This is a genomic window from Amycolatopsis sp. NPDC004169 (assembly GCF_040610315.1).
Taxonomy (GTDB): Bacteria; Actinomycetota; Actinomycetes; order Mycobacteriales; family Pseudonocardiaceae; genus Amycolatopsis.
In genome coordinates, this window is sequence record NZ_JBEXMD010000003.1 from 1 (window position 1) to 56,500 (window position 56,500).

The 56,500-nt window shown below is 71.8% G+C and carries 54 protein-coding genes (1 of these 54 cut by a window edge); 22 read left to right on the plus strand and 32 right to left on the minus strand.

Annotated elements, in window-relative coordinates; translation table 11 throughout:
* Positions 1–246: 246 nt before the first annotated feature.
* The 4 genes from ABZX11_RS04580 to ABZX11_RS04595 all read left to right on the plus strand — a co-directional run bounded on the left by ABZX11_RS04580 (position 247) and on the right by ABZX11_RS04595 (position 3,626).
* The gene (locus ABZX11_RS04580; RefSeq protein WP_176174383.1) at positions 247–738 is read left to right on the plus strand and encodes a carbonic anhydrase; all 492 of its coding nucleotides are present in this window, start codon (positions 247–249) and stop codon (positions 736–738) included.
* Between the two features lie 46 nt (positions 739–784).
* Positions 785–1,720, plus strand: coding sequence for a nucleotide disphospho-sugar-binding domain-containing protein (locus ABZX11_RS04585; protein ID WP_354909877.1), 936 nt, complete (start codon positions 785–787; stop codon positions 1,718–1,720).
* 10 nt (positions 1,721–1,730) lie between these two features.
* Positions 1,731–2,606, plus strand: coding sequence for an A/G-specific adenine glycosylase (locus tag ABZX11_RS04590; protein WP_354909879.1), 876 nt, complete (start codon positions 1,731–1,733; stop codon positions 2,604–2,606).
* 63 nt (positions 2,607–2,669) lie between these two features.
* Positions 2,670–3,626: an N-acetylmuramoyl-L-alanine amidase gene (locus ABZX11_RS04595; protein WP_354909881.1), complete on the plus strand. Its 957-nt coding sequence runs from the start codon at positions 2,670–2,672 to the stop codon at positions 3,624–3,626.
* Positions 3,627–3,692: 66 nt separating this feature from the next.
* Here the strand turns inward: ABZX11_RS04595 and ABZX11_RS04600 are convergent, their stop codons facing one another.
* Positions 3,693–4,439 (minus strand): alpha/beta hydrolase, encoded by a 747-nt coding sequence (locus ABZX11_RS04600; RefSeq protein WP_354909883.1) that lies wholly within the window; start codon positions 4,437–4,439, stop codon positions 3,693–3,695.
* Between the two features lie 74 nt (positions 4,440–4,513).
* On the opposite strand from ABZX11_RS04600, the gene ABZX11_RS04605 reads away from it, so the two are divergent.
* From ABZX11_RS04605 to ABZX11_RS04615, 3 genes are read left to right on the plus strand one after another with little or no spacing between them, the layout of a single operon-like run.
* Complete coding sequence (locus ABZX11_RS04605) at positions 4,514–5,920, plus strand: M1 family metallopeptidase (protein WP_354909885.1); 1,407 nt, start codon at positions 4,514–4,516, stop codon at positions 5,918–5,920.
* A 32-nt stretch (positions 5,921–5,952) separates the two neighbouring features.
* Positions 5,953–6,264 carry an antibiotic biosynthesis monooxygenase gene (locus tag ABZX11_RS04610; RefSeq protein ID WP_354909887.1) on the plus strand — a complete coding sequence of 104 codons (312 nt, stop codon included), beginning with the start codon at positions 5,953–5,955 and terminating at the stop codon, positions 6,262–6,264.
* Complete coding sequence (locus ABZX11_RS04615) at positions 6,257–7,078, plus strand: Sir2 family NAD-dependent protein deacetylase (protein WP_176174376.1); 822 nt, start codon at positions 6,257–6,259, stop codon at positions 7,076–7,078. Before ABZX11_RS04610 ends, ABZX11_RS04615 begins: the two co-directional genes overlap by 8 nt.
* Here the strand turns inward: ABZX11_RS04615 and ABZX11_RS04620 are convergent.
* On the minus strand, positions 7,032–8,180 hold the full coding sequence (locus ABZX11_RS04620) for a hypothetical protein (RefSeq protein ID WP_354909891.1): 1,149 nt from the start codon (positions 8,178–8,180) through the stop codon (positions 7,032–7,034). The genes ABZX11_RS04615 and ABZX11_RS04620 overlap by 47 nt on opposite strands.
* 25 nt (positions 8,181–8,205) lie before the next feature.
* A complete protein-coding gene (locus ABZX11_RS04625; RefSeq protein WP_354909894.1) occupies positions 8,206–9,222 on the minus strand; it encodes an endonuclease/exonuclease/phosphatase family protein in 1,017 nt (338 codons plus the stop codon).
* A gap of 105 nt (positions 9,223–9,327) precedes the next feature.
* Here ABZX11_RS04625 and ABZX11_RS04630 point away from each other — a divergent pair, with 105 nt between their 5' ends.
* A complete protein-coding gene (locus tag ABZX11_RS04630; RefSeq protein WP_354909896.1) occupies positions 9,328–10,305 on the plus strand; it encodes an ATP-binding cassette domain-containing protein in 978 nt (325 codons plus the stop codon).
* Positions 10,302–11,108, plus strand: coding sequence for an ABC transporter permease (locus ABZX11_RS04635; protein WP_354909899.1), 807 nt, complete (start codon positions 10,302–10,304; stop codon positions 11,106–11,108). The genes ABZX11_RS04630 and ABZX11_RS04635 overlap by 4 nt, the downstream gene beginning before the upstream one ends.
* A gap of 83 nt (positions 11,109–11,191) precedes the next feature.
* Here the strand turns inward: ABZX11_RS04635 and ABZX11_RS04640 are convergent, their stop codons facing one another.
* Positions 11,192–14,350, minus strand: a complete 3,159-nt coding sequence (locus tag ABZX11_RS04640; protein WP_354909901.1) for a BTAD domain-containing putative transcriptional regulator — start codon at positions 14,348–14,350, stop codon at positions 11,192–11,194.
* 148 nt (positions 14,351–14,498) lie between these two features.
* On the opposite strand from ABZX11_RS04640, the gene ABZX11_RS04645 reads away from it, so the two are divergent.
* Both ABZX11_RS04645 and pcp read left to right on the plus strand, forming a co-directional pair.
* Positions 14,499–15,932 (plus strand): M1 family metallopeptidase, encoded by a 1,434-nt coding sequence (locus tag ABZX11_RS04645; RefSeq protein ID WP_354909903.1) that lies wholly within the window; start codon positions 14,499–14,501, stop codon positions 15,930–15,932.
* 68 nt (positions 15,933–16,000) lie between these two features.
* A complete protein-coding gene (gene pcp / locus ABZX11_RS04650; protein ID WP_176174368.1) occupies positions 16,001–16,642 on the plus strand; it encodes a pyroglutamyl-peptidase I in 642 nt (213 codons plus the stop codon).
* Here the strand turns inward: pcp and ABZX11_RS04655 are convergent.
* Complete coding sequence (locus tag ABZX11_RS04655; RefSeq protein ID WP_354909906.1) at positions 16,639–17,301, minus strand: hypothetical protein; 663 nt, start codon at positions 17,299–17,301, stop codon at positions 16,639–16,641. The genes pcp and ABZX11_RS04655 overlap by 4 nt on opposite strands.
* Before the next feature lie 160 nt (positions 17,302–17,461).
* On the opposite strand from ABZX11_RS04655, the gene ABZX11_RS04660 reads away from it, so the two are divergent.
* The 3 genes from ABZX11_RS04660 to ABZX11_RS04670 are packed head-to-tail and all read left to right on the plus strand — an operon-like array spanning position 17,462 to position 19,365.
* Positions 17,462–17,842, plus strand: a complete 381-nt coding sequence (locus ABZX11_RS04660) for a hypothetical protein (RefSeq protein ID WP_354909909.1) — start codon at positions 17,462–17,464, stop codon at positions 17,840–17,842.
* A gap of 4 nt (positions 17,843–17,846) precedes the next feature.
* Positions 17,847–18,908 carry a hypothetical protein gene (locus ABZX11_RS04665; protein ID WP_354909911.1) on the plus strand — a complete coding sequence of 354 codons (1,062 nt, stop codon included), beginning with the start codon at positions 17,847–17,849 and terminating at the stop codon, positions 18,906–18,908.
* Entirely contained in the window at positions 18,901–19,365 is a 465-nt protein-coding gene (locus ABZX11_RS04670; protein ID WP_354909914.1) for a YbaB/EbfC family nucleoid-associated protein, read from the plus strand. Before ABZX11_RS04665 ends, ABZX11_RS04670 begins: the two co-directional genes overlap by 8 nt.
* Position 19,366: 1 nt before the next feature.
* Here ABZX11_RS04670 and ABZX11_RS04675 read toward each other — a convergent pair whose 3' ends face one another.
* The gene (locus ABZX11_RS04675; RefSeq protein ID WP_354909916.1) at positions 19,367–21,055 is read right to left on the minus strand and encodes an Hsp70 family protein; all 1,689 of its coding nucleotides are present in this window, start codon (positions 21,053–21,055) and stop codon (positions 19,367–19,369) included.
* Between the two features lie 107 nt (positions 21,056–21,162).
* A complete protein-coding gene (locus ABZX11_RS04680) occupies positions 21,163–23,718 on the minus strand; it encodes an ATP-dependent Clp protease ATP-binding subunit (protein ID WP_176174363.1) in 2,556 nt (851 codons plus the stop codon).
* Positions 23,719–24,083: 365 nt separating this feature from the next.
* Between ABZX11_RS04680 and ABZX11_RS04685 the strand changes: the two genes are divergently transcribed.
* On the plus strand, positions 24,084–24,908 hold the full coding sequence (locus ABZX11_RS04685) for a (2Fe-2S)-binding protein (protein WP_354909919.1): 825 nt from the start codon (positions 24,084–24,086) through the stop codon (positions 24,906–24,908).
* Position 24,909: 1 nt separating this feature from the next.
* On the opposite strand, the gene ABZX11_RS04690 is transcribed toward ABZX11_RS04685, so the two are convergent.
* Complete coding sequence (locus tag ABZX11_RS04690; protein ID WP_354909921.1) at positions 24,910–25,479, minus strand: TIGR03086 family metal-binding protein; 570 nt, start codon at positions 25,477–25,479, stop codon at positions 24,910–24,912.
* Between the two features lie 33 nt (positions 25,480–25,512).
* On the opposite strand from ABZX11_RS04690, the gene ABZX11_RS04695 reads away from it, so the two are divergent.
* Positions 25,513–26,355, plus strand: coding sequence for a helix-turn-helix domain-containing protein (locus ABZX11_RS04695; protein ID WP_354909924.1), 843 nt, complete (start codon positions 25,513–25,515; stop codon positions 26,353–26,355).
* A gap of 121 nt (positions 26,356–26,476) precedes the next feature.
* On the opposite strand, the gene ABZX11_RS04700 is transcribed toward ABZX11_RS04695, so the two are convergent.
* Both ABZX11_RS04700 and lysS read right to left on the minus strand, forming a co-directional pair.
* The gene (locus tag ABZX11_RS04700) at positions 26,477–26,827 is read right to left on the minus strand and encodes an Lsr2 family protein (protein WP_020641935.1); all 351 of its coding nucleotides are present in this window, start codon (positions 26,825–26,827) and stop codon (positions 26,477–26,479) included.
* Positions 26,828–26,972: 145 nt separating this feature from the next.
* Complete coding sequence (lysS, locus tag ABZX11_RS04705) at positions 26,973–28,484, minus strand: lysine--tRNA ligase (protein WP_354909927.1); 1,512 nt, start codon at positions 28,482–28,484, stop codon at positions 26,973–26,975.
* 77 nt (positions 28,485–28,561) lie between these two features.
* On the opposite strand from lysS, the gene ABZX11_RS04710 reads away from it, so the two are divergent.
* Entirely contained in the window at positions 28,562–29,314 is a 753-nt protein-coding gene (locus ABZX11_RS04710; RefSeq protein WP_354909930.1) for a class I SAM-dependent methyltransferase, read from the plus strand.
* Positions 29,315–29,364: 50 nt separating this feature from the next.
* Entirely contained in the window at positions 29,365–29,766 is a 402-nt protein-coding gene (locus tag ABZX11_RS04715) for a DUF6640 family protein (protein WP_354909932.1), read from the plus strand.
* 4 nt (positions 29,767–29,770) lie between these two features.
* Here ABZX11_RS04715 and ABZX11_RS04720 read toward each other — a convergent pair whose 3' ends face one another.
* The 7 genes from ABZX11_RS04720 to ABZX11_RS04750 all read right to left on the minus strand — a co-directional run bounded on the left by ABZX11_RS04720 (position 29,771) and on the right by ABZX11_RS04750 (position 37,701).
* Positions 29,771–30,547: a type III pantothenate kinase gene (locus ABZX11_RS04720; protein WP_176174356.1), complete on the minus strand. Its 777-nt coding sequence runs from the start codon at positions 30,545–30,547 to the stop codon at positions 29,771–29,773.
* Positions 30,548–30,552: 5 nt separating this feature from the next.
* Entirely contained in the window at positions 30,553–31,050 is a 498-nt protein-coding gene (gene panD, locus ABZX11_RS04725; protein ID WP_013230457.1) for an aspartate 1-decarboxylase, read from the minus strand.
* A gap of 10 nt (positions 31,051–31,060) precedes the next feature.
* The gene (gene panC, locus ABZX11_RS04730; protein ID WP_176174355.1) at positions 31,061–31,966 is read right to left on the minus strand and encodes a pantoate--beta-alanine ligase; all 906 of its coding nucleotides are present in this window, start codon (positions 31,964–31,966) and stop codon (positions 31,061–31,063) included.
* The gene (locus tag ABZX11_RS04735) at positions 31,963–32,868 is read right to left on the minus strand and encodes a DUF2520 domain-containing protein (RefSeq protein WP_354909937.1); all 906 of its coding nucleotides are present in this window, start codon (positions 32,866–32,868) and stop codon (positions 31,963–31,965) included. The genes panC and ABZX11_RS04735 overlap by 4 nt, the downstream gene beginning before the upstream one ends.
* Before the next feature lie 143 nt (positions 32,869–33,011).
* The gene (locus tag ABZX11_RS04740) at positions 33,012–34,115 is read right to left on the minus strand and encodes a PrsW family intramembrane metalloprotease (RefSeq protein WP_354910442.1); all 1,104 of its coding nucleotides are present in this window, start codon (positions 34,113–34,115) and stop codon (positions 33,012–33,014) included.
* 601 nt (positions 34,116–34,716) lie between these two features.
* The gene (locus ABZX11_RS04745; RefSeq protein WP_354909939.1) at positions 34,717–37,170 is read right to left on the minus strand and encodes a DUF6779 domain-containing protein; all 2,454 of its coding nucleotides are present in this window, start codon (positions 37,168–37,170) and stop codon (positions 34,717–34,719) included.
* Between the two features lie 69 nt (positions 37,171–37,239).
* Positions 37,240–37,701: a DUF3180 domain-containing protein gene (locus ABZX11_RS04750; RefSeq protein ID WP_176174352.1), complete on the minus strand. Its 462-nt coding sequence runs from the start codon at positions 37,699–37,701 to the stop codon at positions 37,240–37,242.
* Between the two features lie 61 nt (positions 37,702–37,762).
* Here ABZX11_RS04750 and ABZX11_RS04755 point away from each other — a divergent pair, with 61 nt between their 5' ends.
* Complete coding sequence (locus ABZX11_RS04755; RefSeq protein WP_354909942.1) at positions 37,763–38,698, plus strand: MerR family transcriptional regulator; 936 nt, start codon at positions 37,763–37,765, stop codon at positions 38,696–38,698.
* Between the two features lie 79 nt (positions 38,699–38,777).
* On the opposite strand, the gene folK is transcribed toward ABZX11_RS04755, so the two are convergent.
* From folK to dacB, 13 genes are all read right to left on the minus strand, one after another.
* Positions 38,778–39,269: a 2-amino-4-hydroxy-6-hydroxymethyldihydropteridine diphosphokinase gene (folK, locus tag ABZX11_RS04760; protein ID WP_354909944.1), complete on the minus strand. Its 492-nt coding sequence runs from the start codon at positions 39,267–39,269 to the stop codon at positions 38,778–38,780.
* Entirely contained in the window at positions 39,266–39,625 is a 360-nt protein-coding gene (gene folB, locus ABZX11_RS04765) for a dihydroneopterin aldolase (protein WP_354909947.1), read from the minus strand. The genes folK and folB overlap by 4 nt, the downstream gene beginning before the upstream one ends.
* A complete protein-coding gene (folP, locus tag ABZX11_RS04770; RefSeq protein ID WP_354910444.1) occupies positions 39,618–40,415 on the minus strand; it encodes a dihydropteroate synthase in 798 nt (265 codons plus the stop codon). The genes folB and folP overlap by 8 nt, the downstream gene beginning before the upstream one ends.
* Positions 40,416–40,450: 35 nt before the next feature.
* Entirely contained in the window at positions 40,451–41,056 is a 606-nt protein-coding gene (folE, locus tag ABZX11_RS04775) for a GTP cyclohydrolase I FolE (protein WP_176174348.1), read from the minus strand.
* A complete protein-coding gene (gene ftsH, locus ABZX11_RS04780; protein WP_176174347.1) occupies positions 41,034–43,427 on the minus strand; it encodes an ATP-dependent zinc metalloprotease FtsH in 2,394 nt (797 codons plus the stop codon). The genes folE and ftsH overlap by 23 nt, the downstream gene beginning before the upstream one ends.
* A 201-nt stretch (positions 43,428–43,628) precedes the next feature.
* Positions 43,629–44,456 carry an ESX secretion-associated protein EspG gene (locus tag ABZX11_RS04785; RefSeq protein ID WP_354909951.1) on the minus strand — a complete coding sequence of 276 codons (828 nt, stop codon included), beginning with the start codon at positions 44,454–44,456 and terminating at the stop codon, positions 43,629–43,631.
* Positions 44,457–44,612: 156 nt separating this feature from the next.
* On the minus strand, positions 44,613–45,377 hold the full coding sequence (locus ABZX11_RS04790; protein WP_354909953.1) for an ESX secretion-associated protein EspG: 765 nt from the start codon (positions 45,375–45,377) through the stop codon (positions 44,613–44,615).
* 58 nt (positions 45,378–45,435) lie between these two features.
* The gene (locus tag ABZX11_RS04795) at positions 45,436–46,839 is read right to left on the minus strand and encodes a hypothetical protein (RefSeq protein WP_354909955.1); all 1,404 of its coding nucleotides are present in this window, start codon (positions 46,837–46,839) and stop codon (positions 45,436–45,438) included.
* A 22-nt stretch (positions 46,840–46,861) separates the two neighbouring features.
* Positions 46,862–47,227 carry a hypothetical protein gene (locus ABZX11_RS04800; protein ID WP_176174343.1) on the minus strand — a complete coding sequence of 122 codons (366 nt, stop codon included), beginning with the start codon at positions 47,225–47,227 and terminating at the stop codon, positions 46,862–46,864.
* 157 nt (positions 47,228–47,384) lie between these two features.
* Positions 47,385–47,936 carry a hypoxanthine phosphoribosyltransferase gene (gene hpt / locus ABZX11_RS04805; protein WP_176174342.1) on the minus strand — a complete coding sequence of 184 codons (552 nt, stop codon included), beginning with the start codon at positions 47,934–47,936 and terminating at the stop codon, positions 47,385–47,387.
* Between the two features lie 3 nt (positions 47,937–47,939).
* A complete protein-coding gene (gene tilS, locus ABZX11_RS04810) occupies positions 47,940–48,902 on the minus strand; it encodes a tRNA lysidine(34) synthetase TilS (protein WP_354909958.1) in 963 nt (320 codons plus the stop codon).
* A complete protein-coding gene (locus ABZX11_RS04815) occupies positions 48,899–49,909 on the minus strand; it encodes a zinc-dependent metalloprotease (RefSeq protein WP_354910446.1) in 1,011 nt (336 codons plus the stop codon). Before ABZX11_RS04815 ends, tilS begins: the two co-directional genes overlap by 4 nt.
* Before the next feature lie 90 nt (positions 49,910–49,999).
* Positions 50,000–52,432: a D-alanyl-D-alanine carboxypeptidase/D-alanyl-D-alanine-endopeptidase gene (gene dacB / locus ABZX11_RS04820; protein ID WP_354909960.1), complete on the minus strand. Its 2,433-nt coding sequence runs from the start codon at positions 52,430–52,432 to the stop codon at positions 50,000–50,002.
* A gap of 174 nt (positions 52,433–52,606) precedes the next feature.
* On the opposite strand from dacB, the gene ABZX11_RS04825 reads away from it, so the two are divergent.
* Complete coding sequence (locus ABZX11_RS04825) at positions 52,607–53,119, plus strand: inorganic diphosphatase (RefSeq protein ID WP_176174339.1); 513 nt, start codon at positions 52,607–52,609, stop codon at positions 53,117–53,119.
* A gap of 86 nt (positions 53,120–53,205) precedes the next feature.
* Here the strand turns inward: ABZX11_RS04825 and ABZX11_RS04830 are convergent, their stop codons facing one another.
* Together ABZX11_RS04830 and ABZX11_RS04835 are read right to left on the minus strand one after the other, a co-directional pair.
* A complete protein-coding gene (locus ABZX11_RS04830; RefSeq protein ID WP_354909963.1) occupies positions 53,206–54,858 on the minus strand; it encodes an MDR family MFS transporter in 1,653 nt (550 codons plus the stop codon).
* A 93-nt stretch (positions 54,859–54,951) separates the two neighbouring features.
* Complete coding sequence (locus ABZX11_RS04835; protein ID WP_354909965.1) at positions 54,952–55,671, minus strand: Lrp/AsnC family transcriptional regulator; 720 nt, start codon at positions 55,669–55,671, stop codon at positions 54,952–54,954.
* A 266-nt stretch (positions 55,672–55,937) separates the two neighbouring features.
* Here ABZX11_RS04835 and ABZX11_RS04840 point away from each other — a divergent pair, with 266 nt between their 5' ends.
* Positions 55,938–56,078, plus strand: coding sequence for a hypothetical protein (locus tag ABZX11_RS04840; protein WP_354909967.1), 141 nt, complete (start codon positions 55,938–55,940; stop codon positions 56,076–56,078).
* Positions 56,079–56,172: 94 nt separating this feature from the next.
* Positions 56,173–56,500, plus strand: the 5' portion of a protein-coding gene (locus ABZX11_RS04845) for an inositol monophosphatase family protein (protein ID WP_354909970.1). Its footprint extends 149 nt past the window's final position; only the first 328 of its 477 coding nucleotides appear in the window; it begins with the start codon at positions 56,173–56,175; the stop codon falls past the right edge of the window.

Genomic DNA, 56,500 nt, shown 5'->3' on the forward strand with positions numbered 1-56,500 from the left:
CCAGCCGCCGCCTGCCGGTGAGGTGGTCGTCGATCTTGACGTAGAGTGCGGTGAGAAGGGTGTTCAGGTCTGTCGTCACAAACGGATCTTGAACACCCTTCGCCCGTCTCCGGTCACCACCCAGACTTACGCATTACTCGTCTAGGCCCCGTGACATAGCACTTAGTGCATTGCCCATCGGGGTGGTCACCCGGTCAAATGGAGCGGTACGCCCGCGCCGCGGGGCCACTGGCCGGAAGGTGACCGATGACCTCGATCGACGTACTGCTCAAGCGCAACCAGGAACTCGGCGAGGTGACGCCCGGCGACCGGTCGTCCCCGAAGCCGTCGCTCCAGGTGGCCGTCCTGACCTGCATGGACGCCCGGATCCGGGTGTTCGAGCTGTTCGGTCTCCTGCAGGGTGAGTCGCACGTCCTCCGCAACGCCGGTGGCGTCGTCACCGACGACATGATCCGCTCGCTCGCCCTCTCCCAGCGCAAGCTGGGTACCCGCGAGGTGCTGATCGTCCAGCACACCGAGTGCGGCCTGTCGATGGTGACCGAGGACGATTTCAAGGACGAGCTGGAGCACGACACCGGCCTCCGGCCGACGTGGTCGGTCGAGGCGTTCCGCAGCGTCGAGAACAGCGTCCGGACGTCGGTGGAACGCGTGCGGCGCAGCGCCTACCTGCCGCACACCGAGAACGTGCGCGGGTTCGTCTACGACGTGAAGACCGGGAAGCTCACCGAGGTCAAGTAGGCTATCGTCGCCATTCAGATGTTCACGACATCCGAATGGGGACGACATGCGCGTGCTGTTCGCCGGGCTGGCGTCGGCCGGGCACACGTACCCGATGGTCCCGCTCGCGGTCGCGGCGCGGGACATCGGGCACGAGGTGCACTTCGCCGCCGGTGAGCACGTCCACGAGTCGCTGCGGGGGCTGAACCCGTTCCGGCCCGCGGACTCGTTCTACGAGATCTACGCCGAGGACATCGAGCCCGGCCTGAAGCGGCTGCGGCCGGACCTCGTCGTGCACGGCTGGGGCGTCCCGGAGGTGGGCGTCGCGGCGAAGCGCGCCGGGATCCCGGCGCTCTGGCACGGGTTCGGCCGGATGATCCCCGACGGCATCGGGTTCGAGCGGCCCGCCGGCGGGGTGCACCTCGACATCTGCCCGCCGTCCCTGCAGGACGCGGACTTCCTCGCGACCGCCGAGCGGATCGCGCTGCGGCCCGTCCCGTTCGCCGAGCCGGGCGCCTTCCGGGGGCCGCTGATCTACCTGACGCTCGGCACCGCCTTCGGCACCCCGGAGGTGCTCGAGACGGCGATCGAGGGCCTGGCCACGCTCGGCACACACGTCGTGGTGGCCACCGGCGGGGTGCCCATCGGGCCGCAGCCGGCCCACGTGACCACTCAGGCCTGGGTCCCGCAGGCGGCAGCGATCGCGCACGCGGACCTGGTCGTGCACCACGGCGGCAGCGGCACCACGCTGGGCGCGCTGGCCGCGGGCGTCCCGCAGCTCGTCCTGCCGCAGGGCGCCGACCAGTTCGCCAACGCCGAGGCCCTGCTCACCGCGGGGGCCGCGGTGCGGCTCCTGCCCGGCGAGCTGAGCGCGGACGCCGTCGCCGAACAGGCCAGGAAGGCCTGCTTCTGCCGCGACGCGGCCCGTGCGCTCGCCGAGGAGATCGCCGCCATGCCGTCGCCGGGTGAGGTCGCTCGCGAGCTGCCGAAGCACGCGAAGTAGCCTCCCCGGCGTGGCTGTGGACGCTGACGTACTGCTCGACTGGTTCTCCGCGCACGGCCGGGATCTCCCGTGGCGCGAGCCCACCTGCTCGGCCTGGGGTGTCCTGGTCAGCGAAATCATGCTGCAGCAGACCCCGGTCGTGCGGGTGCAGCCGATCTGGCACGAGTGGATGGCGCGCTGGCCGGTCCCGTCCGCGCTCGCCGCTTCGGCGCCGGGCGAGGTCGTGCGGGCCTGGGGCAAGCTGGGCTACCCGCGCCGGGCTTTGCGGCTGCACGAGGCCGCCGGTGTCATCGCCCGCGAGCACGGGGACGTCGTTCCGTCCGATGTGGACACCCTGCTCGCCCTGCCCGGGATCGGGGCCTACACCGCGCGGGCCGTCGCCGCGTTCGCTTACGGGCGGCGCGCGCCGGTCGTCGACACGAACGTGCGGCGGGTCGTCGCGCGGGCGGTGCACGGCGCCGGGGACGCCGGGCCCGCGTCCAACACCCGGGACATGAACGACGTCGAGGCGCTCCTGCCCGCCGAAGACGCGCCCGCGGCGAAGTTCTCCGCCGCGATCATGGAACTCGGCGCGCTGATCTGCACCGCACGCGCCCCGAAGTGCGCGGACTGCCCGATCTACGACGAGTGCGCGTGGCAGCTCGCCGGGCGGCCGGAGTACGCCGGCCCGGCCAAGCCGGTGCAGCGGTACGCGGGCACCGACCGGTACGTCCGCGGCCGGCTGCTCGACGTGCTGCGCGGCAGCGAGGGCCCGGTCGAGAAGGCGAAGCTGGACCTGGTCTGGCACGACGGCGGCCAGCGCGACCGCTGCCTGGACTCCTTGCTGGTCGACGGCCTGCTGGAGCAGACCCGCGACGGCCTCTTCGCCCTGCCGGGTGAACACTGACGCACCACAACAAAAGTTGGTCAATAGTTGTCATTGGCGCGCTGCGGAGTTACCGTTTCACGCATGGTCACTGTTGACCGCCGGACCCTGCTGAAGGCGGGGGTGACCGCTACCGCGGCCGGCGCACTGGGGATGACGACCACGGGTACGGCCGGCGCGGCCGTGCCGGTTCCGACGATCCACCCGACGTCCGACTGGGGCGCCCGGCCCGCCGCCGGCACCATCGTGGTGGAGAACCACAAGCCGACCTACATCGTCGTGCACCACGCGGTCGACCCGCCGATGAACGACGACTTTTCGCTCGAGCGCGCGTACTACGTCTCGCGGTTCATCCAGAACCTGCACATGGACAAGAACGGCTGGATCGACAGCGGCCAGCAGTTCACGAACAGCCGCGGCGGGTACATCACCGAGGGACGGCACCGCAGCCTGGAAATCCTCCGCGGCGGCACCCGGCACGTGCAGGGCGCCAACGTCGGCAACCACAACAGCGAGGTCATCGGCATCGAGAACGAGGGCCTCTACAGCACGGTGGACGTGCCGGCGGCGCTGTGGAACTCCCTCGTCTCGCTGGTCGCCTACATCGCGAGCCAGTACGGCATCGCGCCGGAGTTCATCAAGGGCCACCGCGACTTCAACTCGACCGAGTGCCCCGGCCAGGTGCTCTACAACCGGCTGCCGGAGCTGCGGACCGCCGTCGGGCGGGTTCTCGGCGTTCCGGTGGCGCGCGCCGAGGCCGAGTGGCCGCTGCTCAAGCCGGGTGACACGGGCCGTCGGGTGCAGCTGGCGCAGCAGTTCCTGCGCGCGTCCGGCTTCGACGTGCCGACGGACGGCGTCTTCGGGCAGTCCACAAAGGACGCCGTGGCCGCTTTGTCCGTTCAGGCCGGATTGCCGCGCCACACGTGCACCGCGACCAAGGTGACCGACGAAACCGGGTTCCTCGGCGCCGACGTCTGGCCGCTGATCGTCCCCTCGGACCGGTCGACGGCGGCCTGGCGGGCGGACCTGACACGCGCGTGACCAGGAGGTCGGTGCGCCGGGCTCAACGACGCGCTCGGTGTGCCGTCCTTCTGCTCACGCGCGGTTTCAGCGGTTCAGGACCTGGCTGAGGAAGGCCTCGACGGCGCCGCGGTAGAGCTCCGGGGCCTCGTCGTGCGGCAGGTGCGCCGAGCCCGGCACCACCAGGTGCTTCGCGTCGGGCACCCGCGAAGCGACTTCGGCCTGCTGGCCGGGTGGCATGGCCGTGTGCTCGCCCTCGACCAGCAGCAGCGGGCAGCGGATCGCCTCGACGACGTCCCAGTAGTCCCGGCGCCCCCATTCGGCGGCGATGACGTACAGGTCCTCGAGGTCCGCGACCAGGTGGAACCCGTCCGCACGCTCCTCGACGCAGTCCGCGAAGTACGCACCCGCGTCGCCGAAGAACTCGCGGACGTGGCCGAGCGAGGGGAACGGCACCGGCCAGCTCTCGAAGTACCCGCGCCAGGTCTCGACGGTCCGGCCGCGCTGGTCCGGCGCGAAGTCCTCGGAGACGACCGCGCGCACCAGCTCCGGGTACCGCGCGGCGGTCGCCCAGGCGTGCAGGCCGCCCATCGAGTGCCCGATCAGCACCGCCGGGCCGGCGTCGAGGCTTCGCAGCGCTTCGGCGACGTCGGCCGCGAAGCGCTCAGTGGTCCACGGGCCGACGCGCGGCGCGTTGCCGTGGCCGCGCGCGTCGAGGCCGTACACCGCGCCGTAGGGCCGGAGCCACTCCGCGACCCGCCACCACGTCCGCGCGCGACCCATCAAGCCGTGGAGCAGAACGATCGGCACACCGCTGCCGCCGAAACAGAGCACGCGGCCACCTAACCACAAAACCCCTGGTGCGGAACGTGACCAACCGATCGCAATCCATCACCTATGGTGGTCGTATGCGCCGCCGACTCACCGCACTGGCTGTCTGCGCCGCCGTGGTCCTCGCCGCGGCGTGCGGCGGCGACGCCGTCACCCTGCCGCCCCCGCCGCCGCCCATGCACCCGGTGCCGGGCGCGTCCGGCGCGGGCGATCCCTACTACCCCGAAGACGGCAACGGCGGTTACGACGCCCTCGCCTACCAGGTCGACGTGAAGTACGACCCGCCGAGCGGGCACCTCGACGGCGACACGACGGTGACCGCCAAGGCCACCCAGGACCTCAGCCGGTTCGACCTCGACCTGCGCGGGCTGGACGTGCACGGCGTCGAGGTCGACGGCAAACCGGCGACCTTCCGCCGCGAGAAGGAGTTCGAGCTGGTCGTCACGCCGGCCGCCCCGATCCGCGCCGGGACGACGTTCCGCACCCGGGTGCGCTACGGCGGCGACCCGGCCAAGACCCCGCACACCGGCGGCAGCGAGAACGGCTGGCAGCACTCGGCCGACGGCGGCGCGTTCATGGTCGGCGAGCCGCACTCGGCGGCGTTCTGGTACCCGGTGAACGAGACCCCGCGCGACAAGGCGGCCTTCACGCTCACCGCGCACGTCCCGCCGGGCTGGACGGTGATCTCGAACGGCCGCGAAGGCCCGCCGGGCACCTGGACCGAGCCCAACCCGGTGGCGAGCTACCTGACGACGATCGCGATCGGCAAGTTCGGTGTCGACAGATCGACGTTGCCGGACGGCACGCCGGTGGTCTCGGCGTACGCGCCGGGCACCGAGGCCCGCCGCGCGATCGGCGACCGCCTGCCGGAGGTGCTCGGCTTCCTGAGCAGCAAGTTCGGCCCGTACCCGCAGTCGGCGGCGGGCGGGATCTTCCTGGCCGAGAACGTCCCGTTCTCCCTGGAGACGCAGACCCGGCCGACGTACGCGAAGTGGGTCGACCTGCCGACGCTGGTGCACGAGAACGCCCACCAGTGGTTCGGCGACTCGGTCTCGCTGCGGGACTGGTCCGACATCTGCCTGAACGAGTGCTTCGCCTCGTATTCGCAGTGGCTGTGGGCCGAGCGCGAAGGCCAGAACCTGGACGACCGCTACCGCGCGGCCATCGAGATCACCCGCGGCAGCACGGACTTCTGGGCCCAGAAGCTGGTCGGCATGGGCCAGGGCCACGAGTTCGAAGGCGTGTACAACAAGGGCATCCTGGCCCTGCACGCGCTGCGCCGCGAGATCGGCGAACCGGCGTTCGCCAAGCTGCTGCGCGAGTGGCCGTCCCGCTTCCGCCACGGCAACGCGACCTGGGCCGACTTCGAAGCGATGGCGACGCGAATCGGCGGTAAGGACCTGCGCGCGTTCTTCGACACCTGGTTCCGGGGCACGAAGCTGCCCGCGGACGCCGACCTGTTCCCCGGATCACTGCGCAGCTGAAGCCGCCCCCGCGGCCGACTAGGGTGGACGGCATGAGTGTCGTGAAGATCAACGCGATCGAGGTTCCCGAGGGCGCCGGCCCCGAACTCGAGAAGCGGTTCGCCGCGCGCATGCACTCCGTCGACGAGCAGCCCGGCTTCCTCGGCTTCGAGCTGCTGCGCCCGGTCTCCGGCGAGACGCGCTACTTCGTCTACACGAAGTGGGAGTCCGAGGAGCACTACCAGGCGTGGGCGAAGGGCGGCCCGGCCGCCGCGGCGCACGCCGGCGAGCGGGCCAAGCCCGTGTCCACCGGGGCGAACCTGCTCGAGTTCGAGGTCGTCCTCGGTTCGCAGCCGGGTGAGTGAGCGGGCCGCCGAGCTTCTGGACGGTGCCGGCGCGCTGCTGATCTGCGCCGGCGCCGGCATGGGCGTCGACTCCGGGCTGCCGGACTTCCGCGGCGGCGAAGGCTTCTGGCGCGCGTACCCGCCGTACGCCCGGCTCGGCCTGCGGTTCGAAGAGCTCGCCGACCCGCGGCACTTCGCCGACGACCCCGAGCTGGCCTGGGGCTTCTACGGGCACCGGCTGGCGCTCTACCGCGGGACGGTGCCGCACGACGGCTTCCGGCTGCTGCGCGAGTTCGGCTCGGCCCTGCCCCACGGCGTCCGGGTCTTCACGTCCAATGTGGACGGCCAGTTCCAGGCGGCGGGCTTCGGTTCCGTGGCCGAAGCGCACGGCTCGATCCACCACCTGCAGTGCCTGGCCGGGTGCACGGCCGACATCTGGCCCGCCACCGAGGACGTCGTGGTCGACGAAGAGACCATGCGGGCGGTGCCGCCGCTGCCGTCGTGCCCCCGCTGCGGCGGCCTCGCCCGCCCCAACATCCTGATGTTCGGCGACTACTCCTGGGTCCCGGACCGCAGCCAGGCCCAGCTCGACGAGCTGACGGCGTGGCGCCGGACGGCCCGGGACCTGGTGGTCGTCGAACTCGGCGCGGGCCAGGCGGTGCCGACGGTCCGCCGCTACGCCGAGCTGGCCAGCGCGGCGACCGGCGCGTTGATCCGCATCAACCCGCGCGAACCCGAGATCCGCCACGGCCGCGGCGTCTCGATCGCGGCCGGCGCGCTGGAGACGCTCAAGCAGCTCCTGCCCGCAGCCAGAGATCGCGGTTCCCGGCGATGAGCACCCGGCCGTCGGCCAGGGTCGCGGCCACCTGCACCGGCGCCTCCCCGCAGCCCAGTTCGCCGCGCTGCCAGCTCTGACCGCCCCGCACCAAGACGGCCGAACAGTAGCGCGTGCGCTGGTTGTCCCGGAACGGTTCGCGGTTCTGCACCGCCAGCACGGGGTTGCCGTGCGCGTCCAGCGTGCCCGCCCCGAGCGCACCGGGCCCTGGAGCGTCCACGGTGGACCAGGAGCCCGGTTGGCCGAGCCGCGCGAACGGCTTCTGCGAGTGCCCGTCGGAAACCTCCCCGTAGAGCAGCCACTGCCCGCCGGCGGGCAGGATGCCGTGCACCAGCGTCTGGTCCGACGGCGTCGCGAGCTCCGACACCGTCCAGCTGCCGCCGCCGTCGTGGGACGCCCACAGCTGCAGCCGCGGGTTGGAAAACCCGGCCGCGAGCAGCTCGGGACCGGCCGCCGCCAGCACCCAGGGCGCGTCCGCGCCGTCCACGCCCTCGACGACCGGCATGATGACCGTGCGTTCCGTCTTGCCGTCGTCGTCCGACACCCAGGCCACCGGCCGGGTCGTCTGCCCGTCGAGGAATGCCGAGCCGACGGCAACGAGGTTGCCGCCCGACCGCGCCAGCGCCCGTAATTCGCGCCGGCCGCGCAGCTCGCCGAGTTCGGTGATCGTGCCGTCGGCGTCCCGGCGGGCGAACTTCGCGTGAGCGCCGATCACCGAGCCGTCCGGCCCGGGTACGGCGACCACGCCGGACAGCCCGCCACCACGCCAGCCGTTGCCCGCGGCTTCCGGACCGGGGCCGCCGCTGCCCGGTCCCGGGCTGATCTTCAGCTCGGTGCAGCCCGCGCCGCCGGTCCAGTTCGCGTTGACGTCGCGGTAGCCGTTCGCGAAATCGCCGAGGCCGAGCACACAGCCGGCCACCGGGACCAGCGCTTTCAGCCCCACGTTCGCCGGGACCCAGTCGCTGTCGGACGGGAACTGCACCGCGCCCGGGTGCACCTCGAAGCCGAGGGCGCTCTTCGGGCCGTCCGTCGAGGTGGCCGCGGGCTGCTGCCCGCAGGCAGCGACGAGCAGGACCAGGACCAGCGGCACGAGTCTTCGCATGCCGGTCAGCCTGCCGGCAACGCCGTCACGGAAGGCGGACTTCGGCGAACACCGCCCGGTGATCACTCCCGGCGACGTCGAACACCCGGTAGTCCAGCACCGCCGCGCGGTTGTCCACCGCCACGTGGTCGATCGTCACCACCGGCAGCGACGACGGCCACGTCGGGGCCAAGCCCGCGCCGCGCTCCTCGGCCGCGTCGCGGTAGCCGCGGGACAGGATCGTGCGGTACGCCGCGTGGTCGAGGGTCGCGTTGAAGTCGCCCGCCAGGATGCGCAGGCCGTGCTCGCCCGCCGGCTGCGAGAGGTCCTTGATCTCACGCTCCCACTGCGGCGTGTCGACGTCCGGGGACATCGGGTGGACGGCGACGATCTCGGCCACCACGCCGTCGCCGAGGTCGGCCTCCGCGCCCGGCTGCTTGGCCGCCGAGTCACCGGTCAGGTTGACCTCCTTCAGCGGGAAGCGGGCGGCGATCCCCGAGCCGAACGCGCCGGGCGCCGGGTGCAGCACCCGGTGCGGCAGCAGGTCGAACAGCCCGGCCGCGGTCAGCCGGTCGACCGCCGACGGCGTCATCTCGACCAGGTTGAGCACGTCGATCCGCTGCTCGCGCACCAGGTCGACGACGACCTTCGCATCCGCCTGGCCGTAGAGCAGGTTCGAGGAGAGGATGCGCAGCGTCTTGCCGTGCAGCTCACGCGGGTCGCTCGCCGACGTCCGCGGGAGGACGACCAGGGCCAGCGCGAGCGCCAGCACGAGCGCGACCCCGCCGGTCCACCACCGCCGCAACGCCAGTGACAGGCCGCCGAAGAGCACCCCGGCGGCGGCCGCGAACGGCGTCAGCGACAACGCCACCAGCGTATACCAGCCGCCGTCGTAGCCGACCAGCCGCAGCGCGGCCAGCAGCGCCAGTGGCACCACCGGGACCACCAGCAGGCCCGTGACCAGCGGGTTCTTCCGCCGCGACCGCGTCTCTTCCGCAATGACCATGCTGCCGAGTATGCCGAGACCGGCGCCGGGCGGCGCGTGCTCCGACAACTCCTCCACAAGATCTCCACCAGCGCCTGCCAGCCGCTGACAGCGCGCTGTGCGCGGCCTGTCAGCGCCACCGTCCACTGTTCTCCTCGGAAGCGACAGCGAAGGAGGACGCCCATGTCGCACGCGATCCAGGCCGAGGGCCTGGTCAAACACTTCGGGAACACCAAGGCGCTGGACGGGGTGGACCTCGAGGTCCCGTTCGGCCAGGTCGTGGGGGTGCTCGGGCCGAACGGCGCGGGCAAGACGACCGCCGTCCGGATCCTGGCCACGCTGATGAAACCGGACGCGGGCAGAGCCACGGTCGGCGGCTACGACGTGGTCACCGACCCGGTCCGGGTCCGCAGCCTGATCGGGCTGACCGGCCAGTACGCCTCGGTCGACGAGGACCTCAACGGCATCGAGAACCTCGTCCTGATCGGACGGCTGTACGGCTACTCCCGGGCCGACTCGAAGGCCCGCGCGACCGAGCTGATCGAGCGGTTCGAGCTGACCAAGGCGGCCAAGCGGCCGATCCGGACGTACTCGGGCGGCATGCGGCGGCGGCTGGACCTGGCCGCCAGCCTGGTCGGCCGGCCCGAGGTGCTCTACCTCGACGAGCCGACCACCGGGCTCGACCCGCACGCCCGCAACGAGGTCTGGGACGTCGTCCGCGGCCTGGTCGCCGAGGGCGCGACGGTGCTGCTGACCACGCAGTACCTGGAGGAGGCCGACCAGCTCGCCGACAAGATCACCGTGTTCGACCACGGCCGGGTCGTCGCCGACGGCCGCGCCGACGAGCTCAAGCGCCGGGTCGGCGGGCAGACGCTGCAGGTGCGGCCGACCCGGCTGACCGACATGGACGCCGTCAACCGGATCCTCGGTGACCTCTCCGGCGTCCGGCCGACCCGGGACGACGCGACCGGGCTGCTGACCGCACCGGTCAACGACCCGGTGCTGCTGTCCACCCTCGTCCGCAAGCTGGACGAAGCCGGGATCACCGCCGACGAGCTGGCGCTGCGGCTGCCCAGCCTCGACGAGGTGTTCCTCGCCCTGACCGGGCACACCGCCGAAGAGCCCACCGAGAACAAGGCCCTCGAAGGGAGCCTGGCATGACGACGCTGGCCCTCGACCGCCCGGCCCCGCCGCGGCACATCAGCCCCGCCAAGGGGTTCCAGCACGCGCTTTCGCTCGCGTGGCGCGGCATCCTGAAGATCCGCAAGAACCCCGAGCAGCTCGCCGACGTCACCCTGATGCCGATCGTCTTCCTGGTGATCTTCGTCTACCTGTTCGGCGGCGCGCTGTCCGGCTCGATCGACGCCTACCTGCAGATGGTCGTGCCGGGCGTCATCGTGATGAACATCCTGCAGGCGTGCCTGACCGTCGGCGTGCAGCTCAACACCGACGTCACCAAGGGCGTGTTCGACCGGTTCCGCAGCATGCCGATCGCCCGCTCGGCACCGCTGATCGGCGCGGTGCTCGCCGACGTCGTGCGGTACGTCGTCTGCCTGACCGTGCTGATGATCGTGGCGACGATCATGGGCTACCGGATCGCGACCAGCCCCGGCGAGTTCGCGGTGGCGATCCTGCTCGCGCTGGCGTTCGGGCTGAGCTTCTGCTGGGGCTCGGTGTTCGTCGGCATGCTGATGAAGACGCCGGGCTCGGCGCAGGCGCTGATGTTCGTCTTCATCATGCCGCTGACGTTCGGCTCCAACGTGTTCGTGCAGACGAACACCATGCCGGGCTGGCTGCGGGCGTGGGCGGACATCAGCCCGGTCAGCCTGATGGCGAACGCGCTGCGCGGCCTGATGAACGGCGGCGCGGTGGCCGGTCCGCTGGCCGGGGCGCTGGCCTGGATGGCCGGTGCGGTGCTCGTGTTCTTCCCGCTGGCCACCTGGGCCTACCGCCGGCGGGTCTGAGAAGGCGCACACACGGGGGTGAGTCGCGCCGGGGGAAGCCGGAGGGGACGTTCGCGGGGGCGGACGTCCCCTCCGGCACGCCGTCAGTCCAGTTCGGCCAGCAGCCAGGCCACCGTGTCCTTTTTGGACAGCGCGCGGCCCTCCCGGTAGCGGGCGTCGTAGTCCGGGAGTGCCGCGCGGAGCACGTCGATGAGCGCCCGGACCTCGGGACTGCCGAGGTCGAGCCGCCCGCGGATCACCGCGGACGCGGCGAGCACCCTGGCCGCCGTCTCGGGACGGCCTTGCCGCTCGCGGATCATCGCCAGCAGTTCCACCGCCCCGGCCAGGTCCGGCATGTCGCCACGCCGGTTCGTCGCCCGGATCGCGATCAGCGCGTGCGGTTCCGCCTCGTCGGCGCGGTCCTGGGCGAGCAGGATCCGCGCCTCGAACGCGTGCAGGAACTCGTCGCCGATCCCGCCGGGGAACCAGTCCTCGCCGCCCATCGCGGCCACCCGGTCGAGCAGCGCCCGAGCCTCGGCCAGCCGGCCCGTGCGCAGCAGCAGCTCGAGCCTGCCGAACATCAGGATGGCCCGGTGCTGCAGGTTCGTGATGCCTTCGCCGTAGCGCTCCGCGGCCTCCTGGTCGCGCCAGGCGCCCTCGAAGTCCCCGGCGCGCGCCCGCTCGACGGCCAGCCGCCACCAGTGCTGCACGGCGTCCTCGTAGGACCGCAGCTCCATCGACAGCGCCAGGCCCTGCTGGTAGATCTCGATGGCCTTGTCGCTCTCGCCGTTCTGCGACAGCGCGTACGCCTTGAAGCTCAGCGTCATCGCGATGCCCCAGCGGTCGCCGACCGCTTCGAACCCGGCGTGGGCCAAGTCGCGCGCCCGGTCGGCGCCCTCGACGTCCCCCTCGTCGTCAAGCAGGAAGCTCTCCACCCAGTGGCCGCCGGCGCGGGTCCACGGGTCCGGGTGCTGCTCCGCCCGGCGCACTTCGCGGATGGCGATCTCGCGGTCGCCACCCAGGAAAGCCAGCATCGGCAGGGCCACCGCGAGCCCCGGGTAGCGGTCGACGGCGTTGCTGCGCACGCAGGCGTCGACCAGCCGGAGGATCGCCGGCTGGTCGGACCGGACCGGGATCGCGTCCATCAGGTAGAGGAGCGCCTGGTAGGCGGCCAGTACCGCCGGCGGCAGCCGGTCGCCGAACTCGAGGGTCTCGCGGATCAGCGAGCCGATCCGGCTGCCCTGGCCGAGGATGGTGAGGTACCAGAACATCCCGTCCAGCAACGCCACCGTGTTGTCCACATCGGACATCTCGATGGCGCCGCGCAGGGCGGCGATCATGTTGGCGCTCTCGGCTTCGTACCGGTCGATCGCCTGCAGCTGGTCGGCCGTGCGCAGCAGCGGCTCCAGGCGCTGCGCGAGTTCGGCGTAGTAACCGGCCATCGACCGGCGCACCCGGTCGTGCTCCCCCGACTCCACCAGCCGCTCGGTGGCGTAGACCCGCAGCGTCTCGAGCATCCGGTACCGCGGCTCGCCGCCGGCGTCGACGGTATCCACTATGGACTTCTCGACCAGGCTGCCCAGCACGTACGGCACGTCGGCCGCGGGCAGCAGCTCGTCGGCGCACACCGCTTCGATCGGCGCCAGCTCGGCGCCGCCCGCGAACACCGCGAGCCGCCGGGCCAGCACCAGCTCGGGCTCGGCCAGCAGTTCCCAGCTCCACTCGACGACCGCGCGCAGCGTCCGCTGCCGCGGCAGGGCCGTCCGGCTGCCCGAGGTGAGCAGCCGGAACCGGTCGCCGAGCCGCCCGGCGATCTGGGCCACGGTCATCGACCGCAGCCGCGCCGCGGCCAGCTCCAGCGCCAGCGGCATCCCGTCGAGCCGGCGGCAGATCTCCCCGACGTGGTCCACAGTGGACTCGTCGAGCACGAAGTCGGGGCGGACCGCGGCGGCCCGGTCGAGGAACAGCCGCGTGGAGTCGAGCTCGGCGGCCTCCGCGGGCGCGGCGCGTTCCGCGGGCACCGGCAGCGGCCCGAGCGGGCACAGCGCCTCACCGGTGATGGCCAGCGGCTCGCGGCTGGTGGCCAGGATCCGCAGCCGCGGCGCCCGGTGCAGCAGCTCGTCGGCCAGCCGCGCGGCGGCGTCGACGACGTGCTCGCAGTTGTCCAGCACCAGCAGGGCTTCCTCGCCGCCGAGCACCTCGACGGCCTGTTCCACCGGCTCCGGCTGGCGGCGGTTGATCTCGGTCTCGGCGCGGATCTCCCGGACCTCGAGCGCGCCGAGCAGCGCACCGGGGACGTCGTCGGGGTCGCGGACGCCGGCCAGCGCCGCGAACCAGACCCGGCCCCGCTGGTGCGCGGGGTGCCGCGACGCCGCTTCGGTGGCCAGCCGGGTCTTGCCTGCCCCGCCCGGCCCGGTCAGGGTGACCAGCCGGGCGCCGGCGAGCAGTTCGGCCAGCAGCTTGAGCTCGTCGTCGCGGCCGACGAACGTGGTCAGCCGGGTCGGCAGCCGATCGGCCACCGGCGCCGGCGGCGCGAATTCACCGCGCAGCGCGGCGACGTGGATTTCCTGCAGTTCGGCCGACGGGTCGACGCCGAGCTGGTCGGCCAGGGTGCGGCGGATCCCGGCGTAGACGGACAGCGCCTCCGACTGCCGCCCGGCGGCGCACAGCGCGCGGATCCGCAGGCCGGCGAGCCGTTCGCGCAGCGGGTCGGCGTCGGCTGCCGCGGTCAGATCGGCCAGCACGGCGGCGTGCCTGCCCAGCCGGATCAGCGCGTCGAACCGGTCTTCGGCGGCCTCGGCCCGCAGCTCGGTGAGCCGCCGGGCCGGCGCGGGTGCGAAGGGCGCGTCGAGGACATCGGCGAGCGCGGCACCCTGCCAGAGGGTAAGGGCCTCGGTGAGCAGATCGGCGGCCCGCGCATCATGGCCGGCGGCCAGCGCCCGCCGTCCATCGGCGGCGAGCCGTTCGAACCGCTCGGCGTCGACGTCGCCGGCCGCCACCGCGAGCCGGTACCCGCCAGGTCCGGATTCGACGGCCACCGGCAGGACCTTCCGCAGCCGCGAGACCAGCGACTGCAGGGCATTGGCCGCGTCCGAGGGGGAATCGGCGCCCCAGAGCCCGTCGACGAGAGCGTCGGCGGGCACGGCGCGCCCGGCGTCCAGCGCCAGCCTGGCCAGGAGCATGCGGAGGCGGGCACCGCCGATGTCGATCGGCGTGCCGTCGTCTTCCGCCGCCCGCAGCGGGCCCAGCAGCGCAACGCGCATGCGTCCAGCTTTCCAGACGGCGGGCCGGTGCCGGGGCGGGCCGACGTAAGTGCTGATTATCCGGACAAAAAAGACGCGCTCTCCCGGATCACCCGTTCGTGGCGATACGTTGCGGACGATGCCCATCCGCATACGGACAGGAGCGTTCATGAGGGGACAGAAACCGGTCGTGGTGGCGGCCGCCGTGGTCGCCGGCCTCTGCCTCGGCGCCGGTGCCGCCGCGGCCGGCGACGGCTGGAGTGCGCCGAAGCCCGGCAGCGACGGCGCCGGCGACAGCTACTACCCGCAGGACGGCAACGGCGGCTACGACGTCGCCGACTACAACCTCAAGGTCGGCTACGACCCGGCGTCGCACCAGCTCACCGGGAACCAGACCATCTCCGCGCAGGCCACCCAGTCGCTCAGCTCGTTCGACCTGGACCTGCACGGACTGACCGTCGACTCGGTGAAAGTCGACGGCCGGGACGCGAAGTTCTCCCGCACCGGCGACCACGAACTGGTCATCACGCCGTCGCGCGCGCTGTGGCGCGGTCAGCGCTTCCAGGTCAAGATCGCCTACCACGGCGTGCCCGCGCCGATCGACGACCCGGCGCTGGGCAACAACGGCTGGCAGTTCGCCCAGGCGGGCGGCGCGTTCGTCGCCGGCGAGCCGAAGTCGGCCACCACCTGGTACCCGGTCAACGACACCCCGCTCGACAAGGCCACCTTCCACCTCGCGATCACCGTGCCCGACGAGTGGGGCGTGATCGCCAACGGCCGCGAGAAGCCGTCGGTCAAGACGCCGAACGGCGCCACGCACGTCTGGGCCGAAGAGACGCCGATCGTGCCGTACATGACGACGGTCGCGATCGACAAGTGGACGTTCGACCGCCAGAAGCGCAAGGACGGCACGCCGATCGTCAGCGCGTTCGCGCCCGGCACGCCGGATTCGACGAAGCAGGCCGAAGCGCGGCTGCCGGAGATCCTCGACTTCCTCGAGTCGAAGTTCGGCAAGTACCCGATCGACGCGGCGGGCGGCATCTTCCTCAACGAGCAGATCGGCTTCTCGCTGGAGACGATGAGCCGGCCGATCTACTCGGCGGGCTGGGCGGGCACGGTGCCGACGATCGTCCACGAGAACGCCCACCAGTGGTACGGCGACTCGGTCGCGGTCGCACACTGGCGGGACGTCTGCCTCAACGAGTGCTTCGCCTCCTACGCCACCTGGCTGTGGGACGAGGCGAAGGAAGGCGTCGACCTGAACGCGCAGTACGCCAACGACGTCAAGACCGCGTCGGCGCGGCTCTGGAACGGCAAGCTGTACGACATGGGTCAGGGCAACGAGTTCACGTACGTGTACTCGAAGGGCCCGATGATGCTGCACGCGCTGCGCAACTACATCGGTGAACAGGCGTTCTCCTGGGTGCTGAAGACGTGGCCGTCGCTGCACCGCGACGGGAACGCGAGCGTGCAGGAGTTCCAGCGGTTCACCGAGTTCGCCGCGCACCGGAGCCTCCAGGGCTTCTTCGACGCGTGGGTGTACGGCACCGGCAAGCCGGCCGACCAGTACCTCTACCCGGGCGGGCTCAAGCCCGCCGCGTGAGCGCGGTCGTCGAGGCCACCCTGCGGACGTAGGGTGGCCTCGACGTTTCGATCGCTGCGGGAGGGACCATGGCCAGGGTGCTGATGACGGGGTTCGCGCCCTTCGGCGGCGAGCCGGTGAACCCGTCGTGGCAGGCGGTCTCACTGGTGTCCGCGCGCCGGGACGACGTCGTGGCGGTGGAGCTGCCGTGCGAATTCGAGGCGTCCCTGCCGGCCCTGCGGCGGGCGCTGGCAGAACACGAGCCGGCCCTGGTGGTGTGCGCCGGCCAGGCGGGCGGCCGGGCCGAGGTGACCCCGGAGCGGGTGGCGATCAACCTGGTCGACGCCCGCATCCCGGACAACGCGGGCGCGCAGCCGGTGGACGTCCCGGTGGTGGCGGACGGCCCGGCGGCGTACTTCACGACGTTGCCGGTGAAGGCGTGCGTGGCGGCGATCCGCGCGGCGGGTGTGCCGGCGTCGGTGTCCCACACAGCCGGGACGTACGTGTGCAACCAGGTGTTCTACGGGCTGATGCACCTGCTGGCCACGGAGTTCCCGGCCGTCCGCGGCGGTTTCGTGCACGTCCCGTTCAGCCCCGAGCAGGTGGCGGCGTCGGCCAAGGCCGCGCCGTCACTGGGCGTCGACCTGATCGCCCTCGCGCTGGAAGCGTTGGCGGACACGGCGTTGCGGGTGACGGAGGACCTGGCGGTCAGCGCGGGCGCGGAGCACTAACTGCCGCGGCCGGTGAGTTCGACGAAGGCCGCCGGGCCCGGGACGTTGTGGTGGACCGTCAGGTCCGCGACCCGGTCGCCGCTCCACTCCGGTGTGAAGCTCACCAGCAGCGTGCAGCGGCGGCCCGGCTCGACGTCGTGGCCGACGCACGCGCTCGCGTCCACCGTGAAGTCCGCGTTGTCCAGCTCGATCCCGCTGACCCGCAGCGCGCTCGCGCCGACGCTGCGGACCGACACCACGCAGGTCGTCGTCGTGTGCACCGGTGTCGTGCCGCAGGCCACCGACTCGGGGACGATCACCTTCGGTTCCGCGGCCACCTCGGGCACGCCGGGGAACGTCGCCGGGCGGCCGCGGACCAGGTCGAGCACGGTCACCCCGGTCACCGTCAGCACCAGCGCACCCGTGGCCAGCAGCACGATCGCGATCGCCTTGATGCCGCGGGCGCTGCCGTCCTTGGCGGTGAAGCCGCCGGCCGCCAGGACGGTCACCACCAGCGTGGAGATCAGCGTTGCCTGCGGGCCGGCCCCGATCGCCGCCGGGACGAGCGTGCCGAGCAGCGACGCCCCGACCGTGACCGCGAATCCCGTCCAGGAGAAGCGTTTCGCCTCGCGCAGCTGACGTCGCACGGTCGGCGCGCGGGGCTTCGTGACAGTGCTCATGCAGGTAGGAGCGCCGAGACCGGCCGGCACGGACCAAGTTCCCCCGTTCGGCGGTACGGAAGGCTCGTCGTGATCTGAGGCACACCACCCGCAAATCACCCTGTCGGGCGATCGAACGGTGTTTACATGTCCCGACGCGCAGCCCGAGGAAAGGTGAGTGATGATCGGATTCGAGACCGACCTGCAGGACCTGCGGGACTCGGCCGGAGCCCTCCAGTCCGCGGCCGACGCCGCGGAAACCGCGTCGAACGGCCTGCGCGACGCCGACGTCCCCGTCAAGGCGGACGGCGGCGGGTTCTTCGGCGGCCTCGGCGCGATGTTCCCCGCGGACAACGCCTTCGGCCGCTCGCTCGGCATGCCGGCGGTCGCCGCGGCCTACAACGACCACCTGGCAAAGATCCAGAAGCTGGTCGCGCAGCTGCACCGGACCACCGCCGACACGAGCCACGCGCTGATGCGGGTCGCGGAGCTGTACGAACAGGCCGACGAGGACTCGAAGCGGCGCGTCAACCGCGCGGCCGCGGGCCTGGAAGGGAACTGAGGACGTGGACGGCTACTTCGGCACCGGCCTCGACGCCCAGCCCATGGCCGGCGGCGACGACCGCCGCGCCGAACTCCTCGAAGGCGTCTCCGAAGACCTGAAGGACGGCGCGAACGACGCGCTGGACGCCCTCGAAGTCCTGCGGATGACCGAGATCTGGCTGCTCGGCTTCGACGAATCGAGCGAGCAGTTCCGGAAGATGCAGGACGAGGTGGCCGGCGTCTACCGGGAGTTCTCCGACGCCGACATCGACCACGAGTCGACCGAGGGCCTGCAGAGCCTGATCATGAAGCACGACGGCGTCTGGAAGCAGCTGCAGCGCGACTCGAAGCCGAAGCTCGACGACGCCCGGCAGTTCCTCGGCGTGTGGCGCGGCTCGGCGGCGAACGCCGTCAAGGCCTACCTGAACCAGCTGGCCGACGCCTTCACCGAGGTCGAAACCAAGATCACCGTGCTGGAAAGCGACGTCGTGGCGGCGCGCGAGGCCATCGCGTCGGCCCGCCAGGACCTGAGCAACCTCGGCACGACGTTCCTGGACACGGCGAAGCAGTACCAGGAAGACCAGTCCCGCAAGCGCGAAGCCGCGATGTCGAAGGTGCTGGCGGCGACCTTCGCGGGCGCGGTCGCCGGGCTGCTCACCGTGGCCAGCGCCGGTGTCGCCGCCCCGGCCGGCGCGGCGATCTTCACCGCGGCCAACGGCGCGCTGGTCGCCGGGAACGCCGCCGGCGGCGCGATCAGCGCGATGGTGGCCAACCAGGCGGAAATCACCGGCGACAACGCGTTCGACCTGTACCGGAGCTTCCTCGACAGCGCGGGCAAGATCCGCGACGGCGCCGGCGAGGCGGCCGGGACGCTGGCGAACCGCATCGGCGACGAAGCCGTCGACCTGCCGAAGATCCCCGACCCGCCGGACGTCAGCCCGGGCTCGAGCTTCGACCCGTCGAACTTCGAGACCGACCACACCTCGCGCGAGACGGAGAAGAACGTCCGCGACGCGAACGTCGACATCGCGCCCGACGGCCAGGTGTCGAGCGGCGCCACGCACGTGGGGAGGCTGGATGGCTGACGGCCCGGACCGCGAAGCCCTCCTGGCCGAGCTGTCCGCCCTGTCGGCGACGGCGACGTCCGCTGACGGCGCGGTCTCCCTGTCGGTCAACACCGACGGCGTGCTGACCCGGCTGCGGCTGTCCGACGCCGTCTCGGGGATGGCGCCGTCGGAGATCGCGGATGCCGTCCTGCGCACGTACGTCGAGGCCCAGCGCGAGTCGGCGAAGCGGACCGGGCAGCTGCTGGCCCCGCTGGGCAGCGGCGGCTACCTGATGGACCGGCTGCGCTGGCGGGTGCAGTTCGAACCGGAACCGGTGCCGGTGGCCGCTCCGGCACCCGCGGCCCCGCCAGCCGAGCCGGACGGCAAGGTGCTCAAGGACCGGTCGTCGGACACCCCGGCCGAGCCGCCGCCGGCGGGGCCGGTCGCGGACGACGACTGGTACGGCCGCGGCATGCGGCTCGACCGCGCCTGGTGAGTCAGGCCGGCTTGACCTGGCTGGAGAAGCCGGCGATCAGCTCCTCGAGGCGGCGGGGTTCTTCCGTGAGGTAGATCGCGGCCACCCGGCGCTCGGCCACGCCGAAAAGCACGATCGACGACTTCTTGTCGGCACTGGCGACGTACTCGCCGTGCAGCCCGCCCCCGTCCCAGGTGCCGCGGCCGGCGGGCGTCAGCTTCGTGTTCACCTCGATGTACTCGGTGGTCAAGCCCTGGTAGTAGCTGACACTGCCGCCCGTGAAGGCGCAGATGACCGAGAGCTGGGCGCCCAGTAGCCGGGCGAAGTGCTCGTTGTCCTTGCAGGTGCTCCGGTCCGGGACGGAGCCGGCCAGCAAGCGCAGGCACGGGGTGAAGCCGGCCCGGTCGCGCTCGGACGTCTGCGTGCAGTCCGCCGCGGCCCGCGCGGCCTGATCGCGGATGACGAACACGACGACGGTGGCCACGACGGCGGCGACCAGGAGCACGGCGAGCGCGAGGAACCACGGCTTGCGTTTCCGGCGCGGTTCCGGCGGTGTTGGCGGCGCGTACTGCGGCGGCGGGGCTTGCCGCGGCTGCGGCCGTGGCGGCACCGGCGGGCGTACCGGCGCGAAGGCGGGCACGGTCAGGTCGGTGGCGGTGCCGAGCGGCACGTGGTGCAGTCCGAACGCGACGGCCGTCTCGGGCTGGTCCTGCGTGGTGGGCGTGACGCCGAGCTGCCGCTCGAGCAGGGTGGCCAGCAGCGGCATCCGGCTCGGCCCGCCGACGAGGTAGACGCCGGCGAGCTGCGCGGGCGTCAACCCGGCGCGGCCGATGGTGGCGCCGAGCAGCTCGGCGCTGCGCAGCAGGCTGGGCCGCACCAGCGCTTCGAGCTCGTCCCGGCTGACGAGCACGTCCCCGAACGGCTCGGGCATCGGCACGTGGGTCTGCGCGTGCCGCGAGAGGCTTTCCTTGGCGTCGCGGACGTCCTGCAGCAGGGCCCGCCGCGTCCGGCGGTCGGCGGTGGTCTGCGGACGCAGGAGCCGTTGCCACTGCGCGGGATCGGCGTGCGAGACCTCGCGTCCGATGTGGACGAGCAGCGCCTGGTCGATGTCGAGGCTGCCGAGGTCGGGCAGGCCGTCCTCGGCGAGGACGGTGAAGCCCTGCCGGGTGACGCCGACGACGGCGCAGTCGAAGGTGCCCGCCCCGAGGTCGTAGACGCCGATCGGCCCGCCGGCCCGGCTCCCGAGGCTGGCGTAGTGCGCGGCGGCGGCCACCGGTTCGGGGATCAGCCGCACGTCGGCCAGCCGCGCCTGCGCGGCGGCGGCCCGCAGCACGTCCTGCCGGTCGGCACCCCAGCCGGCGGGGTGCGAGATCCGGGTCTGCGCGGGCGGTCGGCCGAGCTGCCGTTCGGCCTCCTCGCCCAGCCGGCGCAGGACGGCGGCGAAGGCGTCGGCGACCGGGACGTCGGTGTCCCCGAGCCGGATCACGCCCTCGTCGATGCGCCGCTTCGGGTTGGGTTCGAACCGGCTGGGGTCGAGCCGGGCGCGCCGCTCGGCGTCCTGCCCGACGACGAGCAGGCCGTCGTCGTTGACGTAGACGGCGGAGGACATGGTGACCGAGCCGTCGACCTCGATCGCCCGCGGCCCCCGCCCGAAGGCGGCGAGGACGCCGACGGTGCTGGAAGTCCCGAAGTCGATCGACAGCACGTCCACGCGGATTCCCCTCCCAAGGTCCGCGGGCATCGTCTCATGCGCCCGGAACGCCGAAGGGCGGCTCCCCGCCCGGGGGAACCGCCCTTCGGTGAACTACTCAGCCGGGATCAGTCGTTCTCGGCTTCGCCCTGCTCCTCGTGGCCCGCGCCGATGCTGACCGGCGGGGCGTCCGGGATGGACGAGGGACGGCGCTCGCCGCGGAAGGTGAACCGCGCCTGGTCGTCCTTGTCCTCCGGGTTGCCGCTCCAGCCCTCGACGTCGACCAGGATGATCTGGCCCGGCTCGACCTCGCCGAAGAGGATCTTCTCCGACAGCTGGTCCTCGATCTCGCGCTGGATCGTGCGGCGCAGCGGCCGCGCACCGAGCACGGGGTCGAAGCCGCGCTTGGCCAGCAGCGACTTGGCCTTGGCGGTGAGCTCCAGCTCCATGTCCTTGGCCTTGAGCTGGGTCTCGACCCGGCCGATCATCAGGTCGACCATCTGGATGATCTGTTCCTGCGTCAGCTGGTGGAACACGATGATGTCATCGATCCGGTTCAGGAACTCCGGGCGGAAATGCTTCTTCATTTCCTCGTTGACCTTCTGCTTCATCTTCTCGTACCGGGTGCCGGTGTCGTTGGACCCGGCGAACCCGAGCGAGACGGACTTCGAGATGTCCGAGGTGCCCAGGTTGGACGTGAAGATGAGGACCGTGTTCTTGAAGTCGACCGTGCGGCCCTGACCGTCGGTCAGGCGGCCGTCCTCCAGCACCTGCAGGAGCGTGTTGTAGATCTCCTGGTGCGCCTTCTCGATCTCGTCGAACAGGACCACCGAGAACGGCTTGCGACGCACCTTCTCCGTCAGCTGACCGCCCTCTTCGTAGCCCACGTAGCCCGGAGGGGCACCGAAGAGCCGCGAAGCGGTGTAGCGGTCGTGGAACTCACCCATGTCGATCTGGATGAGCGCGTCGTCCTCGCCGAACAGGAACGAGGCCAGCGCCTTGGACAGCTCGGTCTTACCGACACCGGACGGGCCGGCGAAGATGAACGAGCCCGACGGGCGCTTCGGGTCCTTCAGGCCGGCACGCGTACGGCGGATCGCCTGCGAGACGGCCTTGACCGCGTCCTCCTGGCCGATGATGCGCTTGTGGAGCTCTTCCTCCATGCGCAGCAGCCGGGTGGTCTCCTCCTCGGTCAGCTTGAACACCGGGATGCCGGTCCAGTTGGCCAGCACCTCCGCGATCTGCTCGTCGTCGACCTCGGCGACGACGTCGAGGTCGCCGTCCTTCCACTGCTTCTCCCGCTCGCCCTTCTGGCCGAGGAGGGTCTTCTCCTCGTCACGCAGGCGGGCGGCCCGCTCGAAGTCCTGCGCGTCGATCGCGGACTCCTTGTCGCGGCGGACGTTCGCGATCTTCTCGTCGAACTCCCGCAGGTCCGGCGGCGCGGTCATCCGGCGGATGCGCATCCGGGCGCCTGCCTCGTCGATCAGGTCGATCGCCTTGTCCGGGAGGAACCGGTCGTTGATGTACCGGTCCGCCAGGGTCGCGGCGGCGACCAGCGCCGAGTCGGTGATCGAGACGCGGTGGTGCGCCTCGTACCGGTCGCGCAGGCCCTTGAGGATCTCGATCGTGTGCTCCAGCGACGGCTCGCCGACCTGGATCGGCTGGAACCGGCGCTCGAGGGCGGCGTCCTTCTCGATGTACTTGCGGTACTCCTCGAGGGTGGTCGCACCGATCGTCTGCAGCTCACCGCGGGCGAGCATCGGCTTCAGGATCGAAGCCGCGTCGATCGCGCCCTCGGCGGCACCCGCACCCACGAGCGTGTGCAGCTCGTCGATGAACAGGATGATGTCGCCGCGGGTCTTGATCTCCTTGAGCACCTTCTTCAGGCGCTCTTCGAAGTCACCGCGGTAGCGGGAGCCGGCGACCAGTGAGCCCAGGTCCAGCGTGTAGAGCTGCTTGTCCTTGAGCGTCTCGGGCACCTCGCCCTTGACGATGCTCTGCGCGAGGCCCTCGACGACGGCGGTCTTGCCGACGCCGGGCTCGCCGATGAGCACCGGGTTGTTCTTGGTCCGGCGGGACAGCACCTGCATGACCCGCTCGATCTCCTTGCCGCGCCCGATGACCGGGTCGAGCTTGCCCTCGCGGGCGAGCACGGTCATGTTGCGGCCGAACTGGTCGAGGACCAGCGAAGACGACGGGGTGCCCTCACCGCGGCCGGAACCGGTTTCGGTGGACTCCTTGCCGCCCTGGTAGCCCGAGAGCAGCTGCAGCACCTGCTGGCGGACCCGGTTGAGGTCCGCTCCCAGCTTGACCAGGACCTGCGCGGCGACGCCCTCGCCCTCGCGGATCAGGCCGAGCAGGATGTGCTCGGTGCCGATGTAGTTGTGGCCGAGCTGCAGCGCCTCGCGCAGCGACAGCTCCAGCACCTTCTTGGCGCGCGGCGTGAACGGGATGTGCCCGCTCGGCGCCTGCTGGCCCTGGCCGATGATCTCTTCGACCTGCTGGCGCACGCCCTCCAGGGCGATGCCCAGCGACTCCAGCGCCTTGGCGGCGACACCCTCACCCTCGTGGATCAGACCCAGGAGGATGTGCTCGGTGCCGATGTAGTTGTGGTTGAGCATCCTGGCCTCTTCTTGAGCCAGGACGACCACCCGCCTCGCGCGGTCGGTGAACCTCTCAAACATGTGCACTCCCTCGACTGCTGCGCCGGCGGCCCGTTTCCATCGCGTGCTTTCACCGCGATGGATTCAGCACCGTGAGACCACTCTAGTAGCCAAGCGGTCGCGCTGGCTTACCACTACGGCTTCTCGCGGTCGTTTCCGCACCCGGACGTGGCATCTTCCCGGGTGCTCCCATCATCAGGTTGCCCTGCACCTTTACGTCAAGCCCAACGTGCGAGCGGCCACTTGGATTCCGCCATCCGCGCGCTGTCCGCTCACCGCGAACAGTCCGCAAGCTGGGAGTGACCCACCCGATTGGCGCAGCCTTCCGGAGTCTGTAAGGTTAGGCACGCCTAATCCACTACGGCGCTTCGAGGAAGGGGCCGCGGTTGAACCAGCAGCGGTCCTTCCGTGACGCACGCGAGGTCGGCGACGGCCTCGCGTCGTCGTTGCGGCGCATCTCGGGGCGCCAGACCCGCAGCGAGCTCCGCAGCGACGTCCCGGAGGGCTGGATCCGCTGTTCGGAGCTGCTGGAGACGCCGTCGAACTTCGACGAGTGGCGCGGCCTGCTGGGCGACTGGCTGCTCCGCGAGCACTCGGCGGCCCCGGCGAGCACGACGGCCAGCTGGGTGATGACCTGGTACCTGCACGTCCCGGCGTACGTCGGGGCGCTGCTCTGGCACCACGAGCGCCGGGTGCCGTCGCTGAAGCCGTCGTCGCTGGCGTTCCGCCTCGCGGACGATCGTCCCCACCCGGACGGGATGGCCCAGCTGGACGACGGGTTCCACTGCCTCCCGACGGACCCGGGATCGGCCCGCCCGGAGGCCACGGTGGTCCGCGACGAGCGAGCGCTGGCGGCGGTGCTGCGGGCGCGTTACCTGGCGCATGCGGCCCGGTTCGTCCAGGTGTATGCCCCGGTGAGCAGATTGGGCCGGAGGACGCTGTGGGCGGCGGCGACGGACGCGCTGGAGAACTCGCTGTGGTGGGCGGGCCGGCAGGGCGGGACACCGGAGGCCGAGGGGGCCGGTGTGGCGGATGCGGCGTTGGTGCTGGACGAGCGGTACGCGCCGCTGACGTCGGCGTCGACACTGCGGCTGGCGGAGGGGGCGGACGGGCACCGCGAGTGGACGAGGCGGCGGGAGAGCTGCTGTTTTTCGTACCTGCTGCCGTCGTCGGACGAGTGCGACGGGTGCCCGCGCACCTGCTCACGCTGACTCAGGCCGTCCAGTCCGGATCCCGCCCAGCGGCCCCCAGCGCCCGCTCCAGCGGCGACGCACCAGCCCCCACCGCCACCTCGGGCCCGTAAACCCCCATCGACCGCGCCTGCGCCCCCATCGCCACCGCCGACTCGTACACCGCCGTCGCCGCCTCGGGGGCGTACGCGCACGGCTGACCGCTGGCCCGGGCCAGATCCCACCCGTGCAGCACGAACTCCCCCAGCACCATCGCCCCCACGACCGCGGATGGCATCGAAGCCGAGCCCAGGGAGGTCGTACCCGTCCACGCCGCCGGTGTGCCGAACACCTCGACCATCGTCTCCGTCTGCTTCTCCAGGTCCGCGAGCCAATCGGCCGCAACCAGCGCCGCCTCGGCCTCGCCACCGGCCGGGGTGGGCGGGTCCTCCCGCCGTCCCGCCGCGATCAGCCACGGCCCCCAGTACAAGAGATGGTTGAGCAGCCCCCGGACGTCATACCCGGCGCACGGCGTCGGCGCGGTCAGGGCGGTGACCCCGCCCGCGATCCGGAGGAACTCGGCCGCGGCCGGCCGCAGCAGCGAAGCAGTCATGCGGCGATCCAACCCGCCGGCGAAGGCCGCGTCTTGGACGAACGCGACAGCTACCGTGAACGCGTGACGCACCGGATCCCGCGCGGCATCGTGGCCGAGGCCACCGCGCGCACGATGTTCACGCTGACCCGGCACCCGCCGGCGCCGCCGCTCGACGAATTCGTCGAATACCACTGGATCCTGCGGTGGGACCGGCGCGGCAGACCGCCGCACGAGCAGCGGGTGCTGCCGAATCTCTCCGTCCACGCCACGTTCTTCCCCGGCGCCTCCGGCGTGTACGGCCCGGCGCACGACGTCTTTTCGCACCGCCTCACCGGCCTCGTGCAGGGCCTGGGCGTGCGATTCCGGCCGGGCACCTTCCGCGCGTTCCTCGGCGGCCCGGTGAGTGACATCGCCGACCGGGCCGTCCCACTCACCGACGTTTTCGGGCCTGCCGCCTCCGCGGCAGCCGAATCGGTGCAGAACGCCGACGGAGATGCGCAAATGGTCGGTGCGATCGACAACTTGCTGATCGCAAATCCCCGGACGCTGTCTCCCGCCGCGAGGGCGGCCGCGGCGGCGGTGGAATCAATCGCGCGTGATCCGGGAATTATCCGGGTCTCGCAACTGTGCGCCGATACTGGACTAACCACCCGCTCCATCCAGCGGTTGTTCGCCGAACACGTCGGCGTCCCGCCCAAGTGGGCGATCCGGATTTACCGCCTCAATGACGCAGCGCAGCGACTCGTCACCGAAGGAGATCCCGATTACGCCGGTCTGGCGGTTCGGCTGGGCTATAGCGACCAGTCGCACTTCATCCGTGATTTTCGGACAGTGACCGGTCAGTCGCCTGCCCAGTACGCCAGGGCCGCGGAACCGGACAGCGATCGGACATGAAGAAAGCCGCCGGGCGGAGAATTCGCCCGGCGGCCATCGGTGGAAATCCGCGTCGACAAGAGGTAACCGCTGGTCAACGACCCGCAGCCGGCCCGCGCGGCGGCGGTGCGGACAACCGGCGTCAGTTCTTCTTGTGGTAGGCCTCGACAACCTCGGAGGGGATGCGGCCGCGGTCGGAAACCGCGTAACCGTTCTTGCGCGCCCACGACCGGATGGCCTGGTTCTGCTCGCGGTCGACCGCGGCGGGCCGGGCCGAACCCTTACCCGCGACCGGACGGACCGAGGCACGCTTGCGACCACCGGCACGACGCGCGTGCTCGACATACTGAGCGAGCGCGTCCCGCAGCTCCTCGGCGTTTTCCGAGGAGAGATCGATCTGGTAGCTGACGCCGTCCAAACCGAACTCGACGGTCTCTTCCGCCTCACTGCCGTCGAGGTCGTCGACCAGCGAGACGAGCACCTTCTGTGCCATCCGATTCCTCCTGCGGGGCTTACTCAATGATCTGGTACGGGGCAAGCCCCGGGACAGAAGTCTTTGTCCAGAACATTAGTACCCGCTTCTGCACACCAGCGCAAATCTCATTGCGATAACCCGGTGCTATCCTCACACGGCCGGGTTATTCGGGTCGTACCAGCGGGAAGAGGATCGTCTCCCGGATACCGAGACCGGTCAGCGCCATGAGGAGCCGGTCGATACCCATTCCGACACCACCGCTCGGCGGCATTCCGTACTCCAGGGCACGCAGGAAATCCTCGTCGAGCCGCATGGCTTCGCTATCGCCCTGCGCAGCCAGCAGCGACTGTTCGGTGAGGCGTTCCCGTTCGACGACCGGATCGACCAGCTCGGAGTATCCGGTGGCCAGTTCGAAACCGCGCACGTAGAGGTCCCACTTCTCGGCCACACCCGGCCGGGAGCGGTGCTGCCGCGTCAATGGGGAGGTCTCCAGCGGAAAATCACGGACAAACGTCGGTGCGTGCAGGTGATCTCCGACGAGGTGTTCCCACAGTTCCTCGACGAGCTTCCCGTGGCCGAGCTTCGGATCCACTTCCAGGCCCCTGGCCTGCGCGAATCCGTGCAGTTTGGCGGCGGGCGTCTCCGGGGTCACCTCTTCGCCGAGTGAATCGGACAACGACTCGTACATTCCGAGTGTGGTCCATTCGCCGGAGAGGTCGTACTCCGAACCGTCGGGCAGGGTGACGACCTGGGTGTCCAGCACCGACTGCGCGGCCTCCTGGATCAGCTGCCGGGTCATCACCGCGTTCGTGTCGTACGTGGCGTAGGCCTCGTAGTACTCGAGCATCGCGAACTCCGGCGAGTGCGAGGAGTCGCTGCCCTCGTTCCGGAAGTTGCGGTTGATCTCGAAGACCTTCTCGATGCCGCCGACGACGCAGCGCTTGAGGTACAGCTCCGGCGCGATCCGCAGGAACAGGTCCATGTCGAACGCGTTGGAATGCGTGACGAAGGGCCGGGCCGCCGCGCCGCCGTGCAGCGTCTGCAGCATCGGCGTCTCGACCTCGGTGAACCCGCGGCGGTGGAACGACTCCCGCAGCGACCGGATCACGCCGGCGCGCGTGCGCACGACGTCCCGCGCGCGGGGGCGCATGATGAGGTCGACGTAACGCTGCCGGACCCGCGTCTCCTCGGCCAGGTCCTTGAAGGCGTTCGGCAGCGGGCGCAGGGCCTTCGAGGTGATGCGCCAGGCGTCGGCCATCACCGAGAGCTCGCCGCGCTTGGACGTGATGACTTCGCCGTGCACGAACACGTGGTCGCCGAGGTCGACGTCGGACTTCCACGCCGCCAGCGCGTCTTCGCCGACCTTCGCCAGGCTGATCATCGCCTGCAGTTCGGTGCCGTCGCCCTCGCGGAGGCTCGCGAAGCACAGCTTGCCCGTGTTGCGCAGGAACATCACCCGGCCGGTGATGCCGACCTGCTCGCCCGTGGCGGTGTCGGCGGGCAGCCCGGAATGCGCGGCGCGCACCTCGGCGAGCGAGTGCGTCCGGGGTACCTCGACCGGGTAGGGATCGATACCCTCCGCGAGGATCCGGTCGCGCTTCTCCCGGCGCACCCGCATCTGCTCGGGCAGTTCGTCTTCGGCGGGCTCGCTGGTGGAAGCGGGGTTTTCGGTCATGGCCCATAGGGTACGAACCCGGCCGGACGATACGCCAACCGGATTACCTTTACCTTTCCTCGATTAGCCTGGACAGCGTGAGCGATCCCACCCGAGGTCAGCGCGCTTCTTCCTTCGGCAGCCGTGCCGCCGAGTACGCCCGGCACCGGCCCGATTACCCCCGGACGGCGATCGAGTGGGGACTGGCCGGCGCACGGGGAACACCGCGCCGGGTGCTCGATCTCGGCGCCGGAACCGGCAAGCTCACCCTCGGTCTCGCCGCGCTCGGGCTCGACGTCACCGCCGTCGAACCCGACGCGGAAATGCGCGCGGAACTCGAGCGGGCCGTGCCGTCGGTGCGGTCACTGGCCGGCCACGCGGAGCGGATCCCGCTGCCCGACGCGGCCGTGGACGCCGTTTTCGTCGGACAGGCGTTCCACTGGTTCGACGTGCCGGTGGCACTGACGGAGATCGGCCGGGTGCTGCGCCCCGGCGGCGTGTGCGTGCCCATGTGGAACTACGAAGACGAATCGGTGCCGTGGGTCGCCGAGTTCACCGCGCTCGGCCGCGACGGTGCCCGCCGCCCGTCGAGCATCGAAGACATGCGCGAGGTGACGCACCCCGCGTTCGAATCCTTCGAAAGCAGCCGGTTCCGCCACGCGCAACGGCGCACGGCGGAAAGCCTGATCGAAACGATCGCGACGTATTCCGCGGTGATCGTGTCGGCACCGGAGGAGTCGGCGGCCCTGCTGGGCAGGCTGCGGCAGTTCCTCACCGGGAATCCGGCCACCGCGGACGGCGAGTTCGACCTGCCGCTGGTCACCACGGTCCTGCGCGCGCGGCGGCGGTAGCTCCCGATCGGCCTTGACCTCGATCGAACTCGAGGTTGCACACTGCGGCGATGAACCGGAAACCCTGGGGCCGGGCCCTGATCTCGCTGTCCGCGCTCGTGACGGCGGTGGGGCCGTACCGCGCCGACTGGAACGAAACCCACGTGTACAACCCGGCCTGGCCACCGCACGCGAAGTTCCACAACGGCCAGACGATGAGCCTCGGGCTGACGCTCGGCGCCACCAGCCTGTGGCAGCTGTGGCGGCGTCCGACCCGGGCCGGCCTCGACGCCGGGGCGGTGCTGGCGTCGCTGTACTGGGTGACGCAGATTTCCGCGCTGGCCTACCCGGGTGCGAAGGCGGTGGACCCGCCGGGCGAGGCGCGGTTCCCGCAGGCGAAGGCGGCTTTCCCGGCGTTGGCGGTGACGGCCCTGGGTTACCTGCTGGAGCGACGCCGGCTGGCCAGGAACTGACGGGTCAGGGCCGGATGTTGCGCTCGTAAGCCAGCCGCAGGCCCAGCAGGGTCAGTTCCGGCACGTGGTCGGTGATCGTCTCGGACTCGTCCAGCACCAGTGGGGCCAGGCCGCCGGTCGCCAGCACCGCCACCTTCTCCGTGCCGCCCGGGGCCAGCTCGCGCACTATCCGGCGCACCAGGCCGTCCACTTGGCCCGCGAAGCCGTACAGGATGCCGGACTGCAGGCACTCGACGGTGTTCTTGCCGATCACCGACCGCGGCGGCACCAGCTCGACCTTCCGCAGCGCCGCCGCGCGCAACGCCAGCGCGTCCACCGAGATCTCGATCCCCGGCGCGAACGCCCCGCCCAGGAACTCGCCGCGGGCGGAGATCGCGTCGACGTTGGTCGACGTGCCGAAGTCGACCACCACGCACGCCGTGTTGTGGAGGTGGTGCGCGGCCAGGGTGTTCACCAGCCGGTCCGCGCCCACCTCCTTCGGGTTGTCCACCAGCAGCGCCACCCCCGTGCGCACGCCCGGCTCGACGACGATCTTCGGGACCCCGGCGTAGTACCGGCCGAGCATCACGCGCAGTTCGCGCAGCACGGCGGGCACCGTCGACAACGCGCTGATCCCGGTCACCGCGTCCGCGTGCGGGCCGAGCAGCCCGCGGACCGTCAACGCCAGCTCGTCGGCCGTCATGCGCGCGTCCGTGCGCATGCGCCAGTCACCCACGAGTTCCCGGCCGGACCACAGGCCCAGGACGATGTTCGTGTTGCCGACGTCGACGGTGAGCAGCAAGCGGGTCAGCTTTCCGCGTGCAGCAACGCGTCGAGGCGGCGGGCGTCCGCCGTCTCGGCGACCGGGAAGATCGCCGTCTCCTCGTCCGGCGGCAGCGTCACCGTGCCGGACAGCAGCCCCGAGCCCTCCGGCGCGTGGCCGGGGTCGGTGTGCCGGTGGACGATCCGGTTGTCCGCGTCGACGAACACCACGCGCGGCTGGTACGTCGCCGCCTCGGCGTCGTCCATCTGGCCGTACGAGATGAGGATGACCAGGTCACCCGGGTGCACCAGGTGCGCCGCGGCGCCGTTAATGCCGAGCACCCCGCTGCCGCGTTCCCCCTTGATGACGTAGGTCTCCAGCCGCGCCCCGTTGGTGACGTCCACAATGGACACCTGTTCCCCCGGCAGCAGGTCCGCGGCCTCCATCAGGTCTTCGTCGACCGTCACCGAACCGACGTAGTGCAGGTCGGCCTGGGTCACGGTGACCCGGTGGATCTTCGACTTGAGCATCGTGCGGTACATCGTGGACTCCTTATTCCCCTGCGTCCAGCCGCTCCGGGTGTTCGACGGCGGCGCCGAGCAACACCGGAACGTTGTCGATCAGCCGGGTACTCCCCACCCGGGCCGCGATCAACAGTCGTGCTTCACCGTCGACGGGCGCGGGCCCGAGGTCGGTTCCCCTCAACTCCAGGTAATCCACCTCGACCGCGGGCCGCGCGGCGAGGGTCTTCCACGCGGTCTCAAGGACCGCGTCCGCACCGTCCCGGCCGACGAACGCCCCCGCGGTGAGGGCGGCCGACAGGACGATGGCGTCTTCGCGCTGTTCGGGCGTCAGGTAGACGTTGCGCGAGGACAACGCGAGCCCGTCGCGCTCCCGCACGGTCGGCACGCCGATCACGTGCGTGTCGATGTTCAGGTCGCGCACCATCCGCTTGATCAGGACCAGCTGCTGGTAGTCCTTTTCGCCGAAGAGGGCGTAGTCCGGACGGAGCAGGTTGAACAGCTTCGCCACCACGGTGAGCACGCCGGCGAAGTGGCCGGGCCGGACGGCGCCTTCGAGCTCGTCGCCGAGCGGGCCCGGGTGCACGGTCACCACGGCGCCCTCGGCGTACAGGGCGTCCGCGCTGGGCGTGAACGCGATTTCCACGCCGTCCTCGCCCAGCACGGCGAGATCGGCCTCCAGCGGCCGCGGGTAGGCCTCGAAGTCTTCGCCTTCGCCGAACTGCAGCGGGTTGACGAAGATCGAGGTGGCCACGACGTTGTTCGGCAACCGCTTCGCGCGGCGGATCAGCTCGCGGTGCCCGGCGTGCAGCGCGCCCATGGTCGGCACGAGCGCCAGCTTGCGGCCGACGCCGTGCAGGGCCTTGCTGACCTGGCTCATCTGCTCGGGCGACGCGAACGTGTTCAGGGTGCCGCGGCTGAATTTCGGTGTGGTCACTGGTCTGGGTGCCCTTCGGCGGGATCGTCGAGGAGTTCGGTGAGGTCTTTGGCGGCCGCGGTGTCCAGCAGCCCGGCAGCCGTCGAACGCGCCACCGTGCGCTTGGCCAGCGCGCGGTAGGCCGGCGCCACGTCCGGCGCCCGGTCCGCCAGCACCGCGAGGTGCTTGCGGACGGTGCCGAGATCGCCGCGCGCGACCGGGCCGGTGAGGGCGCGGTCGCCGTGTCGCAGCACATTATCCAATGCCGCCGAAAGCAGTGGCGCGACCAGGCGTTCGGATTGCCCGATTCCGGCTTGGCGCAACAGGTCCGCGCAGTCGGCGACCAGCACCATCAGGTGGTTCGCGCCGTGGGCCAACGCAGCGTGGTAGAGCGCTCGCGCGGAGTCGGGGATCCGCACCGGCTCGGCGCCCATCTCGACGGTCAGCGCCTCGCCGACGTGCCACGCCGCTTCGTCGCCTTCGGCCGCCGTGACGCCGATGCTGCACGCGGCCAGCCGTTCGAGGTCCTCCTCGCGGCCGGTGAACGTCATCACCGGGTGCAGGGCGAGCGGCAGTGCGCCGGCCTCGGCCGCGGGGGCCAGCACGTCGATGCCGTGCGCGCCGGAGGTGTGCACGACGATCTGCCCCGGCCGCAGCGACCCGGTGGCGACCAGCCCGCGGACCATCCCGGCGAGCGCGTCGTCGGGCAGGGCGAGCAGCACGAGGTCCGCCCGGCGGACGGTTTCGTCGGGCGGCAGGAGCGGTACGTCGGGGAGGAGGCGTTCGGCACGGGCCAGTGACGAAGCGGACAGGCCGGACGCGGCGACCACGGTGTGCCCCGCCCGGGCCAGCGCGGCGCCGAGCACGCTGCCCACCCGGCCGGCGGAAACGACGCCGACCGCGAGGCGGGCGGGCCTCGTCATGGCGTGCGCCTGTGGACGCTCATGGTTGGCAGACTCCCTCTGCTCTCGTTCCAGTCCCTTTCCGGGTACCGGACGACGGCGCGAGACTAACTCGGGCGAGCGCGCGCCGTTGAGCCCGGGTGACCAGCTTCACCCGGACCGGGTCACCCGCGGGCGGCCTCGTCGGCGAGGCGCGTCGCCTCCGCGCGGGCGGCCTTCAGGGTGTGCAGCAGCTCCTGCTGGCGCTGCCGGTCGGCGTCGCTGGTGAGCTGGTGCCGGTCGAGGAACGCGAGCTCCGTCACGCTGGCCTGGTAGACGGCGACGGCCTTCGCGGCCTGCTTGCCGGACTGCCGTTTCGCCTGCCGCCGCCAGGCCCGACGGCCGGGCAGGCTGGCCAGCAGCTCGACTTCCGAAGGAGCGATCCACCGAGCGGCGGCCATGTGCGGCAGCGCGGCGGCGATGATCCGCTGTTCCCGCTTCCGCTGCAGGATGACCAGGTAGACGACGCCGAAGAACAGCGGAAGCATGATCAGGAAGTAGACGGTGAGGAACTTCGACCCGCCGAGCAGCGCGGCGGAGTTCCACAGGGCGTGCAGGCAGACGGCGGCGAGGTACCCGGCAATCGGCGCGACGATCTTCAACGCCTTGGTGGTCGTCCGCGCGGCGATGCCGATCCCGATCCCGGTGAGCACGGCGAACAGCGGGTGCGTGAAGGGGGCGAGCACACCGCGGAGGAAGAAGGCGGTGATGACGCCCTGGCTGTGCCCGTCCCCGAAGCCGTAGTCGGCGAAGGCCCGCCCGAAGTAGTAGATGTTTTCGGTGAAGGCGAACCCGGCGGCGCTGAAGCCGGCGTAGACGACCCCGTCGACAACGCCGTCGAACTCGCTGGACCGCCGCCAGAGGATGAGCACGACGAAGAGGGCTTTGGCGGCCTCCTCGACAACAGGGGCGGAGACGAGCGCGGCCACGGTGTTCCCGCTGCCCTGGCCGAGCAGCTCGTCCCCGACGGCCTCGGCGGTGGTGTTGATGAGCAGCGCGGTGATGGTCGCGATGCAGGCGCCCCAGGCGAAGGCGAGCAACAGGAACTTGGCGGGTTCGGGCTCCCACCGGTCGACCCAGAGGAACCCGGCGACGACACCGGCCACGGGCACGAGCGCGGCGAGAACACCGATGGTGACGGCGAGGGGGCCGACCCGCGCGGTGGCCAGCCCGAAGAGGAAGAGGCCGCACAGGGCCACCACGATCAGCCCGAGCACCGGCAGCAGCACGGTGACCCGGCGAGGCCGCCGTCCACGATCAAGTCCCGTCGCGGGCGAGAGGGTTCCGCTCACAGCGGGTCACCCTACGCAGCGGGGGGAGGAAGAGAAACGCCACCTGGCACAGAGGGTGGGTTGGGGCGGGTTCCGGGTGCCGGGATGGGGGGCTGGGTGGTTTGGGTCGGCTTGGGGTGATTGGCGGTGGGCGCGGGCTGGGCTCGGCTTCGCGCCCGCCTCGCAGCGTCCGAACTCCGGGCGGACCAGGAGCCTCTTGCGCGCGGCCCGGCTCAGGGCCGCCCGCCGATCGAGCGTGCATGGGCGCCCGCCCCGAACCTCCGGCGCCCCGGGACCTGACTCAACCATGCCCGCCCGAGGCGGGCGGCGCAGCCGCACCGCCGATGGCCAGCACCCCCGCCGATCCAGCGTGCACCGGCGCCCGCACCGAACCTCCGGCGCCCCCGGGTGCCTGACTCAACCATCGGGCGGCGAGGGCCTGCCGCTGTTGGGCGTGTGCAGCTCGGCGAGCGTGCGCTGGCTCCGCGCGCCGGAGACTGGCTCAGGCCGTGCGACCAGCTCGGCGACCGAGCACGCACCAGCGTGGCCTCGGCCAGGCTCAGTCCTCCGCGCGCCGCCGGCGGCGGGGGGTCGAGCCCGTTCCGCCGTTCGCCGCCAGTAGCTCGCTCACCGAACGGCCTGCCGCGTGGGAGCCGCTGCCCGGGGCCGGCTCCGGGGCCGCGCGGCGGCCGTTGCGGGAGCCGTTGTGGCCGTTCGTGTTCTGCTCCACCTCGGCCGGGTCCACCGGGGTCATTCCGCGGCGGGACATCGATGCGCGCTCCGCGACCATGCCTTCCCAGGCCGGGGGCTCGCCGTCCGGACGGCGGCGGCGGCCTCCGCCCGGCGGCTCTGCGGCCGCCGCGGGGACGGCCGGCATCTGCTGCGAGTCCTCCGGCTTGCGGCGGCGGCCTCCCGAGCGGCCCTGGAAGTTGCGGACCGACTCCGGCAGCGTCGGGTTCGCCAGCGGCGTCTCCGCCTTGGCCGCCTCCGCCGGGGCCCGGTGGGAACCGCCGTGGCGGGACGGCGGCTCCTCCAGGATCGGCGACATGTCCGCCCGCGAGAACTGCTCCAGCCGCGAGGGACGACGGGTGTCCGCCGCCGGGACCGGGGTGGTCGGCGGGACGACCGGGGGCAGGTCCGTGCGGGACGGCTGCCGCGGGGACGGGCTCTTGCTCGGCACCGGCGTCGTCGGCGGGACCACCGGCGGGAGGTCCGTGCGGCTCGCCGCGGCGTCCCGCGGCATCGGGGGCTTCGGCTCGGGCGGCTTCGGCCGGTTCGGGCGCTGGCGCTCGGCGAAGTCGTCACGGTTCTGGAAGGCCGCGCTCAGGTCCTTGACCGGCCGGATGTCCGACCGCGACATCTCCGACGGCTTCGGCGGCGGCACGTTCGCCGCCGGACGGCCCGGCACCGGCCGCGGCGGCTCGGGCGCCTTGCGGGGCTCCGGCCGCGCGCCGTTCGGCTGGCCGCCGACGCGGGGAAGGTCCGGCCGCGACATCTCCACCCGCGGGATATCAGGCCGGGACATCTCAACACGCGGAATGTCGGGCCGCGACATCTCGACCCGCGGAATGTCGGGCCGCGACATCTCCACGCGCGGAATGTCGGGCCGCGACATCTCCACCCGCGGGATATCGGGACGCGACATCTCCACCCGCGGAATCTCCGGACGCGCCGCCTCGGGCCGCGGAACGTTGGGTCGCGGGGCGTTCGGCCGCGGCGCCTCGGGCCGCGGCATCTTCGGGTCGACCCGCGGGATGTCCGGGCGGGACATCTCCACCCGCGGGATGTCGGGACGCGACATCTCCACGCGCGGAATGTCCGGACGCGACATCTCGACCCGCGGAATGTCCGGACGCGACATCTCGACCCGCGGAATGTCCGGACGAGACACCTCGGCCGGCCGGAGGTCCTGCCGCGACATCTCCGCGCGGCGCGCGGGCGGCGGCTCGGGACGGCGGATCTCCGTCTTCGGCTCCTGCGGGCGGCGGATCTCGGTCTTCGGCTCCGGCGAAGGCGAGGACGAGGCCGAAGGAGTCGGACGCCGGATCTCGGTCTTGAGGTCGGCCGGGCGGGGCACGTCCCGGCGCGTCGGCTCGGCGGCGGCCTCCGGACGGCGCTCGGGCTGCTTCGCGGGCTCTTCCGGCTTGTTCGGCAGCCGCATCGGCTGGGACTCCGCCTGGCGGCGCGCCGCCTCGGCGCGCAGCTCGGCGGCCTTCAGCTCGCGCTGGGCCGCGTTCAGCGCCGGGTCGACCGGCGGCACCGGCGGACGGCGCTCGCTCAGCGGCGTCGGCCGGGACATCTGCTGGGTGCTCTGCACCGAGACGTTCGCCGGGGTCTTCGGTACCGGCTTGCCGCCGAAGCCCTTGCCCTTGCCGCCGAGGCCCTTGCCGTTCGCGGGCTTGCCGTTCGACGCCTTGCGGCGGCGCTCGTCGAGGACGCGGTCGATCAGCTCGGTCGGCCGCTCGCCGCCCTCGACCACCGGCTTCTTCCCGGCCATCAGCTGGGCCGGCTTCTTCTTCGGCGTGACGTCGGGGATCATCCGGTTCTCGTCGGACAGCTTGCGCATCCGGGTCGCCTGCGCGGTCAGCGCGACGCGCTCGAGCAGCACCTCGCCGCCGAACAGCGACTGGAGGCTGTCGCGAAGCGCGGACACCTCGGCGCGCAGCGCCTCGAGCTCCTCGCGGCCCTTGGAGTCGGCGACCTCGCTCTTCTCGGCCTCCACCTCCAGCTCGAATTCGCGCCGGGCCGCGATCTCGCGTTCCAGCTCCAGTTCGTACACAGCCTGCGCCTCGGCGACCGCGTCCTCGCTCTGTGCCGCGTGCTTGCGGTACTTCACGGCGAGGAACGCGCCGATCAGGGCGGCCCAGAGGGCCGCGACGATCCCGAGCCGGAGGTAGCGGAGATCGTCGCTGAGCACCAGTGCGAGGGTGGCTCCGATGGCGAGGACAAAGCCGACGACGAGCCACGGCCTGCCCAAGAGGCGGCCGCGCGAGTCGTCACCCACGCCGGTCATGACTGACACCGTACCTGCTCGTAATCCGAACGAGACCTACTCGGTCCAGCGAGCGGTGTGATTCCAGCGCTAACCGGTCGTTCCGCGGGTGCGCTCCCGATCGTGGTCCTGCGGGGTCCGGCAGCAGTGCTCGAGCCACAAAGCCGCTGCTACCAGGGCTGCGGCGGACACCACGCCGACCACCGCGGCCCGGGTGTCGAGCACCGCGGCGACGAGTTCGTCACGTCGGGGAAAAAGATAGGCGAGCGCCGCCAGCCAGGCGCCCGCCATGAACGCGCCGGCGAGTGACGAAGCCTTGGCGAGGGCCACCGACCGGGCTACCCCGATCGCGGCAACGACCCGGCCGCTCTTGATCCGCGACCGGATCGAGAACGCCAGCACGGCCTCGATCACGGCCAGCACGGCGAAGGTGACGCCGGCCAGCAGCGGCAGCTGCGGGAGCGAGCCGTAGGCCGTCAGGAAGAGCAGGTAGCCGAGGCCCAGGCCGAGCAGACCCGCGACGGCGAGGTCTCGGGGCCGGGTGAAGTGCATACCTCAACCGTACCGTGGAAGAGTTGACTCTCCACCGACTGGAGAGTTCATCATGCGTTTTGTGGGCACCACCGCGACCTTCACCATCGGCGAGCTGTCCCGGCGGACCGGCCTGCCGGTCAAGACGATCCGCTTCTACTCGGACGAGGGCCTCCTGCCGCCGACCGAGCGGACGGACGCCGGTTACCGGCTCTACGACGCGGCCGCGATGGCGCGCCTGGAGCTGGTCCGCACGCTGCGGGAGCTGGGTCTCGGCCTGGCCGACGTCTCCGCCGCGCTGAGCCAGTCGACGACCGTCGGCGAGCTGGCGGTCCGGCACGTCGAGGCGCTCGACGAGCAGATCCGGCGGCTGCGGCTGCGCCGGGCGGTGCTGCGCGCGGTGGCCAAGCGCAATTCCGAGCTGGAGGAAGTGAACCTGATGAACCGTCTCGCGTCGATGTCCGACGAGGAGCGCAAGCGGCTGGTCGACGAGTTCTGGGACGAAATGGTCGCCGGGCTCGACATCGACCAGGACTTCTACCGCCGCATGCGGTCGGGCAAGCCGGAGCTGCCCGACGACCCGACACCGGAGCAGCTCGAGGCCTGGATCGAGTTCGCCGAGCTGGTCCAGGACCCGGATTTCCGGGCCTTGATCCGCGGCATGAGCGAGACCCAGGCGAAGCAGATCAGGGACGGCGAGTTCCAGCAGCCGGCGGAGGCCTGGCGCACCCACTGGAACGAGTGGCTGGCGCGGGCCCAGGAAGCCGTCGACGCCGGCGAAAGCCCGACGTCGGAAGCAGGGCAAACGCTTGCGGCCGACATCGCGGCCGCCTCCGCGCGGCCGGACCAGGACGCGGGATCGGCCGAGTTCCGGCGAGAGCTGGCGGACCGCTTCGCGGCGAGCGGCGACGCCCGCGCCGAGCGCTACTGGCAGCTGCTGGCCACCATCAACGGCTGGCCTCCGGTCGCGACGACGCAGCCCGCGGTCGGTTTCATGATCGCGGCCCTGCGCGGCTGACCGCACCGCGGCTACCGTTCGACGACCGGCCGGGAACAGACCGTAACGAACACGCCCGAACCGCCGATGTGAATTCGTTTCAGCCGAGTTCGAGGTCCGTCCGGCGGACCGTCGCCACCTCGTCCGCCGGGCGGCTCTTCAGCAGATCCGCGATCGGGCCGTGGCCCGGCAGCACCGCCGCCGGGTCGATCTCCACCCAGGGCACCAGGACGCTCGCCCGGTCCGGGGTGCCCGGGTGCGGCAGCAGCAGCTCCGGGTCCTCCGACGTCACGCCGTCCACCGTGACCACGTCGACGTCCAGCGTCCGCGGGCCCCAGCGCAGCTCGCGGACGCGGCCCGCCGCCTGCTCGGCGGCCTGGCCCGTGCGCAGCCACGCCCAGTGGTCGCGGGCCGGGTCGTCGACCACGCACACCGCGTTGAGGAAATCCGGCTGGTCTTCGACGCCCCACGCCTTGGTCTCGTACACGCTCGACACCGCGACCAGCGCCGGCCGGACGGCGTCGAGCGCCAGCTGCAGGAACCCGAGCCGGTCGCCCAGGTTGGAGCCGAGCGAGAGGACCGCCCGGCTCACCGGTCGCGCCGGACCGTGACGGCCACGTCGTCGAACGTCAGCGGGATCGGCGCCGACGGCTTGTGCACCGTCACCTCGACCGCGCTGAGGCGCTCGTCGCGCATGACCTCGTCGGCGATCTTGCCCGCGACGCTCTCGATCAGGTCGTACGGCTCGCCCGCGACGATCCCCGCCGCCAGTTCGGCCAGCTCGCCGTAGTGCAGGGTCTTGGTCAGGTCGTCGGAAACGGCGGCCGGCCCGAGGTCGAGCCACACCGTGACGTCGACGACGAACTCCTGGCCGTCGCGCTTTTCGTGCTCGAACACGCCGTGGCGCCCGAACACGCGCAAGCCGGTCAGCGTGATCCGGTCAGCCATCCGTCCTCCAAGCGGCGGCCACCGCGACCGCGTCCAGCGAAGCCCCGACCTCGTGCACCCGCACACCCCACGCGCCGGCCGCCGCGGCCAGCGCGGAGATCGCCGCGGTGGCGTCCTCCCGGCCGGCCGGCGGGCGCGGTGTCCCGTCCTTTTCGGACAGCAGGCGGCCGAGGAACCTCTTGCGCGAAGCGCCGACGAGCACCGGGAAACCGAGGGAGAGCAACGAGTCCAGCCCGCGCAGCAACGCCCAGTCGTGCTCGGCGTTCTTCGCGAACCCGAGCCCGGGGTCCAGCACGATGGCGCTCTCGGCCACGCCGGCCGCCAGCGCCGCGTCCACCCTGGACAGCAGCTCGGCCCGCACGTCGGCCACGACGTCGCCGTACTCGGCGAGCGCCTGCATGTCCTTGCTGTGCCCGCGCCAGTGCATCAGCACCCACGGCACCCGGGCATCGGCCGCGACGCGCGCCATGTCCGGATCGGCCAGCCCGCCCGAGACGTCGTTGATCACGTGCGCGCCCGCCTCGATCGCCGCGGCGGCGACGGTGGCCCGCGTGGTGTCGACCGACAGCGCCACGCCTTCGGCGGCGAGCGTCTCGATCACCGGCAGCACGCGCTCCAGTTCGGTGGCGGCGTCCACCCGGGACGCACCCGGCCGCGTCGACTCGCCGCCGACGTCGATCAGGTCGGCCCCGCGCACCCACATCTCGCGGGCGTGCTCCAGCGCCTGGTCGAGGCCGAGGTAACGGCCACCGTCCGAAAAGGAGTCGGGCGTCACGTTCAGCACGCCCATCACCACGCACCGGCCGGGCGCGGGGAGCCCCACGTTCACCGGCGGGCCCGGATCAGATCGAGTGCCTCCGCCCGGGAAGTGGCGGAGTTCTTGAACTGGCCCCGCACGGCGGAGGTGGTGGTGCGCGCGCCGGGCTTGCGGATGCCGCGCATGGCCATGCAGAGGTGCTCGGCTTCGATCACCACGATCACGCCGCGCGGTTCGAGCTTGCGCACGATCGCGTCCGCCACCTGCGACGTCAGGCGTTCCTGCACCTGCGGCCGCTTGGCGTAGAGGTCGACGACCCTGGCGAGCTTCGAGAGCCCGGTGACCTTCCCGGCGGCGTTCGGGATGTACCCGACGTGCGCGACGCCGTGGAACGGCACCAGGTGGTGCTCGCAGCTGCTGTACATCGGGATGTCGGTGACCAGCACCAGCTCTTCGTGGGACTCGTCGAACGTCTTGTCCAGCACCGCGTCCGGCTCGGTGTACAGGCCGGCGAACATCTCGCGGTAGGCCCGGGCGACCCGGGCGGGCGTGTCCTTGAGGCCATCCCGCTCCGGGTCTTCACCGCACGCCAGCAACAGCTCGCGGATCGCCTTCTCCGCCCGGTCGTGGTCGAAGACCGGGCGGTCGGCGTCACTGAGGCTTTTCTGGTCCATCCACGTCACGACGCTCCCCCTCGCTCTGCTGGTTGCCGGCTTGGTCGGCGAACCAGCCGTGCTCACGAGGGCGTTCTTCGGCACCGGGCCGCCACGACTGGCCCGGCTGGCCACCCGGCGAGGTGGCCGGGGTCCAGCCCGGAGGGGCACCGTAGTTCGGCGGGCCGCTCTGGCCGGACGGCTGGCTGCCGTAGGCCTGCGGCCAGTGCGCGGTGCCGTTCGGGCCACCGTTCGGGCCGCCGTAAGGACGGCCACCGTTCGGGTAGGCGCCCGGCTGCGGCGGGGCGTACGGGTTCGCGTTCGGGTCGCCAGGGGTGGGCGTCGGGTACGGCGGCCCGCCCGGCAGGTCACCGGCGCCCTGGGCGGTGCCGACCGGGGTCGGCTCCGGCTTGAGGACCGGCTTCTCCTTCTCCGGCGGCGGCCACGGCTCGCCGCGCTCCATCGCCAGCTCGCCCGGGGTCTTGATCGGCGGCTTGTCCGACGGCGTCCGCTCACCGAACTCGTTGAACACGGTGATGTGCGGGCGCTTCTCGACCGTGGCGAAGATCCGCTCCAGGTCCTTGCGGGTCAGCGTCTCCTTCTCCAGGAGCTCGATGACCAGCTCGTCGAGCACGTCGCGGTAGGTGTTCAGCACGTGCCACGCCTCGGTGTGCGCCGTCTCGATGAGCTTGCGCACCTCCTCGTCGATCTCGTGCGCCACCTCGAGCGAGTAGTCCGCCTGGCGGCCTGCCGACCGGCCGAGGAACGGGTCGCCCTGCTCCTGGCCGTACTTGACCGCGCCGAGCCGGGCGCTCATGCCGTACTCGGTGACCATCGCGCGGGCGATCTTCGTCGCCTGCTCGATGTCCGACGACGCGCCGGTGGTGGGCTCGTGGAAGACGAGCTCCTCAGCCGTGCGGCCACCCATCGCGAAGACCAGCCGCCCGATCATCTCGGAGCGGGTCATCAGGTCCTTGTCGTCCTCGGGGACGAGCAGCGCGTGCCCGCCTGTGCGGCCGCGCGGCAGGATGGTCAGCTTGTAGACCGGTTCGATGTCCGGCATCGCCCACGCGGCGAGCGCGTGCCCGCCCTCGTGGTAGGCCGTGATCTTCTTCTCCTTCTCGGAGATGATCCGGCTCTTGCGGGCGGGGCCGCCGACGACGCGGTCGACCGACTCCTCCAGCGCCGCGTCGGTGATCACGTGCCCGTTCTGGCGGGCGGTGAGCAGCGCGGCCTCGTTGAGCACGTTCGCCAGGTCGGCGCCGGACATGCCGACGGTCCGCTTGGCCAGGCTGGTCAGGTCGGTGCCCTGGGCGATCGGCTTGCCCTTGGCGTGCACCTCGAGGATCGCCTTGCGGCCGCGCAGGTCGGGCGCGGACACCGGGATCTGCCGGTCGAACCGGCCCGGGCGCAGCAGCGCCGGGTCCAGGATGTCCGGCCGGTTGGTGGCCGCGATCAGGATGATGCCGCCGCGGGCGTCGAAGCCGTCCATCTCGACGAGCAGCTGGTTCAGCGTCTGCTCGCGCTCGTCGTGCCCGCCGCCGAGGCCGGCGCCGCGCTGGCGGCCGACCGCGTCGATCTCGTCGACGAAGATGATGCAGGGCGCGTTCTGCTTGGCCTGCTCGAACAGGTCACGCACGCGCGAAGCACCGACACCGACGAACATCTCGACGAAGTCCGAGCCGGAGATCGTGTAGAACGGCACACCCGCCTCGCCGGCGACAGCGCGCGCGAGCAGCGTCTTGCCGGTACCCGGCGGCCCGTAGAGCAGGACGCCCTTCGGGATCTTCGCGCCGAGCGCCTGGTAGCGCGCCGGGTTCTGCAGGAAGTCCTTGATCTCGTACAGCTCTTCGACGGCCTCGTCGGCACCCGCGACGTCCCCGAAGGTCGTCTTGGGCATGTCCTTGTTCAGCTGCTTGGCCTTGGACTTGCCGAAGTTGAGGACGCGGTTCCCGCCGCCCTGCGCGTTGTTCATCATCCACATCAGCAGGCCCAGCACGAGGGCGAGCGGGATGGCGAAGATGAGGATCTGCGTCAGCACGCCCTGCTGGGTCACCTTGGTGGTGAACTTGATCGGCTGGCCGCCTGCCTTCGCCGCGATCAACGAGTCGTAGATCGGGCGGGTGGCGTCCGCCGGGTACTGCGAAATGATCTGGGTGACCTGCTGGCCGTCGACGTCGACAGGCTTGTTCAGCAGCAGTTTGAGCTGCTGCTCCTTGTCCTCGAGGCTGGCTTCCTTGACGTTGTTCGAGGTGATCTGGGAGTTCGCCACCGAGATGGGTGCCTGGGTGTACCCACGATCACTGTCGAAGATCGTGTTGTACGCGAACAACGCCAGCAACCCCGCGACGATCCACAGCAGTGGGTTCCTGAGCACGCTCTTCCGGTTCATACGACTCGGCCCTGGTGGCCTCGACCCTCCCTGGTTGGGCGGCTCCTGTGATACCCGCCATCACGATCTTGACAACCCGTGGTGCCTGGACACCTGCCCATCAGGGTACCGCCCGCTGCCGCGTTCATCCCCTGTGAGCCTCTCGCAGGTCAACGGGCGATAGCGCCCCCGGGTTCCCGGCCGGTGTCCGCGGTGGTCACGCTAGCGCGTGCCGTCCGACACACTGTTCACCATCTCGCCCAGCCGGGTGCGCAGCGTCGCCGGGTCCGCCGGGGCCACGGTGACCCACTCGCGGCCGTCCGTACCTGCGCGGGAGAGGCTGAGGTAGCGCCCGGTCGCGGTGTCGAACCAGGCCAGCACCCGGGACCGCTGCTTGGCCCCGACCTGCGAACGGCTGTTCGCTGCCAGCTGACCGCCGCGCTGCCGGGGCTGCCCGGAGATGCGGCCGTACGCCTCGCGCGGGTCGGCCGTGACGCGCTCGCTCAGCGGGGTCCGCCGCGCCTTGCCCCGGCGTTTGTCTTCTTCCTCACCCGGCGCCGACGGCAGGGACACCGGCACCCGGATCGGCGGGGTGCGCAGGGCGTCGTCCAGCGGGAGTGTGACCGACGCCTCGCTGCCGCGCGGCCCGGCCGGCAGCAGCCCGATGACGGCGGAGACCAGGCCGTCCGGCGGGACGTCCCGCAGCCAGATCCCGTCGGCGTCCTGCACCGCCAGGACGCCCTTGGTCTCGTCGGCCGCCGCGAGGACGCCGACCGTCGGGGCTTCGAACTGCGGGATGTGCAGCGCGTCGATGGTCAGCGGGGCGAAGGCCAGCAGGTGCAGGGCGTCCTCGATCGGCGGCGCCAGCCTGCCGCGCGGTTCGCGGACGCCACGCGCCTTCAGCTCGACGTCGACGCGGTGACGCAGCGACACGCGCTCGTCCTCGGTCGCGCCGTGCGACCGGACGATCAGCGGGTACGGCAGCTCCCCGACCTGCGCCGACTCCCAGAGGAAGTCGAACGCCAGTGGCGAGAAGAACTCTTGCATCATCACTCTCCCGGATCGGACTCTTGCTCAGCGTAGCCCGCACCACCGACAAAACCGGACGGCTCCGGGCAGGCCGCGCACGTCCGGAGACCGATCTTTCCAGAGGCGGCCGGTGCCACTTTCAGCCGTGCGGACCCCGCCTCGGCAGCGCCGAGGAGCTCAGACCGAGCTGGTCGTCGAGGCGCCGGCGAGCATCTCGCCGAGGCGGTGGCGCAGCGTGGCGGCGTCGGCGGGCGCGATGGTGATCCAGTCGCGGCCGTCGCGGCCACGGGTGACCTGGGTGAAGTAGCGGCCGGTCTCGGTGTCGAACCAGCTCAGCACCGGGGTGCGGGTGCGGCCGCCCAGCCTGCTGCGGGCGTTGGCGCCGATCTGGCCGCCGCGCAGCCGCGGCTGGGCCTGCAGCCGGGCCAGCGCCTTGCGGTCCTCGTCGGCCGACGCGCGCTCGTCGCCGGGAGCGGGGGCCCGGCCGGTCAGCTGCTCCAGCGGGACCGTGATCGACTTCTCGCTGCCGCGCGGGCCACCCGGCAGCAGCGACACGATCGCGCTGGCCAGGCCGTCGGACGGGCACGGCTGCAGGTGCAGGCCGCGGGTGTCCTGCACGGCCAGCAGGCCCTGCCCGCCCAGCACGCCGGCGATCGCGAGCAGCGGTTCGGCGTCCGGGGCGATCAGCTGGACCGCGTCCAGGCTCAGTTCGGGGCTCGCCAGCACGCCGAAGTAGTCCTCGACGTGCGGTTCGGGCCGGCCGCGGCCGTCGGCGAGCCCCCGCGCGGTGAGGCCCTCCAGCGTGCGTTGGCGCAGCAGCGACCGCTCGTCGACGGTCGCGCCGTGCGAGCGGATGCGCAGCGGGTACGGCAGCTCGCCCAGCCCGGCCGACTCCCACAGGAAGTCCACCTCGACCGGGGTGAGCAGCTCAGCGTTCGGCATCGAGCCACCCCCAGGTGAAACCGGGCCGGGCACACGTCGGTGTGCCCGGCCCGGAGGATCAGCGGTCTTCGTCGTCGTCGGACCACGCGCCGATGACCGGCGGCGGGGTCGCCTGGTTCGCGCCGAAGGCCTCGTCCGGGTCCGCCTCGATGAGGAAGGACGCGTGCGTGTGCTCCTCGTCCTGCTCGCCCTGTGCGGTCTGCGGGGCCATGCCGCCCATGCCCGGGTTCATCGGCGGCGGGGTCTGCCCGCCGATGGTGCCCGCGGACGAGACGAGGCCCTGCTGCGGCGCCTGGGCCGACGCGGCGCTCTGGCCCTGGCCGTCGGCCGCCGCCAGGCTCGTGTCGTTCTGGGACTTCGCGCCGGACTTGCTGCCCGCGCCCAGCGCCCGCGAGGCCAGCGCGCCGAGGCCGCCCGCCACGCCACCGAGGCCGAGGCCCATGCCGATCTTGCCGAGCGGGTTGCCGCCGCTGCCGGTGTGGCCGCCACCCGGGGCGACGCTGCCGGTGCCCGTACCGGTGGTGGTGCCGGTGCCCACGCCCGCGGCCGTGCCGCCCGGGCCGTCGCTGCCGAGCGAGGCCGCGTCCGCGCCGAAGGCCGCCGGGACGCCGGCGTGGCCGCCGTTCGGGCCGACGACGCCGGCGTGCTGCGCGCCGAACGTGCCGCTGTGGCCGCCGAAGCCCTGGCCGCCGGAGGCGAAGACCGCGCTGCCGGCACCAGGCAGGCTGTCGACCGGGCCGCTGCTGCCGACGCTGTGCACGGCGTTGAACGAGACGGAGTTGTGCGACGCCGTCGGCTTCATGCCGAGCGACTCCGGGCCGAAGCTCGGGGTCGAGTTGTCGACCTCCTTCATCGCCTGGGTGTAGGCGTTGAAGAAGGCGACCTGCTGCGCCTTGACGTCGTTGGCCGCGTCCGCCTGCGCCTTCTGGTCGGCGATCAACGCCGCCGGACCGCCAGCCAGCGCGGCCGCCATGGCCTGCTTGGGGTCGAAGTCCTTCGGGGCGGGCATCTTCTTGACCTCGGCGGCCGCCGCGGCCTGCTTGGCGAGCCGGTCGGACATCGTGTGCGCGGCGTCGGAGGCCTGCGAACCGGAGTTCGCGATGGCCACCAGCGCGCCCTGCGCGCCGGCGGCACCCCGGCCGACCCACGCGTTGCCCAGCTCGGCGATCGCGTTGTACAGGTGGTCGGAGGCCTGCTTCAGCTCGGAGCCGTGGTGGGCCCAGACGTGCCCGGTCGCCTCGGCCGTGCCGGGGTCGTTGTTGTTGACCGCACCGGCGTAGAGCTGCTGGCTTTCCTGCGCGTTCCAGTTCGGCGGGTTGGCGATCGCCCGGTCGCTGCCCATGTCGAACCCGCCGGCGCTGCCGCGGGCGCTGTCGACGATGTTCTGCGCCGCGGAGTTGTCGCCGAGCGGGACCACCGAGCCCGGGTTCGCCGCCTGCTGGTCGCTGTGGTTCGGAGCCATGACTACGAGTTCCCCCTTGGACTCAGGCGTTGCGGAACGGGTCGGCCGCGGCCTGGTCGACCTCGTGGTAGCGGGCCATCGCCGTGACGATGCCCTCTTCGGCGGCGGAGTACTGGTCGAGCAGGTTCTGCAGCGCGGCGGCGTAGGAGTCGCCCCCGCCGTCCGCGCGCTGCACGAACTTCGCGGCCATCGCGTTGCCGACCGGGTTGTCGCCGAGCTTCGGCGGCTGCGCGAGCGTGCCCGCGCCGGCCAGGAGGGCCTCGACCGCGTCCTTGCCGGTGCGGATCTTGTTCAGCACGGCCTGCGCGGCGTCGGGGTCGACCCCGACCTGACCCGCCGCGGCCGCGGCCTTGAAGGCGTTCGCGTCGGCAGCGCTGCTGTTCCCCATCTGCACTCTCTCCCGTTCCCCCGACCCGGTCACCGCGGGCACGAATGGTCTTCGCATAGGTTAACGCACGTGATCAGAGCCTATGACGCAAACTTCGTGCCCGGGGTTCCGCGGATCCGGTAATTGCGGTGAACGGTCGGTGAACCGCCCGGGACGGCTACGAGGTGTAGACCTTCGGGTCCAGGGTGCCGATGTAGGGCAGGTCCCGGTACCGCTCGGCGTAGTCGAGGCCGTAGCCGACGACGAACTCGTTGGGGATGTCGAAGCCGATGTACTTCACCGGCACGTCCACCTTCACCGCCTCCGGCTTGCGCAGCAGCGAAACGACCTCGAGCGACGCGGGGTTGCGGCTGGCGAGGTTCTTCAGCAGCCACGACAGCGTCAGGCCCGAGTCGACGATGTCCTCGACGATCAGGACGTCCCGGCCCGCGATGTCGCGGTCGAGGTCCTTGAGGATCCGCACGACGCCGGACGACGAGGTCGCCGATCCGTACGAAGACACGGCCATGAATTCCAGCTGCGTCGGCAGCGGCAGCGCGCGGGCGAAGTCGGTCATGAACATGACCGCGCCCTTCAGGACGCCCACCAGCAGGAGTTCGCCCTGCCCGTTGGCCGGATAGTCGGCGGCGATCTGCTCCGACAGCTCCGTGATCTTGTCCTTGATCTGCTGCTCGGTGACGAGCACGGAGGCGATTTCGCCCTCGTACACGGGTCATTCCCCTCGTGTGGTGGGTTGGGAGGTGACGCAGAGCCTGCCACGGCACCGGCTCGCCTCCAAGTTGCCCGGCAGCCAGACGCCGCCCTGACCACGCCACCGGGCGACGAGGCCGTCGACCGCCCGCAGGTGCGCGTCGGTGAGCTCGCGCACACCCGATTGCAGCAGCCACCTGCGGATAACCCGGCGGCGGATCGCCGGGGGCTCGGTCGCGAAGACGCCGATTTCCAGCCCTTCCGGACCGCCCGCGCGGGTGAAGATCAGGTCCGCCACTGTGTCCAGCGCCTCATTGTCTTCACGCAGTTGCGCGGCTGTGCGGGCGAGTGCGGCGGCCACCCCGCCGTTGAGGACCTCCTCCAGCAACGGCAGGACTTCGGTGCGCAGCCGGACGCGCGTGAAGCGCGGTTCGGCGTTGTGCGGGTCTTCCCAAGGCTCGACGCCGAGCTCGGCGCACGCGGCCCGGGTGGTGGCCCGGCCGACGGCGAGCAGCGGCCGTCCCCACGGCGGGTCGTGCGGCCGCATGCCGGCGACGCTGCGCGGGCCGGAGCCGCGGCCCAGCCCGAGCAGGACCGTTTCGGCCTGGTCGTCGAGGGTGTGGCCGAGCAGGACGAGGCCGTGCCCGGCCAGCGCCCGGTAGCGGGCCTTGCGGGCGGCGGCTTCCGGGCCGCCGGGGCCGGTGACGGCGACCTCGCGCACCTCGGCTTCGTCGACACCCAACGCCTTCGCCGCGGCGGCCGCGTCCGCGGCGACCTTCGCCGAGCCCTCCTGCAGCCCGTGGTCGACGACCAGCGCGCGGACGGCGTGGCCGCGATGGTGCCCGACGTACGCGGCCGCCTCGGCCAGCGCGAGGGAGTCGGCGCCGCCGGAGACCGCGACGCACAGCTCGGACGGCGGGCTCTCGACGGCTTCCAGGAAGCCGCGGACGGCCCGGCGGACGGCCGTGACCGCCGGCCCGGTCATCCGTGCAGGCGCCGGACCCACGCCGCCGGGTCGGAGATCTCGGCGCGCGACGGCAGGGTGTTCGGCGACCGCCAGACGGCGTTGAAGCCGTCCATGCCGACGGCATCCACGACGTGCTTCGTGAACTTCGCGCCTTCTTCGTACTGACGGATCTTCGCGTCGACGCCGAGCAGCGCGCGCAGCAGCCGGTCGAAGACGCCGCCGCCCTTGCGCCGGGCGGTGAACCGCGCGCGGATCTGCTCGACACTCGGCACGACCTGCGGGCCGACGGCGTCCATCACGTAGTCGGCGTGGCCCTCCAGGAGCGTCGAGAGGGCGAGCAGCCTGTCGAACACCGCGCGGTCCTTCGGCGACTGGAGCAGCTCGGCCAGGTTCAGCTTCGGGCCCTGCTTGATCGCCTCCGGCAGCCGGCCGACCAGGTCGGCGAGGCTGTCGGTGGTGCCGCCGGCGAGCCCGGAGACGAGCCGCTCGACCTCGTCGGCGAAGTAGTCGCGCAGCCACTTGACCGCGGTGAACTGCAGCCGGTGGGTGCACTCGTGCAGGCAGACCCACAGCCGGAAGTCGTGGCCGGGCACGTCCATCGCCTGTTCGGCGGCGACGACGTTCGGCGCGACCAGCAGCAGCCTGCCTTCCTTGTCCGGGCCGCCGAACGGGTCGTACTGGCCGAGCACGCGGCTGGCCAGGAAGGCGAGCACCAGACCGGTCTGGACGCCGGCCCCGCCGGCCAGTATCGGCCCGAGCGGCCCGCCCTGCTGCGGCAGCGCGCGCCCGGTCAGCGCGTGCAGCCCCGCCGCGGCCGACCGGACCCAGCCCGGCCGGTCGACGACCTCGCCGGGCAGCAACGGCAGGTCGAGCCCCAGGTTCGTCAGCTGCCGCACGTGCCCCTCGGCCTCGACGGTCAGCTCGCGCAGGTCGGTGACGGCCTCCTCGGCCCGTTCCCGCGGCACCTGCGGGCCGCCGCGCACCAGCATGGCGCCGGTCTGCGCGGCGATCCCCCAGTCGACCATGGGCCGGGTCTGCGTTTCCTGACTCACCCTTCCGACGCTACCTGCCCGGTGCGGGTTTCCGGCCACGATCTTCGTACGGTTCGGCCTCCGCTAGGCGCAGCCGCACTTGCGGAGGCTCGTCGCGAGGGCGTCGATCGCGTCGCGGCCCGGCTCGGTGTCGGAGCCGTTGGACATGAACGCGAACACCAGCACCCGGCCGTCCTGGTCGAGGACCAGCCCGGCGAGGGTGTTCACCCCGGTGAGCGTGCCCGTCTTGGCCCGCACCCAGCCGCGGCCCGCCTGCGACGCGGCCGTGTCGAACCGCTTGTCGGCCAGGGTGCCGGAGCCGCCCGCGACCGGGAGGCCCGCCAGCACCGGGCGGAGCTTCGCGGTGCCCGGGTTCTTGCCCTCCGGCGCCGCCGCGGCCGCCAGGACCTGGGTGAGCAGCCGGGCCGGGATGCGGTTCAGCGACGAGATGCCGCTGCCGTCCGAGAGCGCGACGCCCGAGACGTCGAAGCCGTGGTCCTTCAGCACCTTGAGGGTCGCCCTGGCCCCGCCGGCGTAGCTGGCCTCCTCGCCGTTCGCGAGCGCGACCTGGCGGGCGATCGCCTCGGCGAGGACGTCGTCGGACAGCTCCATCAGGTCGGACACCAGCTCGGTCAGCGGGGCCGACTTGACCTCGGCGACCACCTTCGCGTCCTTGGGCGCGGTCGCCTGGCCGCCCGCCGACACCCCCAGCTTCGAGGCGATCGACGAGGCGAGCGCGCTGCCCGCGTTCGCCGTCCGCTGCGAGTTGTTGTCCTTGGGGTTGATGCGGCCGCCGTCGGCCATCACGGGCGCCATCTGCGTCGCGTACGTCGACGGCGCGTCGCCCGCTTCCCAGCCCGGTGCGGTCGTCGCGCCCTTGAACAGCGTCAGGTCGACCTGGACCTTCTTGACGCCCGGCACCGCCTTCTTGACCTGCGCGACGAGGTCGTCGACGTGCGCGGCGCCCGGGTACAGCGGGGAGTCGGTGCCCAGCGGCAGGTTGGTGATGGTCGTGTCGCCGCCGCCGACCAGGATCACCGTGCCCGGGTCCGCACCCTGCACGACCTTGGTCGGCAGGCGCAGGTTGTGGTCCAGCGAAAGCAGCGCGGCCGCGGAGGTGAGCACCTTCGTCGTCGAGGCGGGTGTCACCGGCGACGCCGAGTTGCGGTCCCACAGCACCGTCCCGGTCGTCGGGTCGATCACGCTTCCGGTGAGCTGGCCCAGCGCGCCGTTGCCCGCCGCCGAGGCGAGGGCGGCCTTGACGCCGTTCGCGGTCGGCGTCGCCCCGGACGTGGCCGGCCCCTGCAGCTGCCGGGCGGCCGCGGCCGGCTCGGGCGCGTCGCCCTTGGGCGCGTTCGGCGCCCACGGCAGGGCCAGCCGGTTCGCCACCTTCGGCATCGCCGCGGCGACCCCGCCGCCGGCCAGCACCAGCAGGACGACCACGACGATGGCGATCAGCTTGCCCTTACGCCGCTTCTTCGGCGGCTCACCGGCGGCCGCCGGCTCGGCCGCGGCCGGCGGCTCGGCGGGCGGCTGCTCGCCGCGGGGCGGCTCCGTGCGCTGCTGCGGCTGCTGCTGGAAGACGCCGGGGAACTGGGTGGGCCGCTCGATCCCGACGGTCGCCTCGGCGTCGAACCGCTGCCCGTCCGGTTCGATCCGCTGCGGCCGGGCCAGCGTCCCGGCGGACGCCGACGGCACCACCCCGCGCGGCGGCTCGGGCAGCGCCGGACGCCGGTCGCCCGGCTCGGCAGGCCGGTCGCCGGCACGGTCTTCCCGCAGCTCGATGCGCTGGCTCCAGGGCGCGGCGGGCTGCGGGGCTTCCGGTTCTTCGCGGCGCTGGGCGGCCGCGCGGTTCAGCTGCTCTTCACGGCGCAGCTGCTCCTCGCGCCAGTGCTGGAGTTCCTCCCGCCACTGCTGCTGCGGCTCCTCCGGCTTCTTCTCCTCCCGGGGCGGGACGTGGCGCTCGACCGGCACCACCGGCACCGGCCCGGACGGCACCGCCTCGATGTACTGGGTGCTCTCCCCGGCCGAAGCCGGCGCGTCCGGCTCGAGCTCCGACTGCTCGACACGGATGTACTGCGTGCTCTGCGACGGGGTCGCCTCGGCCGAAGCCGGCGCGTCCGGCTCCAGCTCGGCCTGCTCGACGCGGATGTACTGGGTGCTCTCCGCCGGGGGCTGCGGCGGGGTCGCCGCGGGCGGCTGCGGGTCCTCCTGCCGGGCCGGCGGCTGCTTCGGCGTCCGGCTGCCGAGCCGGTCGGCGAGGTCCTGCTTGGCCGGGGTCGGCGGGGGCGGCGGCTCCTCCGCCGGGGCGTTCAGCCCGGGGACGGGCTCGGGCGGGACGTTCGGCGCGAACCACGACCCTTTGGGGGCGTCACTGGCTGTGACCTTGGGCACGCCCGGGCCGGTCTCGGCGGCCTTCGGCGGGTCGGGCAGGGCCATCGGAGTGGTCTCCCGCGCGCCGGACGACGAGCGGTCTTCGTCCGACGAAGGCCACATCGGCTGGTCGTTTTCCGGCACCCACCACTCCTTCTCACCTGCCCCGGGAGGGGCCAAGCTCACATGCCGCGTGGCCGACATCGATGCGGCTCCCCGGCAGGGCGTAGTCCACACTAGGAGACGTCAAGACAGTCATGAAGGTTGCCGCCCGCGACGCGTGGCATGCCGGGACCTAAAGAAGTAGTGAGGACAGGCGTGGAGTTCGACGTCACGATCGAAATCCCCAAAGGGGAGCGCAACAAGTACGAGGTCGACCACAAGACCGGCCGCATCAAGCTGGACCGGACCCTGTTCACGGCCACGCAGTACCCGGCCGACTACGGCTTCATCGACGACACCCTCGGCCAGGACGGCGACCCGCTCGACGTGCTCGTCCTCGTCCAGGAGCCGACGTTCCCGGGCTGCCTGATCCGCTGCCGCGCGATCGGCATGTTCCGGATGACCGACGAGAAGGGCCCGGACGACAAGGTCCTCGCGGTCCCGACGAACGACCCGCGCCTGGAGCACCTGCGGGACATCCACCACCTGAACGAGTTCCACAAGCTGGAGATCCAGCACTTCTTCGAGGTCTACAAGGACCTCGAGCCCGGCAAGAGCGTCGAAGGCTCGAGCTGGGTCGGCCGGTCCGAGGCCGAAGCCGAGATCAAGCGCTCGCTCGAGCGCGAGGTCGACCGCCTGGCGAAGGAAGAAGCCAACGGCGGCCACTGAGCCCGCGCGGAGTCCATTCACGAGAAGGCCCCCTCGGGAGATCCCGAGGGGGCCTTCTCATTCCCCGGTCAGCGCAGCACGCGCGGTCAGTGGGCCAGTGCGAGCGCCGGAGCGTCCGCTTCGGCTTCGGCGCGCTGCTCCATCGCCGACTTGTCCGACAGCGGCTTCTCCTTGAGGAACCACACCAGCGCGAAGCCGACGGTCAGCACGATCCCGCCGACCAGGAACACCGTGCTCATCGACTCGGCGAAGCCCTGCAGGATCGGCCGGGCCAGCGTCGGGTCGAGCGTCGAGAGGAACGACGTGTCGTTGACGTCGAGGCCGCTCTGCATCTGCTTCGCGAACTCCGGGTGCTGCGCCAGCGCCGCGGTGTAGGCCGGCGTGGTCATCGCCGAGCGGATGGCGTTCGCGATCCGGTCGCCGACCGTGCCGAACAGGATCGACAGGAACACCGCGGTGCCCGCCGTGCCGCCGATCTGCCGGAAGAACGTCGCCGCCGAGGTGGCGACCCCGATGTCCTGCGGGCGGACGTCGTTGGTCGCGGCCAGCACCAGCGTCTGCATCGAGGCGCCGAGGCCGAGGCCGATCACGAAGGCGATCACCATGACCAGGGCCAGCGAGCTGTCGACGGTGATCGTGGACAGCGCGAACAGCGCCGCCGCCATCAGGCCGATCCCGGCCACCGCGAACATCTTGTACCGGCCGGTGGCCGCGATGATCCGGCCGCTGGTCAGGCTGGCGACCATGATGCCGAGCGTCAGCGGCAGCATCTGCAGGCCGGCCTGTGTCGGCGTCGCGCCCTTGACGATCTGCAGGTACAGCGGCAGCGACATCATCGCGCCGAACATCCCGGCACCCTGCACGACGGTGACGACCGTCGACATCCGGAACACCGGACGGCGGAACAGGCGCAGCGGCAGCAGGGCGGCGTCGCCCATCCGGCGTTCGATCCAGACGAAGGCGGTCACGCCCAGCGCGCCGACGACGTACATGGCGATCGAAGCGGCGGAGCCCCAGCCCCACTCACGGCCCTGCTCGGCGACGATCAGCAGCGGCACCAGGCCGGTGGCCAGCGCGACGGCACCCCAGTAGTCGACCTTCTGGTCCACGCGGGTGTGCGGCAGGTTCAGCACCTTGGTGACGACGACCAGCGCGGCGAGCGCGATCGGGACGTTGACCAGGAAGACCCAGCGCCACCCGGTGATGCCGGCGAAGGTGTCGATGCCGGCGAAGAACCCGCCGACGACCGGACCGGCCACGCTCGAGATGCCGAAGACGGCCATGAAGTAGCCCTGGTACTTGCTGCGTTCGCGCGGCGCGGTGATGTCGGTGATGATCGCCAGCGCCAGCGACATCAGGCCACCGGCACCGAGGCCCTGGAAGGCCCGGAAGGCGGCGAGCTCGTACATCGACGTCGCCATGCCGCTGGCCAGCGAACCGACCAGGAACAGCGAGATCGCCGTCAGGTACATGGGCTTGCGGCCGTAGAGGTCGGACAGCTTGCCGTACAGCGGCGTGGAGAGCGTCGCGGTGATGAGGTACGCCGTGGTGGCCCAGGCCTGCAGGGACAGGCCGTGCAGCTCGTCGGCGATGGTGCGCATGGAGGACGAGACGATCGTCTGGTCCAGCGCGGCGAGGAACATGCCGAGCATCAGCCCGGACAGGACGGTCAGGATCTGGCGGTGGGTCAGTTTGCCGTTCGTAGCGGCTGCTCCTTCCGCCGTGGTGGTGTCGCTCATGGTGGTCTCCCTCGGGAAGTCTCCGCGTAGTTGCTTGTACCTCTCAACTACTTGCCTGAGCCAAGTATTCCCCGGGAAGGTTGTACCGTGCAATCAAATATTCTGTGACGCCGGTCTCGCAGCTCGCTTGACGGCCTTTGCGACCACGGTGACCTCGGCGGACGGCACGTCGAGGCTCGTCACGAAGCTGTAGAGGTCACCCAGGTCCCGGCACCAGACGGCGGCCATCAGGTTGGTGACACCGGTGGTGGCCAGGGTCCCGTGGACCATCGGGTGCCCGGCCAGCGCTCGCCCGACCTCGTCGAGCCGGCCAGGCGGCACGGTCATCCAGACGTTGGCGTCGACTTCCAGCCCGAGCGCGCGGGCGTCGATGTTCGCGTAGGTGCGCAGGCGCCCGGCCGCGGCCAGCCGCTCGACCCGGCGGCGGACCGTCGACTCGGGCGCCTCGGCGGCCAGCTCGCCGGGGCCGAGCCGGGCGTCGGCCGCGAGCCGGGCCAGGAGGCGCCGGTCGAGGTCGTCGAGGGGCACATCCTCGCCGGGCGGCGGCGGGGTCAACGCGGCGACTTCCCCGGCGGTGAGCAAGCCGGTGCGCCACTGTGTCGCGTCGGAGAAGACGTGCAGGACCGAGTACGCGCGCAGCTCGGTGACGGCGGACGTCGACGGCAGCGCGTCGTGCACCAGCCGCCCGTCGAGGCCACCGAGCGCGACGGCGCTGATCTCCTCCCCACCGGCCAGGATGTCGACGAAGAGGACGTCGTCGCGGTTGGCGAGCGCGTCGGCGATCACCGGCGTCCGGCCGCGAAGCACCTTCACCCGCAGGAGCAGCGCGCCGCACAAAAGTGTGCCGCCAGGGCCCAGACAACCCCAGACCATCCCCCGCCCTCACCGGGGGGCGTCCCCAAGTCCAGTCTATCGGCAAGGGCCGACAAACCGGCCGGAAACGCACCCCGCGGGCGAAGCTGTCCACATCACGGCGTGCCTGTGGACAAGCCCCTGTCGGTCGACTTTCGGCCGCAGCTCCAAGTGGTCGAGTACTGCCGCAGCCCGAGCGGAAGCGACTGTGGACCATGCTGAAATCCGTGATCGACATCGTCGAAACCCTGGCCACCCGCGTCCGCGCCCCGCAACGGCCGCCCGCCTTTTTCGAGGAGCCCGGCAAAGTTTTCTCGGCCATCGAAGACCCCTCGCCGCGAACCTCCGATCCGCGCCGACCGGGCTGAGGCCGGCAAATTTCACCGACCTCCCGCGGGCGAGGTCGATGCCCTCGACGGCGCCGTCCAGCTCCTCCAGGGCCTGCCGCAGTACTGCCTCACTGTGACGCTGGTCCGCGACGGCGAGCCGGAACTCGCGGTGCTGCACTCACCGAACCTGAAAGAGACCTACGTAGCCCGGAAAGGCGAGGACACAACGCCGATCGCCCCCTCGCGGAAGCTCACCCTGGACGCCGTGGTCGCGGCGACCAGCCAGCCGCCGTTCGTCACGCAGCAGCCGGGCGTCGCGGAAGCCGCCGGGCGGTCGCTGACCGCCGTGCTCGGCGCGGTCGCCGCCGTCCGGAACCTCGGGCCGACGTCGTGGCAGGTCGCCGACGTCGCCGCCGGGCGGCTGGACTTCTTCTGGCAGTACGGCCGCGACGCGACGAACC

Coding starts and splice junctions, on each gene's coding strand:
- ABZX11_RS04580 (WP_176174383.1), top strand. CDS start 247: ATGACCTCGATCGACGTACTGCTCAAGCGCAACCAGGAACTCGGCGAG.
- ABZX11_RS04585 (WP_354909877.1), top strand. CDS start 785: ATGCGCGTGCTGTTCGCCGGGCTGGCGTCGGCCGGGCACACGTACCCG.
- ABZX11_RS04595 (WP_354909881.1), top strand. CDS start 2,670: ATGGTCACTGTTGACCGCCGGACCCTGCTGAAGGCGGGGGTGACCGCT.
- ABZX11_RS04605 (WP_354909885.1), top strand. CDS start 4,514: ATGCGCCGCCGACTCACCGCACTGGCTGTCTGCGCCGCCGTGGTCCTC.
- ABZX11_RS04610 (WP_354909887.1), top strand. CDS start 5,953: ATGAGTGTCGTGAAGATCAACGCGATCGAGGTTCCCGAGGGCGCCGGC.
- ABZX11_RS04620 (WP_354909891.1), bottom strand. CDS start 8,180: ATGCGAAGACTCGTGCCGCTGGTCCTGGTCCTGCTCGTCGCTGCCTGC.
- ABZX11_RS04630 (WP_354909896.1), top strand. CDS start 9,328: ATGTCGCACGCGATCCAGGCCGAGGGCCTGGTCAAACACTTCGGGAAC.
- ABZX11_RS04635 (WP_354909899.1), top strand. CDS start 10,302: ATGACGACGCTGGCCCTCGACCGCCCGGCCCCGCCGCGGCACATCAGC.
- ABZX11_RS04640 (WP_354909901.1), bottom strand. CDS start 14,350: ATGCGCGTTGCGCTGCTGGGCCCGCTGCGGGCGGCGGAAGACGACGGC.
- ABZX11_RS04645 (WP_354909903.1), top strand. CDS start 14,499: ATGAGGGGACAGAAACCGGTCGTGGTGGCGGCCGCCGTGGTCGCCGGC.
- pcp (WP_176174368.1), top strand. CDS start 16,001: ATGGCCAGGGTGCTGATGACGGGGTTCGCGCCCTTCGGCGGCGAGCCG.
- ABZX11_RS04655 (WP_354909906.1), bottom strand. CDS start 17,301: ATGAGCACTGTCACGAAGCCCCGCGCGCCGACCGTGCGACGTCAGCTG.
- ABZX11_RS04660 (WP_354909909.1), top strand. CDS start 17,462: ATGATCGGATTCGAGACCGACCTGCAGGACCTGCGGGACTCGGCCGGA.
- ABZX11_RS04670 (WP_354909914.1), top strand. CDS start 18,901: ATGGCTGACGGCCCGGACCGCGAAGCCCTCCTGGCCGAGCTGTCCGCC.
- ABZX11_RS04680 (WP_176174363.1), bottom strand. CDS start 23,718: ATGTTTGAGAGGTTCACCGACCGCGCGAGGCGGGTGGTCGTCCTGGCT.
- ABZX11_RS04690 (WP_354909921.1), bottom strand. CDS start 25,479: ATGACTGCTTCGCTGCTGCGGCCGGCCGCGGCCGAGTTCCTCCGGATC.
- ABZX11_RS04700 (WP_020641935.1), bottom strand. CDS start 26,827: ATGGCACAGAAGGTGCTCGTCTCGCTGGTCGACGACCTCGACGGCAGT.
- lysS (WP_354909927.1), bottom strand. CDS start 28,484: ATGACCGAAAACCCCGCTTCCACCAGCGAGCCCGCCGAAGACGAACTG.
- ABZX11_RS04715 (WP_354909932.1), top strand. CDS start 29,365: ATGAACCGGAAACCCTGGGGCCGGGCCCTGATCTCGCTGTCCGCGCTC.
- panD (WP_013230457.1), bottom strand. CDS start 31,050: ATGTACCGCACGATGCTCAAGTCGAAGATCCACCGGGTCACCGTGACC.
- ABZX11_RS04735 (WP_354909937.1), bottom strand. CDS start 32,868: ATGACGAGGCCCGCCCGCCTCGCGGTCGGCGTCGTTTCCGCCGGCCGG.
- ABZX11_RS04745 (WP_354909939.1), bottom strand. CDS start 37,170: ATGACCGGCGTGGGTGACGACTCGCGCGGCCGCCTCTTGGGCAGGCCG.
- ABZX11_RS04750 (WP_176174352.1), bottom strand. CDS start 37,701: ATGCACTTCACCCGGCCCCGAGACCTCGCCGTCGCGGGTCTGCTCGGC.
- folB (WP_354909947.1), bottom strand. CDS start 39,625: ATGGCTGACCGGATCACGCTGACCGGCTTGCGCGTGTTCGGGCGCCAC.
- folP (WP_354910444.1), bottom strand. CDS start 40,415: ATGGGCGTGCTGAACGTGACGCCCGACTCCTTTTCGGACGGTGGCCGT.
- folE (WP_176174348.1), bottom strand. CDS start 41,056: ATGGACCAGAAAAGCCTCAGTGACGCCGACCGCCCGGTCTTCGACCAC.
- ftsH (WP_176174347.1), bottom strand. CDS start 43,427: ATGAACCGGAAGAGCGTGCTCAGGAACCCACTGCTGTGGATCGTCGCG.
- ABZX11_RS04785 (WP_354909951.1), bottom strand. CDS start 44,456: ATGATGCAAGAGTTCTTCTCGCCACTGGCGTTCGACTTCCTCTGGGAG.
- ABZX11_RS04790 (WP_354909953.1), bottom strand. CDS start 45,377: ATGCCGAACGCTGAGCTGCTCACCCCGGTCGAGGTGGACTTCCTGTGG.
- ABZX11_RS04795 (WP_354909955.1), bottom strand. CDS start 46,839: ATGGCTCCGAACCACAGCGACCAGCAGGCGGCGAACCCGGGCTCGGTG.
- ABZX11_RS04800 (WP_176174343.1), bottom strand. CDS start 47,227: ATGGGGAACAGCAGCGCTGCCGACGCGAACGCCTTCAAGGCCGCGGCC.
- tilS (WP_354909958.1), bottom strand. CDS start 48,902: ATGACCGGGCCGGCGGTCACGGCCGTCCGCCGGGCCGTCCGCGGCTTC.
- ABZX11_RS04815 (WP_354910446.1), bottom strand. CDS start 49,909: ATGGTCGACTGGGGGATCGCCGCGCAGACCGGCGCCATGCTGGTGCGC.
- ABZX11_RS04830 (WP_354909963.1), bottom strand. CDS start 54,858: ATGAGCGACACCACCACGGCGGAAGGAGCAGCCGCTACGAACGGCAAA.